The sequence below is a fragment of the Methylophaga sp. genome (assembly GCF_048266885.1).
Taxonomy (GTDB): domain Bacteria; phylum Pseudomonadota; class Gammaproteobacteria; order Nitrosococcales; family Methylophagaceae; genus Methylophaga.
Window position 1 is genome coordinate 1 of the sequence record NZ_JBLWYR010000020.1, and the last position, 57,671, is coordinate 57,671.

General features: G+C 44.3%; 54 protein-coding genes (1 of these 54 running past the window's edge). 6 read left to right on the top strand and 48 right to left on the bottom strand.

What is annotated here, in order from left to right; genetic code table 11:
- Together ACN0V2_RS10465 and ACN0V2_RS10470 are read right to left on the bottom strand one after the other, a co-directional pair.
- A partial coding sequence (locus ACN0V2_RS10465; RefSeq protein ID WP_417550759.1) for an HAD-IIB family hydrolase occupies positions 1 to 747 on the bottom strand: 747 nt, incomplete at its 3' end.
- Complete coding sequence (locus tag ACN0V2_RS10470) at positions 748 to 2,904, bottom strand: HAD-IIB family hydrolase (RefSeq protein ID WP_417550760.1); 2,157 nt, start codon at positions 2,902 to 2,904, stop codon at positions 748 to 750.
- 214 nt (positions 2,905 to 3,118) lie between these two features.
- On the opposite strand from ACN0V2_RS10470, the gene ACN0V2_RS10475 reads away from it, so the two are divergent.
- A complete protein-coding gene (locus ACN0V2_RS10475; RefSeq protein ID WP_417550761.1) occupies positions 3,119 to 3,937 on the top strand; it encodes a class I SAM-dependent methyltransferase in 819 nt (272 codons plus the stop codon).
- Positions 3,938 to 3,980: 43 nt separating this feature from the next.
- On the opposite strand, the gene ACN0V2_RS10480 is transcribed toward ACN0V2_RS10475, so the two are convergent.
- From ACN0V2_RS10480 to ACN0V2_RS10500, 5 genes are all read right to left on the bottom strand, one after another.
- Positions 3,981 to 5,903, bottom strand: coding sequence for a TIGR00341 family protein (locus tag ACN0V2_RS10480; protein WP_417550762.1), 1,923 nt, complete (start codon positions 5,901 to 5,903; stop codon positions 3,981 to 3,983).
- A gap of 98 nt (positions 5,904 to 6,001) precedes the next feature.
- Complete coding sequence (locus ACN0V2_RS10485) at positions 6,002 to 6,727, bottom strand: succinate dehydrogenase/fumarate reductase iron-sulfur subunit (protein ID WP_417550763.1); 726 nt, start codon at positions 6,725 to 6,727, stop codon at positions 6,002 to 6,004.
- The gene (locus ACN0V2_RS10490; RefSeq protein ID WP_417550764.1) at positions 6,724 to 8,664 is read right to left on the bottom strand and encodes a fumarate reductase/succinate dehydrogenase flavoprotein subunit; all 1,941 of its coding nucleotides are present in this window, start codon (positions 8,662 to 8,664) and stop codon (positions 6,724 to 6,726) included. Before ACN0V2_RS10490 ends, ACN0V2_RS10485 begins: the two co-directional genes overlap by 4 nt.
- Positions 8,665 to 9,252 (bottom strand): succinate dehydrogenase, encoded by a 588-nt coding sequence (locus ACN0V2_RS10495; RefSeq protein WP_417550765.1) that lies wholly within the window; start codon positions 9,250 to 9,252, stop codon positions 8,665 to 8,667.
- Positions 9,252 to 9,755, bottom strand: a complete 504-nt coding sequence (locus ACN0V2_RS10500) for a hypothetical protein (protein WP_417550766.1) — start codon at positions 9,753 to 9,755, stop codon at positions 9,252 to 9,254. Before ACN0V2_RS10500 ends, ACN0V2_RS10495 begins: the two co-directional genes overlap by 1 nt.
- A 211-nt stretch (positions 9,756 to 9,966) precedes the next feature.
- On the opposite strand from ACN0V2_RS10500, the gene metG reads away from it, so the two are divergent.
- Positions 9,967 to 11,985: a methionine--tRNA ligase gene (metG, locus tag ACN0V2_RS10505; RefSeq protein WP_417550767.1), complete on the top strand. Its 2,019-nt coding sequence runs from the start codon at positions 9,967 to 9,969 to the stop codon at positions 11,983 to 11,985.
- An 89-nt stretch (positions 11,986 to 12,074) separates the two neighbouring features.
- Here the strand turns inward: metG and ACN0V2_RS10510 are convergent, their stop codons facing one another.
- The 13 genes from ACN0V2_RS10510 to ACN0V2_RS10570 form a co-directional block, all read right to left on the bottom strand.
- Positions 12,075 to 12,635, bottom strand: a complete 561-nt coding sequence (locus ACN0V2_RS10510) for a PepSY domain-containing protein (protein WP_417550768.1) — start codon at positions 12,633 to 12,635, stop codon at positions 12,075 to 12,077.
- A 166-nt stretch (positions 12,636 to 12,801) separates the two neighbouring features.
- Positions 12,802 to 13,032, bottom strand: a complete 231-nt coding sequence (locus tag ACN0V2_RS10515; RefSeq protein WP_417550811.1) for an Hsp20/alpha crystallin family protein — start codon at positions 13,030 to 13,032, stop codon at positions 12,802 to 12,804.
- Between the two features lie 6 nt (positions 13,033 to 13,038).
- Positions 13,039 to 13,245 carry a hypothetical protein gene (locus tag ACN0V2_RS10520; protein ID WP_417550769.1) on the bottom strand — a complete coding sequence of 69 codons (207 nt, stop codon included), beginning with the start codon at positions 13,243 to 13,245 and terminating at the stop codon, positions 13,039 to 13,041.
- A gap of 150 nt (positions 13,246 to 13,395) precedes the next feature.
- Positions 13,396 to 14,052: a response regulator gene (locus tag ACN0V2_RS10525; protein ID WP_417550770.1), complete on the bottom strand. Its 657-nt coding sequence runs from the start codon at positions 14,050 to 14,052 to the stop codon at positions 13,396 to 13,398.
- On the bottom strand, positions 14,045 to 15,373 hold the full coding sequence (locus ACN0V2_RS10530; protein WP_417550771.1) for a histidine kinase: 1,329 nt from the start codon (positions 15,371 to 15,373) through the stop codon (positions 14,045 to 14,047). Before ACN0V2_RS10530 ends, ACN0V2_RS10525 begins: the two co-directional genes overlap by 8 nt.
- A gap of 275 nt (positions 15,374 to 15,648) precedes the next feature.
- The gene (locus tag ACN0V2_RS10535; protein ID WP_417550772.1) at positions 15,649 to 15,858 is read right to left on the bottom strand and encodes a hypothetical protein; all 210 of its coding nucleotides are present in this window, start codon (positions 15,856 to 15,858) and stop codon (positions 15,649 to 15,651) included.
- Positions 15,859 to 16,283: 425 nt separating this feature from the next.
- Positions 16,284 to 16,619: an SUF system Fe-S cluster assembly protein gene (locus ACN0V2_RS10540; RefSeq protein WP_417550773.1), complete on the bottom strand. Its 336-nt coding sequence runs from the start codon at positions 16,617 to 16,619 to the stop codon at positions 16,284 to 16,286.
- Between the two features lie 3 nt (positions 16,620 to 16,622).
- Positions 16,623 to 17,069, bottom strand: coding sequence for a Fe-S cluster assembly sulfur transfer protein SufU (gene sufU, locus ACN0V2_RS10545; RefSeq protein WP_417550774.1), 447 nt, complete (start codon positions 17,067 to 17,069; stop codon positions 16,623 to 16,625).
- Positions 17,069 to 18,292: a SufS family cysteine desulfurase gene (locus ACN0V2_RS10550; protein ID WP_417550775.1), complete on the bottom strand. Its 1,224-nt coding sequence runs from the start codon at positions 18,290 to 18,292 to the stop codon at positions 17,069 to 17,071. Before ACN0V2_RS10550 ends, sufU begins: the two co-directional genes overlap by 1 nt.
- The gene (sufD, locus tag ACN0V2_RS10555) at positions 18,285 to 19,589 is read right to left on the bottom strand and encodes a Fe-S cluster assembly protein SufD (protein WP_417550776.1); all 1,305 of its coding nucleotides are present in this window, start codon (positions 19,587 to 19,589) and stop codon (positions 18,285 to 18,287) included. The genes ACN0V2_RS10550 and sufD overlap by 8 nt, the downstream gene beginning before the upstream one ends.
- Positions 19,586 to 20,353 carry a Fe-S cluster assembly ATPase SufC gene (gene sufC, locus ACN0V2_RS10560; protein ID WP_417550812.1) on the bottom strand — a complete coding sequence of 256 codons (768 nt, stop codon included), beginning with the start codon at positions 20,351 to 20,353 and terminating at the stop codon, positions 19,586 to 19,588. Before sufC ends, sufD begins: the two co-directional genes overlap by 4 nt.
- An 80-nt stretch (positions 20,354 to 20,433) precedes the next feature.
- Entirely contained in the window at positions 20,434 to 21,882 is a 1,449-nt protein-coding gene (sufB, locus tag ACN0V2_RS10565; protein WP_417550777.1) for a Fe-S cluster assembly protein SufB, read from the bottom strand.
- Complete coding sequence (locus ACN0V2_RS10570; protein ID WP_417550778.1) at positions 21,875 to 22,363, bottom strand: SUF system Fe-S cluster assembly regulator; 489 nt, start codon at positions 22,361 to 22,363, stop codon at positions 21,875 to 21,877. The genes sufB and ACN0V2_RS10570 overlap by 8 nt, the downstream gene beginning before the upstream one ends.
- 505 nt (positions 22,364 to 22,868) lie before the next feature.
- Here ACN0V2_RS10570 and ACN0V2_RS10575 point away from each other — a divergent pair.
- Positions 22,869 to 23,492, top strand: coding sequence for an FKBP-type peptidyl-prolyl cis-trans isomerase (locus ACN0V2_RS10575; RefSeq protein ID WP_417550779.1), 624 nt, complete (start codon positions 22,869 to 22,871; stop codon positions 23,490 to 23,492).
- A 42-nt stretch (positions 23,493 to 23,534) separates the two neighbouring features.
- Here the strand turns inward: ACN0V2_RS10575 and ampD are convergent, their stop codons facing one another.
- A complete protein-coding gene (gene ampD, locus ACN0V2_RS10580) occupies positions 23,535 to 24,086 on the bottom strand; it encodes a 1,6-anhydro-N-acetylmuramyl-L-alanine amidase AmpD (protein WP_417550780.1) in 552 nt (183 codons plus the stop codon).
- Between the two features lie 85 nt (positions 24,087 to 24,171).
- Here ampD and nadC point away from each other — a divergent pair, with 85 nt between their 5' ends.
- On the top strand, positions 24,172 to 25,017 hold the full coding sequence (nadC, locus tag ACN0V2_RS10585; RefSeq protein ID WP_417550781.1) for a carboxylating nicotinate-nucleotide diphosphorylase: 846 nt from the start codon (positions 24,172 to 24,174) through the stop codon (positions 25,015 to 25,017).
- A gap of 50 nt (positions 25,018 to 25,067) precedes the next feature.
- Here nadC and ACN0V2_RS10590 read toward each other — a convergent pair whose 3' ends face one another.
- From ACN0V2_RS10590 to ACN0V2_RS10700, 23 genes are all read right to left on the bottom strand, one after another.
- Positions 25,068 to 27,401, bottom strand: a complete 2,334-nt coding sequence (locus ACN0V2_RS10590; protein WP_417550782.1) for a TonB-dependent receptor — start codon at positions 27,399 to 27,401, stop codon at positions 25,068 to 25,070.
- A gap of 143 nt (positions 27,402 to 27,544) precedes the next feature.
- Complete coding sequence (gene cysG / locus ACN0V2_RS10595; protein ID WP_417550783.1) at positions 27,545 to 28,939, bottom strand: siroheme synthase CysG; 1,395 nt, start codon at positions 28,937 to 28,939, stop codon at positions 27,545 to 27,547.
- 1 nt (position 28,940) lies between these two features.
- Positions 28,941 to 29,723, bottom strand: coding sequence for a DUF1223 domain-containing protein (locus ACN0V2_RS10600; RefSeq protein WP_417550784.1), 783 nt, complete (start codon positions 29,721 to 29,723; stop codon positions 28,941 to 28,943).
- Positions 29,724 to 29,749: 26 nt separating this feature from the next.
- On the bottom strand, positions 29,750 to 30,832 hold the full coding sequence (gene truD / locus ACN0V2_RS10605; protein WP_417550785.1) for a tRNA pseudouridine(13) synthase TruD: 1,083 nt from the start codon (positions 30,830 to 30,832) through the stop codon (positions 29,750 to 29,752).
- Positions 30,829 to 31,311, bottom strand: coding sequence for a 2-C-methyl-D-erythritol 2,4-cyclodiphosphate synthase (gene ispF, locus ACN0V2_RS10610; protein ID WP_417550786.1), 483 nt, complete (start codon positions 31,309 to 31,311; stop codon positions 30,829 to 30,831). The genes truD and ispF overlap by 4 nt, the downstream gene beginning before the upstream one ends.
- On the bottom strand, positions 31,308 to 32,018 hold the full coding sequence (gene ispD / locus ACN0V2_RS10615; RefSeq protein WP_417550788.1) for a 2-C-methyl-D-erythritol 4-phosphate cytidylyltransferase: 711 nt from the start codon (positions 32,016 to 32,018) through the stop codon (positions 31,308 to 31,310). Before ispD ends, ispF begins: the two co-directional genes overlap by 4 nt.
- Positions 32,008 to 32,295: a cell division protein FtsB gene (gene ftsB / locus ACN0V2_RS10620; RefSeq protein WP_417550789.1), complete on the bottom strand. Its 288-nt coding sequence runs from the start codon at positions 32,293 to 32,295 to the stop codon at positions 32,008 to 32,010. Before ftsB ends, ispD begins: the two co-directional genes overlap by 11 nt.
- 13 nt (positions 32,296 to 32,308) lie before the next feature.
- Entirely contained in the window at positions 32,309 to 33,586 is a 1,278-nt protein-coding gene (gene eno / locus ACN0V2_RS10625) for a phosphopyruvate hydratase (RefSeq protein WP_417550790.1), read from the bottom strand.
- 60 nt (positions 33,587 to 33,646) lie between these two features.
- Positions 33,647 to 34,483 carry a 3-deoxy-8-phosphooctulonate synthase gene (gene kdsA, locus ACN0V2_RS10630; RefSeq protein ID WP_417550791.1) on the bottom strand — a complete coding sequence of 279 codons (837 nt, stop codon included), beginning with the start codon at positions 34,481 to 34,483 and terminating at the stop codon, positions 33,647 to 33,649.
- Complete coding sequence (locus ACN0V2_RS10635) at positions 34,483 to 36,120, bottom strand: CTP synthase (RefSeq protein ID WP_417550792.1); 1,638 nt, start codon at positions 36,118 to 36,120, stop codon at positions 34,483 to 34,485. Before ACN0V2_RS10635 ends, kdsA begins: the two co-directional genes overlap by 1 nt.
- Positions 36,121 to 36,207: 87 nt before the next feature.
- A complete protein-coding gene (gene tilS, locus ACN0V2_RS10640; protein ID WP_417550793.1) occupies positions 36,208 to 37,530 on the bottom strand; it encodes a tRNA lysidine(34) synthetase TilS in 1,323 nt (440 codons plus the stop codon).
- Positions 37,531 to 37,586: 56 nt separating this feature from the next.
- Positions 37,587 to 38,543: an acetyl-CoA carboxylase carboxyltransferase subunit alpha gene (locus ACN0V2_RS10645; protein WP_417550794.1), complete on the bottom strand. Its 957-nt coding sequence runs from the start codon at positions 38,541 to 38,543 to the stop codon at positions 37,587 to 37,589.
- A gap of 191 nt (positions 38,544 to 38,734) precedes the next feature.
- Positions 38,735 to 39,838 (bottom strand): PilT/PilU family type 4a pilus ATPase, encoded by a 1,104-nt coding sequence (locus tag ACN0V2_RS10650; protein WP_417550795.1) that lies wholly within the window; start codon positions 39,836 to 39,838, stop codon positions 38,735 to 38,737.
- A gap of 83 nt (positions 39,839 to 39,921) precedes the next feature.
- On the bottom strand, positions 39,922 to 43,407 hold the full coding sequence (gene dnaE, locus ACN0V2_RS10655) for a DNA polymerase III subunit alpha (protein ID WP_417550796.1): 3,486 nt from the start codon (positions 43,405 to 43,407) through the stop codon (positions 39,922 to 39,924).
- A 75-nt stretch (positions 43,408 to 43,482) separates the two neighbouring features.
- Complete coding sequence (nagZ, locus tag ACN0V2_RS10660) at positions 43,483 to 44,532, bottom strand: beta-N-acetylhexosaminidase (protein ID WP_417550797.1); 1,050 nt, start codon at positions 44,530 to 44,532, stop codon at positions 43,483 to 43,485.
- A gap of 9 nt (positions 44,533 to 44,541) precedes the next feature.
- The gene (locus tag ACN0V2_RS10665) at positions 44,542 to 45,027 is read right to left on the bottom strand and encodes a L,D-transpeptidase family protein (protein WP_417550798.1); all 486 of its coding nucleotides are present in this window, start codon (positions 45,025 to 45,027) and stop codon (positions 44,542 to 44,544) included.
- A 36-nt stretch (positions 45,028 to 45,063) separates the two neighbouring features.
- Complete coding sequence (locus ACN0V2_RS10670; RefSeq protein WP_417550799.1) at positions 45,064 to 46,080, bottom strand: vWA domain-containing protein; 1,017 nt, start codon at positions 46,078 to 46,080, stop codon at positions 45,064 to 45,066.
- 78 nt (positions 46,081 to 46,158) lie between these two features.
- Positions 46,159 to 47,097 (bottom strand): VWA domain-containing protein, encoded by a 939-nt coding sequence (locus ACN0V2_RS10675; protein ID WP_417550800.1) that lies wholly within the window; start codon positions 47,095 to 47,097, stop codon positions 46,159 to 46,161.
- Positions 47,094 to 47,633 (bottom strand): MxaK protein, encoded by a 540-nt coding sequence (locus ACN0V2_RS10680; protein WP_417550801.1) that lies wholly within the window; start codon positions 47,631 to 47,633, stop codon positions 47,094 to 47,096. Before ACN0V2_RS10680 ends, ACN0V2_RS10675 begins: the two co-directional genes overlap by 4 nt.
- Positions 47,626 to 48,642 carry a VWA domain-containing protein gene (locus ACN0V2_RS10685; protein WP_417550802.1) on the bottom strand — a complete coding sequence of 339 codons (1,017 nt, stop codon included), beginning with the start codon at positions 48,640 to 48,642 and terminating at the stop codon, positions 47,626 to 47,628. Before ACN0V2_RS10685 ends, ACN0V2_RS10680 begins: the two co-directional genes overlap by 8 nt.
- Entirely contained in the window at positions 48,639 to 49,478 is an 840-nt protein-coding gene (locus tag ACN0V2_RS10690; protein WP_417550803.1) for a hypothetical protein, read from the bottom strand. Before ACN0V2_RS10690 ends, ACN0V2_RS10685 begins: the two co-directional genes overlap by 4 nt.
- Positions 49,479 to 49,489: 11 nt before the next feature.
- Positions 49,490 to 50,374 carry an MxaS protein gene (locus tag ACN0V2_RS10695; RefSeq protein ID WP_417550804.1) on the bottom strand — a complete coding sequence of 295 codons (885 nt, stop codon included), beginning with the start codon at positions 50,372 to 50,374 and terminating at the stop codon, positions 49,490 to 49,492.
- 12 nt (positions 50,375 to 50,386) lie between these two features.
- Positions 50,387 to 51,406, bottom strand: a complete 1,020-nt coding sequence (locus ACN0V2_RS10700) for an AAA family ATPase (RefSeq protein WP_069296351.1) — start codon at positions 51,404 to 51,406, stop codon at positions 50,387 to 50,389.
- A gap of 441 nt (positions 51,407 to 51,847) precedes the next feature.
- Between ACN0V2_RS10700 and ACN0V2_RS10705 the strand changes: the two genes are divergently transcribed.
- Together ACN0V2_RS10705 and ACN0V2_RS10710 are read left to right on the top strand one after the other, a co-directional pair.
- A complete protein-coding gene (locus tag ACN0V2_RS10705) occupies positions 51,848 to 53,227 on the top strand; it encodes a histidine kinase (protein WP_417550805.1) in 1,380 nt (459 codons plus the stop codon).
- Positions 53,220 to 53,888, top strand: coding sequence for a response regulator (locus tag ACN0V2_RS10710; RefSeq protein ID WP_417550806.1), 669 nt, complete (start codon positions 53,220 to 53,222; stop codon positions 53,886 to 53,888). Before ACN0V2_RS10705 ends, ACN0V2_RS10710 begins: the two co-directional genes overlap by 8 nt.
- Before the next feature lie 16 nt (positions 53,889 to 53,904).
- On the opposite strand, the gene ahpF is transcribed toward ACN0V2_RS10710, so the two are convergent.
- From ahpF to bioA, 4 genes are all read right to left on the bottom strand, one after another.
- Positions 53,905 to 55,476, bottom strand: coding sequence for an alkyl hydroperoxide reductase subunit F (gene ahpF / locus ACN0V2_RS10715; protein ID WP_417550807.1), 1,572 nt, complete (start codon positions 55,474 to 55,476; stop codon positions 53,905 to 53,907).
- 139 nt (positions 55,477 to 55,615) lie between these two features.
- Positions 55,616 to 56,182 (bottom strand): alkyl hydroperoxide reductase subunit C, encoded by a 567-nt coding sequence (gene ahpC, locus ACN0V2_RS10720; protein WP_417550808.1) that lies wholly within the window; start codon positions 56,180 to 56,182, stop codon positions 55,616 to 55,618.
- A gap of 177 nt (positions 56,183 to 56,359) precedes the next feature.
- Positions 56,360 to 56,431: a pyrroloquinoline quinone precursor peptide PqqA gene (gene pqqA, locus ACN0V2_RS10725; protein WP_081443609.1), complete on the bottom strand. Its 72-nt coding sequence runs from the start codon at positions 56,429 to 56,431 to the stop codon at positions 56,360 to 56,362.
- Between the two features lie 111 nt (positions 56,432 to 56,542).
- A protein-coding gene (gene bioA, locus ACN0V2_RS10730) for an adenosylmethionine--8-amino-7-oxononanoate transaminase (RefSeq protein ID WP_417550809.1) crosses the window boundary here: on the bottom strand, positions 56,543 to 57,671 show its 3' portion. The gene runs 176 nt beyond the window's last position; only the last 1,129 of its 1,305 coding nucleotides appear in the window; the start codon falls outside the window, past its right edge; the stop codon is at positions 56,543 to 56,545.

The window sequence follows — 57,671 nt, forward strand, 5'->3', positions numbered from 1 at the left end:
AACAGCAATATAAAGTGATTGTGGATGACCTTTTTCTGCAACCAGCTGTTGCGCCATGGCTTTTATTTCATCCGAGGCATTATTGACCACCACAGATTGTATTGGGCTAGCTAACACCGGCATATCATTACCACTATCACCGGCAAATACCACTTCATTATCTGCGTAACCGAGCCGGCCTTGCAGAAATTCAATGGCATGCAGTTTGGTAGCATGTTCCGGCAACACATCTAATAATCCAACATTGGTTAACTCATCAATACTCCACATAACGGATGCATTAATGCCGCCCTTTTGCAGATGACGATGCACTTCTTCTATGACGTGATCTTTATCAAGATAGAGTGGCAGATAAAAACTCAGTTTATGAGTATTTTGTTTACTAAATTCTTGTAGTTGTAGATCTTTGATATCGCTTAGCAATGCTTTGAGATCAGTATGTGACTTGCCGTTCCAGTCTTGATCAATCTCGTCACACCAACTTTGTACTTCTTGCCACTGGCTATCCTTGAATTGAAATATCTTGGTGCCTACATCACTGATAATGTAATCCGGTTGGGGCAAGCTATAAGTACGAATTGCTTTTTCAACCAATTGCCGATGCCGACCGGTTACATAGACCAGGCAAACATTATCTGATTGGCAGAACTTGCGAAAACGGTGTCGTGCGTCAGGATGTTCCGCTTGCATTCCATTAGGGATAACGGTGCGATCCATATCGGTACAAAGTAGTAGTTTTGAACTCATTTAACTTGAACCTGTGGCTTTATCAGAAGTGATTTGGAAAAAATTATAATACTCAATTGCTTCCATGATTCCTGCAGCGAATGGTTTACGTGCAAAATAGATATGTGAGAAGTCTTCCAGTTGCGACAGTTCTTCATGATGCCTGTTAGCCACCACAACAGCCAACGTATTACCTCGCATCATATCTTCATCAGCGCCGCTGCCTCCAGCGACACAAATACGTTCTAACGGCATTTGCCAACGATCAGCAACAAATCTTAACGCCATGCCTTTTGATGCTCTAAGCGGCAGAATATCTAAATACTGACCAAACGCCAGCTGCACATGAACCGATAATTCCTCGCGGTGCAGCAATGATTTAATATCCTCAACATCAACCTGATCACGGTCGATGTAATAACTCAGCTTGAACTGACTTTGTTCAGACTTTGGCTGACGCTCAAGGCCTGGAATATCATCGAGCAATTTGGTTACCCTGTGGGGTAACCATAAATGATCTATGTGCTTAGTCCATGCGGTATCCGGCGTTAATTTAGGAGCGTAATAGATTTCACTACCACTACTGGTAATGAGAATATCCGGCTCTGGTATGCGATGTTTTTTCATCAACTTTAACGCTTGGTCAAGTCGACGACCAGTCGCAATAACAAACTTAGTACTTTTACGATGTTCACGCAGCAAATTGACCAATGTTTGTAAAGACTCATCATCGCCAACCAGATTCAAATCCAGATCCGTGACCAATGCTCTTTCATCACGTCCGCTTTCACGTCGTTCTACTGGAAGACGTAACAACTTCTCGGTGCGGGCAGCGATAGGTTCGATTATTTCCAGATAACGTTTAGCATGTGCTTCCCAAGAGTAATGTTCAGTCACACCTTTTAGACCATTTTGTTGGCACTGCTGCCAATAATCCTCATCCAGCAATAGTTTTTCTATCGCAGAGCGGATACTGGAAATTTCTAAGGGATCAATCAACTCACCATTTAGGCAATTAGCCATAATATCCCGTGGGCCACCGTCTTCAGTGGCAACAATGGGTAAACCACTGGCCGCAGCTTCAATCAAGGTCAGACCAAAAGGTTCAGTCAGCGCAGGATTAACAAAAACCCCTTTGGTGGCTGCAGCAATACGGTAGATCAATGGCACTTCATCTCGACGATGATGTTTGGGAATAGTGACTTTGCCATATAGATCATAACGATCAATCGCTACCAGCAGTTCGTGAAACACTTCCTGCGCGCCACGTTCCAGATCATCGATATCATCACGATTACCGGCAATAATCAAAATATTGGCATGTTGCTGTAACACATCTGATTGGCCATACGCTTCAATCAAACTGACAATATTTTTGCGTTTATCTGGGCGAGACAATGCCAGAATCATTGGTTTTTGTGATGCGTCAAGATGTTGGGTAATTCGTTGGAATAATTCGCCTTGCAGTTCAACACCTTTCGGTGGTGTAAATTGCTGCATATTGGTGCCGGGCGGTACGATACGCATTTGGGCTGGCTGATAATGATCGTACAACTCGTACTGCTCTTCAATTTCCTGATGGGTACTGGTAATCACTCGTTCAGCGGTTGCCAAAGTAATCTCTTCCGCTTCAATGCGCTGATTCATTTTGTACTGCTGTTCCAGTTGATCAATATCAACACCACTGGCCAACAATCTTCGACGTTTGACCCGGCCTAATGAATGGCCGGTATGAATAAGTGGAATGCCTAATTGATTAGCAATATGCGATGCAACCAAGCCGGCATCTGCATAGTGGCTATGTAAAATATCCGGTAAAAACTCCTGCTTACGGAAAAAATCGACCAGATTATCGGCAAAGGTATCGAGATGCTCCCAAATTTGTTCTTTCGCTAAATACTGTTCAGGACCCGCATCAATCCTGATAATACGTAACTTATCATTGAGCTGTTCTACCGGATGCGAGTAATCAGGAGATATCTCTTCATCAACTACTCGTCGAGTAATCAATAATACTTCTCCTACCCTTTCTTGCTCGGAGAGAGCCTGGGCTAATTCCAATACATAAAGTGTCTGTCCCCCAGTATCGGCATCACGTCCAAGTTCCAGATCATGTCCTCGAATCAGGCCATGAATATTTAACAAGGCAATTTTTAGTTTTTCGCTGTTATCTGACATATATGTTTAATATCTTCATCACAATGAGTTTTACTGGACACTTACGACAGACATTCACATAGAGTCTGTAACTTGGGAATATTATTCAAACTACCTGCTAAGCGGCCAGAAGACAAATCCAAGCCTAAATGGCTGTGGCGTTTTTTTGCAACCTTGAGCGTACCACGCAGTCAGTAAATACAGAATTAACTTCGGTTTAAATAGGAAAAATTTTATGTCTTTACCACGTATTTGTTCCCAGGCTTTACTTTTAACACTACTTCCCCTTAGTAGTTCTTCAGTATTCGCAAATGATTCGCTACAAAGCATTATTGATAGTCCTCATCGAGCTGAAAGCAATCAACAGCGTGATGAGTATCGTCATCCAGCAGAAAGCTTGGAATTTTTTGGCATTAAGCAAGATATGCAAGTGGTCGAAATCTGGCCGGGACGAGGTTGGTATACCGAAATCCTTGCCCCGTGGTTAAAACAAGGTGAAGGAAAGTTAATAGCAGCAGGCTTTCCAGCCGAGACCCAATCCGCCTATAGGCAAACAATACGTCAAGAATATAATGCTTGGCTCGATGCTTCTCCTGAATTATATGGAGAAGTGGTATTAACCGAGTTCGGTCCAGAAACCAATTGGAAGTTTGTCGAACCCGCCAGCGTAGATGCTGTTTTAACGTTTAGAAATGTGCATAACTGGGTGCAGGGTGAATTTGCCGATCAGGCTTTTTCAGCCATTTTCGCTGCATTAAAATCCGGTGGTGTTCTTGGTGTAACAGATCACCGGGCCAAGCCGGGCACACCGCTAGCCGTAATGAAAAAAAGTGGTTATCTAACCGAAGAATATGTAATTACACTGGCAGAAAATGCGGGCTTTATCCTGGAAGAAAAGTCTGAAATTAATGCTAATTCGGCTGACACAGCAGATCATCCTAATGGTGTCTGGACCCTGCCGCCCAATTTACGAGTCGATAACGAAAAAGATAAAACAAAATATCAGGCCATTGGTGAAAGTGACCGGATGACTTTACGTTTTCGTAAGCCTTAATGACTGAAAGCTCAGACACAGAAATCTGTGTCTGAGCTATTCTCTATCGAACCACTCTGACAGCAATTTCCAGCACCACTGGCTGGCCTAAACGTCGTTCAATTTCCTGTTTCACTTTATCCATCACTTCATCATCTACTGCTGTTTTTGACACCATCGTTAGACTAATAATCATCGGATCACGTGGTCTGACATTCACATCAACTAATTTAACGCCAGCAATTTCCTGACCATCCAACTGGCGCAATACGTTATTTTCGGCGACCATTCGGTTAAAACCTATGGCCAATGGAATAGCCAGAATTGCCACCATAACCAAGGTCAACATTAATCCACGCTTAGCACGATGAAATGGGCTATAACCAAGAATCATAAAGGTAATTAACGCCGCGAGAATAATACCGACCAAGTTGGTGAGATATAACAGAAAAGCGCCAAAAAACACGGTGAAGTCGAGCCAGCCAAGGCCAATACCGGCAACGGCTAATGGTGGTACCAAAGCTACAGCAATCGCTACCCCGGCAAGACTTTTAGCAACCTCAATACGGGCATGCGCATAAGCACCAGCAATCCCAGAGACCACTGCCACCCCTAGATCCAACAAAGTGGGACTTATACGTGCTGCTATTTCAGTATTAATGTTATTAAGTGGGATAAACCAGGCAATAAGCATGGCGCAGAGCAGTGCGAGCCCAGTGCCGATCGCAATACTTTTGCCACTTTCCAACATCAGTGACTCATCTTGTCGCAAAGTGCCGAGTGACATGGATATTATTGGGCCCATTAATGGTGCCAAAATCATTGCACCAATCACCACAGGAATCGCATTGGCAAACAAACCAAATGCTGCCAGCAAGGTTGATAACACCATCAAGGTTAAATAGGCAGGAGTAGCTCGAGCGCTCTCTCGCATCATCATAAACAGATCTTTAAACTCTTCTGGCGCAGCGTGATGCATCCATGGCAACGGATAGCTGACTAATTCATTTCTGGCTTTTCCCAAAGGCAAGGCCTGGGTGCGTACAATCTCTTTTTGCTCAGCACCGCTATCCGCTAATGCCAATAAGCGGCCAGGAATCAAACGTATGCTGCGCCGCTCAACTTTGAAATCCAGTTGCTGTGCTTCGGAAACCATTTCATCGTGGCTATATTTAATAGCCTTATTCGTTTCCAGTGTTAATTGGCTACTTTTAATAAACCCGACAAATGGTGGGTTGTTACGGCTCCAGATATTACGCATAAATAACGAAGCGAACAGAAAACGTAACATTTCAAACACACTTCGCGGTGCCAATACCAATGCGTGCATCATGCCATCATTGGCATTGGAATCAGGCATAAAACGACGTGATAACACCGAACTTCGACCGTGCTCAACCGCTACGACTCCGAAGGCCGCTGTTTCAATCACTTTTTCTTTTTGAGTGGTAATGGTGAATGGCGTAAAGCGAACTTCTTTCAAGCTACGCATCAAACGCCAGAAACGTCGAACTCGAGCCCAGAATGGCTCCACCATCGCCTCTCCTGGTACTAACGTGAAAGTCTGCCCGACAATCACCGAGTTAAAAACGGGTCGCTCATTACAAAGCATTAAATCCAGTTGCGACGACTCATTATTCATAATATCGCTGAGCGCTTCGTCAAAACTGGCAGCGATTCCAAAACCATAGCGTGCATGTTTCATTTCTGGATGGGGTAACAGTCCGATGGTCCATTCCTGCTCGCGCGCTTGTAACATTAAATCACGCAAACTTTCATCGTTGAGATAGCTGATCACCAATTGGTCATCGTCAAATTGATATTGTCGATCTGATTCAAAGCTGTTGAGTCGAATATCCCATTGTTGTTCTGGTAACTTTGGCAAAATGTTCTCTTGCACAGCCGCTTCATCGGCCGCCGAAAACAACAATATCACTCGCCGTTTTTCAGTAATCGAATCAAGTTTGCTGATCAGGTCTTCTACCATCTAAGGACTCCGGAGGGATTAAGCGAGTTGTATAGTGATGTAACGGAACCAGCCTGAATAGCAGGTTCAGTAGTTAGTTAATCATGAAGTTGCTAAATTTAATGCTGATATAACAGTTTATTCATTTTACTAATGGTATCGGTACCGATCTGTTTAGGGCAAACCCGCTCACATTCCCGGTAATTACTGCAACTTCCAAAGCCTTCAGCTTCCATACGGGCTAACATTTTTGCGGGACGATTTTTGTCCAGCTGTCCTTGTGGCAGGCTACTCAAATGACTGACTTTAGCGGCAATAAATAAAGTAGCTGAGGCATTAGGACATACCGCCACACAGGCACCACAGCCAATGCAGGTGGCCGCATCAAATGCTTTGTCTGCGACCGGTTTGGCTACTGGCTGAGTATTAGCTTCGGGTGCTGCACCGGTTCGGACAGGGATGTAACCACCGGCCTGAATGATACGATCAAAAGCACTGCGATCTACCATCAAATCTTTGATTACTGGAAATGCCGTTGCACGCCAGGGTTCAATCCATAATTCGTTTTGATCCTGATAATCCCGCATATATTGCTGACAGGTGGTGGTCGCCTGATGCCGGCCATGCGGTTCACCGTTAATCACCAGACTGCAACTGCCGCAGATCCCTTCACGACAATCATGATCAAATACAATCGCCTCTTTTCCAAGACCAATTAGCCGTTCATTCAAGGCATCAAGCATTTCAAGAAAAGAGGATTCAGCTTCCACTTCCAGCTCATGCTTTTCAAAAAAACCGTCGTCATGGGGAGTGGCCTGACGCCATATATGCAGAATAAAATTCATTGGTAATTCCGTATCCCAGGGCTGACAAAATCAAAATGCAACGGCTCTTTGACTAATTTTGGCTGCACAACATCACCGGTATATTGCCAGGCTGATACGAATCCGAAATCGTTATCACGCCGTTGTACTTCACCGTTGCTGGTCAGATGCTCTACCCGAGCATGGCAGCCGCAGGACTCTTCACGGCTTAGCGCATCAATACACATTAACTCACCCAGCTCCATAAAATCGGCCACACGGCCAGCTCTTTCCAGTGTTTGATTCAGCTGTTTATTGTTGCCGCTGACTTTGATTTCCCGCCAAAACTGTTCACGGAGCTGCTGAATTTCGTCAATAGCCTGCTTCAAGGCAAATTCATTACGTGCCATGCCGCAGTGATCCCATAGTATTTTACCCAGCCGACGGTGAAAATGATCTGGTGTATGTTTTGGTTCAGGCGCGTTTAGCAGTCGATCCAGTCGCGATTGCGAATAGTTCATAGCCTGCTGCACTTCGGGATAGTCTTTCTCTTCCAAAGGCGTTTGCCTAGCAAGGTAATCAGACACGGTTGTTGGCAGAATAAAATACCCATCCGCCAAGCCCTGCATTAACGCACTGGCACCCAGTCGATTGGCTCCGTGATCAGAAAAGTTAGCTTCACCACCGGCAAATAGTCCATCAACCGAGGTCATCAGATTGTAGTCCACCCATAAACCACCCATGGTGTAATGCACCGCAGGATAAATCCGCATCGGCTGTTGGGTAGGATCTTCAGAAGTAATCCGCTGATACATATCAAAAAGGTTGCCGTATTTTTCGTTTATAACATCAGCACCCTGCTCTTTGATGGCATCAGCGAAATCCAGATACACGCCCAGCTTCTGACCATTAATTTCATGCCCTACGCCACGTCCGTCATCACATATATGTTTGACCGCTCGTGAGGCAATATCGCGCGGTACTAGGTTGCCAAACGCCGGATACATGCGTTCCAGAAAATAATCCCGATCCTGTTCTAGAATTTCTCGTGGATCGCGCCCACAATCGGCAGGATTTTTTGGTGCCCAGATGCGACCATCGTTACGTAACGACTCACTCATCAAGGTCAATTTGGATTGCAACTCTCCATGTTGTGGAATGCAGGTTGGATGTATCTGTGTAAAACAGGGATTGGCAAATAATGCTCCGTGTTTGTGCGCCCGCCAGATAGCCGAGGTGTTACAGCCTTTGGCATTAGTCGACAGGTAAAAAGCGTTACTGTAACCACCAGTGCAAAGCACCACACAATCTGCAAGATGCGAACTTAATTCTCCGGTCAGTAAATCCCTAACCACGATACCTTTAGCCTTGCCATCAATTTTGATCAGATCCTGCATTTCACAGCGAGAAAAATGCTCAATATGCCCTTCAGCAACCTGCCGGCTCATCGCCTGATAAGCACCGAGTAATAACTGTTGACCAGTTTGACCACGTGCATAAAAGGTTCTGGACACCTGCGCACCACCAAACGAACGATTGGCCAGATAACCACTGTATTCACGGGCAAATGGCACTCCTTGCGCTACAGCCTGGTCAATAATCGACGTACTCAGTTCCGCAAGACGAAATACATTGGATTCACGGGCCCGAAAGTCGCCACCTTTGATCATGTCGTAAAATAGACGCCAGACACTATCGCCATCATTGTGATAATTCTTGGCAGCGTTAATACCGCCCTGAGCAGCAATACTGTGTGCCCGGCGCGGACTATCTTGAAAACAGAACGTTTTGACCTGATACCCCATTTCGGCAAGTGAAGCCGCTGCAGAAGCTCCAGCCAGTCCGGTTCCAACCACAATGACCCGATAACGTTTACGATTTGCCGGGCTGACTACTCGCAGATTGTATTTATGCTGGGTCCAGCGTTGTTCCAACGGACCTTTCGGGGAAAAGCTGTCTAATGGTTGTTCGTCAGTCATTTATGCTTTCCAATAGGCCACTATCGGCACGATGGCAAATCCCACCACCAATAACACAACAATTGCAGTGCTGATCCAATAAAACTGTTTTGAGGTTTTGCCCAGAGTTTGCAGCACGTTGGTTAAGGAATGCTGCAAGTGCAGTCCTAGCAACAGCACACCGCCGAGATAGATGGCTAATTGCGAAACCGAGTTGAATAAGGTGAGAGTCTGACCATACATATCCGCACCGCCAAATGACCACATTTGAACCATATGCCAGACAATAAACAGCAAGATCAGCGTGATAACAATGGTTACCAGCCAGGCTGGAATAAAATGATGTTGTCGGTGTTGATAGGGATGAACTCGTGCTTTGCTGTTATGCAATCGAATCTGTACGGCAACAATGACATGCAGAAGTAACGAGGCTGCCACAACAATCCATAAAGACCAGCGAATGAGTGGTTGATTATAAAAATCGTAAAACGTTTGATATTGTTCAGGACTAAAAAAGCTCAGATTACTCAGCATATGAAAAATCAGATAAGCAGTCAGCACCAGACCTGCCATCGCCATAAAGCGTTTTTTAACTTGTAACAGTGCCATCAGCTCTCCCGACTCATTGCAATTTGATCGGTCTCCGACAACGGTTCGAGTTTTTCCCGCTGAATGGTTCGGACACAGCTGTTCCAGCGCAGAATGGATTCATCATTATGATCAGGACGCATTTGCTCAGCCTGCTGATAGCTTTCTAAGGCCTTAATAAAATAGTCATAGGCAAACGCACGTGACATCGGTTGTGTAAGCATAAAGCGGGCACGCCGTTCCAGCACAATACCGGTGTAATAAATCTGTTTATATTCGCTGGTGAGTTTGGCGATTGCCACTTCAATGTCCTGAAACGGTGACTGACTGCCGCTGATACTAATCTGATCAGTTAACGCCAGAATGTAAACCACTAATGCCGCCTGATTTTCGGGCTCGATATTGAGGATATCCAAACAGATACTTTCGGCAATTTCCGGCTCTAGCAATGAGCGGTATTGGCGCGCCCGATCTAGAGCAAGCTCAATTGACTCAGCATGTATGTCATGTAAATTCAGGTCCATCAGGCTCACTTAATGCTAGGAATTGCCGTCACAGCAGATATAGCCTCAATCTAAAGCAATTGTCATGGCTTTTCAACGCATGCAGGCCACATTACTGAAAATAGAGTCTGATAAGGTTTATTAACCTTTCATGAAGACCATGAAAGATTAACAGACCCTAGTTAATCTGTTATCTTTGACGGTTTTCTAACGGCTTAATTCCGGTTTATTTATGCAACGAAAAATTCTGGTCACCAGCGCACTTCCCTATGCCAATGGATCTATCCATCTGGGACATCTTGTTGAATATATTCAGACAGATATCTGGGTGCGTTTTCAAAAGATGCAAGGCCACGAATGTCATTATGTTTGCGCCGATGATGCGCATGGCACTCCGATCATGTTGCGCGCACAAAATGAGGGCATCAGCCCGGAACAGTTAATTGCCGATGTCAGCAAAGAACATCAGGCCGATTTTGCCGAGTTTGCGATTGGTTTTGACAACTATCACAGTACTCACAGCGAAGAAAACCGCCAACTGGCCAGCCAGATTTATCTGGCAAATCGTGATGCTGGACATATTGAAAGTCGCACCATCAGTCAGGCCTATGATCCGGAAAAAGAAATGTTTCTGCCGGATCGGTTTATTCGCGGTGAATGTCCAAAATGCGGTGCCGCTGATCAATATGGTGATAACTGCGAAGTCTGTGGTGCGACCTATGATCCGACAGAATTAAAAAATCCGGTGTCTGCGGTTTCCGGCGCAACCCCTATTACTAAAGAGTCAGAACATTATTTTTTCAAACTGGGTAACTTCGAACCATTATTACGCGAATGGACTCAGGGCGATCATTTACAGGCCGAAGTTGGCCGCAAACTCGGTGAATGGTTTGACAGTGGGTTGCAGGATTGGGATATCTCACGTGATGCGCCCTACTTTGGCTTTGAAATTCCCGATGCACCAAACAAGTTTTTCTATGTGTGGATGGATGCACCGATAGGCTATTTAGCCAGTTTCAAAAATTACTGCGACCGCAGCGGCGTGGATTTTAATGAATTTATGCGGGCTGACAGTCCAACTGAAATGGTGCATTTTATCGGCAAGGATATTATCTATTTCCATGCTCTGTTCTGGCCGGCAATGTTGAAAGGCGCCGGTTTCAGATTACCGAATCGAGTTTATGCTCACGGTTTTCTCACGGTTGATGGCAAAAAGATGTCCAAGTCGCGAGGTACATTTATCAAAGCCCGCACTTATCTGAATCATTTGAATCCGGAATATCTGCGCTATTACTTTGCTGCCAAGCTCAACAACACCATTGAAGACATCGATCTGAGTTTGGAAGATTTCCAGAGTCGCATAAATTCCGATCTGGTTGGCAAGGTTGTAAATATTGCCAGCCGTTGTGCTGGTTTTATTCATAAACGCTTCGATGGAAAATTAAGCGACTCATTGACTGATGAAGCCTTATTTAAAGCATTCACCGATCAATCTGAGTCAATTGCCAGACGTTATGACAATCGCGAGTTTGCCCAGGCAATGCGCGAAATCATGGCGCTGGCTGATAAAGCCAATCAGTATATCGATGAACAAAAACCCTGGGTGCTGGCGAAAGAAGAAGGCAAAGATGCTGAAGTTCAGGCCGTTTGCAGCATGGGCATCAATCTATTCAGAGTGCTGATTGCTTATTTGAAGCCGGTATTACCACGCACAGCTGTACAGGCCGAAACCTTCCTGAATATAGAGTCGTTAAGCTGGACGGATATAGCCCAACCATTATTGGGCCACACTATTGAACCGTTCAAACCACTAATGACGCGTGTTGAACAGGATAAGATTGATGCCATCATCGAGGAATCCAAAGAAAACATGACTGCCACGGCTATACCCGCAAAATCCACTGAAAATATTGATCCGATTGCAGAGGAAATTCAGTTTGATGACTTTGCCAAAATTGACTTACGCATTGCCAAAATCGTTAATGCTGAACATGTCGAAGGTGCTGAAAAACTGCTGAAACTCACTCTGGATATCGGGCTGGCAGAAAAACAGGTTTTTGCAGGAATTAAATCGGCTTATGCTCCTGAAGATTTGGTCGGCAAATTAACAGTCATGGTGGCCAATTTGGCACCAAGAAAAATGCGCTTCGGTTTATCGGAAGGCATGGTGCTTGCAGCAGGCCCAGGGGGTAAAGATCTGTTTATTCTTAATCCCGATGAGGGTGCAAAACCTGGAATGCGGGTTAAGTAAAAGAACGAACTGTTATCTAGTTCTTTTCGATATTACAAACATAAAAAAGCCGGCATTAAGCCGGCTTTTTTTTTGCTTGAACTGAACAATTATTGTTTCAGTTCTTTTTCCATACCAATTTCATACAACTCAATATTGGCTTCTTCAATTTCACCGGTGACAGCATTAACATCTACTTTATATTCACGGCCATGAGCGTTGACAATATCAAACTCATAAGTCACTGAGCCTTCATAACCAATTTCATATTCATTGGCTACGACTTCACCAGGAATGAAATCTAAAGCGGTTTGACGAGCTTCTGATTCGGTGATTTTTGCGTATTTTTTGAATGTTACATCATCAGCCGCGACTTCACGTTCAATTTCAGTCACAAAACCTTCTTCTGCGTTGCATTCAACGTTATAAGTATTACCATCAGCTAGTGCTTCAACATCAAACTCATAAATCGGATCATCACCTTCCATTTTCATTTCCAGCTTACGAACATTGCCGGGAATAGTGTCAAGCGCCGCATCCATGCAGGTTTCCATTTTGACGAGTTTCCACTCACGAATATCGTCAAGATCATAGTTGTCGTTATCAGCCAATACCATTGATGATAATGACATGGTAATGGCAGCGGTTAATAATTTAGCTGTATATTTCATAATTGCTCCTTAGTTAAAAAGCCTGCTTCCATTCTCTACCCGCAAGAGCAATGTTGCTTATCTTTCTGAATTGATCAGGTTAACCCTAACTCCAAATGCAATTATATTAGGAATTTTTCCTATATTCAAAAAAAGCTCCTGAATTGATTTTTTTCTGGAGCATTCATTATTTCTTTTGTGGGATATTTACTTCAATACTTTTTGGTTGAAGCTGAGGCAGTTTGGGAGTCGTTAATACCAACACACCGTCGCGTGAAGTCGCGTTGATACGCCCAACATCTGTAATTCCAGGCAATGTAAACCGGCGCATAAAACGACCACTAAAGCGCTCAATACGTTTGTAACATATCTTTCTCTTCATTTTTTTACTATCACGGACACCTTTAATGGTCAGCAGTCCGTTTTAGGCAGTCACTGCAATATCTGCGGCTTTTACGCCAAGTAAATCGGGTTGGGTAATATAGCTATCTGTATTTTCTTGAATGTCGACTGTTGGTATCCAGTCCTTATGACTGAAATTGGTTTCAGTTGCAGGCACTTGCAATAAAGATGACATTTCACGTTGCAAGTCATCCATCAAACTGTAAGGTCTGTATCGGTGAATCGTCATTAAACACCTCCATAATTTGTTTATCATGAAGACGAATACTGTCATCTGATCGACAAAATTGGCATAGCTTAAAAACAAGTCAAGGGGGCGATGCGATTTTTAAGTAAATCCTTAACAATCAAACAATTAAAGATCGATCATCCGTTTTGACTAATGTTTGATTATGCCTAAAACAACGGCGATGTTTGCGAGATCAGCCGTGGTGTTTACATTCAATTTGTTTTTGATCTGTGTGTTGTAGTTTGCAACTGTTTTATAGCCTAGATGTAACTCTGCAGCGACTTCATGCGCGGTCATGCCTTTAGCAGTAAGACAGAAAACATCAAACTCTCTTGGCGATAGTAGTTCCACTACTTGGCCATAATGCAATGTGTCTGACGGATGCCTGAAATCATCAATATTTGGCAAAATATCCTGCTCTATATAACGTTTACCTTGTGACACGGCTAATACTGCTTCTGCTAAGACTTCTGCTGCACTATTTTTAGTGACATACCCTTTAGCACCAGCCTGAATAGCACGCTCCACATAAATCGATTCATCATGAATGCTATAGACCAATACCACAGCTTGAGGATCCTGCTTTTTAAGACGACGTATTGTTTCTAACCCACCAATACCGGGCATAGATAAATCCATTACCACCACATCAGGACGCTTACGATCATATTCGTGACAAGCTAATTCACCGCGATCCACATCGACGATATCACCAATAAACGGTTGCGAATCCAGTAACATTCTAAAACCGGCGCGAACCACTTGGTGATCATCTACTAGTAAAACGCTAATCTTCTTTTCATTCATTCTCAGATTTCTCTATGATTGGCATCCATGCGCTTATACTAACGCCTTTACCGGCCTCAGACTCAAATCTGAACCGGCCTCCCATATTTTCTACTCGTTCCCGCATTGCCAATACGCCAAAACCATGACCCGTCGATTCGCCACCTTGTCCATTATCTCGGATCCGCATCACCACACGTGGTGAACTTTGTTCACCCTCTTGTCGAATTAGTAAGGTTACTTCAGATGCATTAGCATGCCGCACCACATTGGTAAGACACTCTTGTGCAATTCGATAAACATGTATTGCCAGCTCATGCGCTACCTGGTCTAGTCTGTCATCATAATCCAGTTTTACCACTAAATCAGGATGCCTGCGACGCCATTCATTGACCAAATCTGCCAGCGTTGCCCCCAATCCCAAATCGGCAAGACTCAAGGGGTGCAGCGTTCTCATCATTGACCGCACCACCCCAGCCAAATGGTTACATATTTCTGCAATTGAATCGGAAATTTTTGTCACTTCAGCGCTAGGTTGACGAATAGCTGTCGACATCGCTTTAATCGCGGTTAAAGATTGCCCCATTTCATCATGCAGTTCACGAGATAAATTACGGCGTTCTGATTCCTGAATTTGCATGGTATGTCGGGCTAAAGCCTGGTTGTTATCTTTGGCTACTTTTAAGGCATCTGATAGATGATTGACTTCGCTTGCGATAGCATCAAATTCACTGATTTTGAAAGGTGGTAGTTTTCGTCCGTATTGTCCCGACTCTACTCTACGTAAACCCACCACAATTGTTCGGACATTCTGCAGCATAGAGTTAAATACATAATTAATTGCTAAAAAGATCACAGCAATCATGGTCATCACTGACCAGAAATAAGCTGTCGACTCTTCCCAGGTTTCAGCAATTTCATCCAAAGGGTCAGCCCGAACAATAATTTGCTTTACTCTGCCATCAGCGAGTTTGACGTCATAGTTTGCAGATGGATAAGTTGTTTTTACGGCCCGCACAAACCATTCAGGTGGCAGTTCCTCATCAAAGCTTTCGCTAACAAACCATTCCACTTCTTCACCATCTTCATTGAGAATACTGATATGCAAATGACGGGTATGTTGTATGGCGCTGATCTGTTGCAACCATTCATATTCCGTCATCGAAGTACGGGATAAATGGCTAAAGCCCAAATCCATCATTTGCAAGGCAAGATTGAATGAAGAACTTACTTCTCGCTCAACGGATTGACGAGCCTGCCAAATCGTCAACACGCTACCGAAAATGCTAATAATGATCACCGAAAATAAAATTCGGCTGTTAATCAAACCTCTTAAGCTCATGAATTCATCTCTATGTTATATATAAAATTACAATAACAAATTTGCCTTTGAAGGTAGATTACTTTGGTTATATTTATAACTAAATATAAAGCTATATGTTATCTAAAGCAGCTCTCAAATAAATAAGAGCTCGAGTTTAAATCTTTTCAACAAAATCAAAATTAAGTTATTCAATTAAAATTGATTAGACGTAAAGGGTTTTCATTAAATGAGTGAAATTATGGTTTTGTTTTTTGTAGTTACAAATTTAATGTAATGATTATTTAAGCATCAACTTAATTCGAATTTATTGATTCTTTTGAGTCTTGGTTGTCAACAATAAATCGGTATTGCTTACCACAATGCAAAATTACTTCTTTCTGACCACGTTTAAGAATTTTGACTTCTATCCGAATATCACTAAAACCATCATGGGCTAATACTTCATCGAGCAGGTCCATTAACTTAGATTTTAGTAATTTGACAGGAATTGCAGCAGTGGTCATTTCGTCCGGCTCAGTTTAACTTTAGAGAGTGGATAGTAGACACAGAGGAAAATAGCCCATATAGGATATTTTCCTGATTTTGTGGGGGAGTTGGTTTAATGCGAACAAAACAAACTTAAGCAGTTGTTTTATCAATATAAAGTTGCTTAACATCAGATGAACATTGAAAAGTAATAGAGCTTGCAATACAAGATAAATAAAAAGGAATTCCTCCTATATGCGGCATAGCTTTAGATGACTATGATTAGCTCCAACAGCTTGCTAATGAGATTCTCTTAGGGCGATGCCCTGAAATAGTTGCTTACTGTAGCCTTAAAGTTTGTTACCTCTTCAGATTGGTCATGCGATCTGATTAACCGTGGATAGACCTATCCACGGTTTTTTTTTGCTTGAATCCGGCTAAAGACAAACTTATCTGAATAAACCTAAAACATACCCAGTTGTAATTGAGCAGCTTCGCTCATTTGATCTCGTGTCCAAGGTGGATCCCAGACCAGTTCAACGTGCACTTTGTTTACACCATCAATGCTGCTGATCTTGTTTTCCACATCGCCTGGAAAAGTCTGTGCCACGGGGCATCCTGGTGCGGTAAGTGTCATTTGGATAACTACATTTCCGGATTCACTTACATCGATCTCATAGATCAATCCAAGCTCATAGATATTGACCGGGATCTCGGGATCGAAGATTGTTTTGAGCATCTCAATCACATCTTCTTTCAAATCTTCTGCGGTAAAAGGTTGCACTTGATTGTCGTTCATAAATTACTCAGTACTAATCGAAATATCGTGATCGCTATCTATCGCGGCGTGCACGGTATGCCAGGATAAAGTCGCGCATTTTACCCGTGCCGGAAACTCTTTAACACCACTAAGCACTTCCAGTTTGCCCAGCAGGTTTCGGTCAGTCTCTTCACCGGTCATGGATTTATGTACCTGCTCGTAAATGGCCTGAGCTTCTTCAATGGTTTTGCCTTTCAAAGCTTCTGTCATCAATGATGCAGAGGCCATGGATATGGCGCAGCCACTGCCTTTGAAACTGACATCTTCAATCTTATCGCCATCGAGTTTGACGTAAACCACCAGCTTATCGCCACACAACGGATTGTTACCATGAGCCAAATGATTGGCTTTTTCAATCTCACGAAAATTACGTGGCCGTTTGTTGTGATCCATGATCACTTGCTGGTAAAGCTCTCTTAAATCACTCATCAGGCAAAAAGCTCCTGTGTTTTTTGTATGGCGTTAATCAATGCGTCGACTTCTTCTTCAGAATTATAAAAGGCAAATGAAGCACGGGCTGTGGCCGGAATATCGTAAAACTCCATTACTGGTTGAGCACAATGATGCCCGGTACGGATAGCCACACCTTGTTGATCAAAGATAGTGCCGACATCATGTGGATGAACGCCTTCGATCATGAAAGAAATGACTGCAGCTTTCTCGGCAGCGGTGCCAATAATGTTGACGCCAGGCAGTGACTCGATTTTTCGTGTCGCTATTTCCAGCAAGTGATGTTCCTGGGCGGCGATATTGTCGATACCGATCTGCCACATATAATCAATCGCTGCACCCAGGCCGATAACGCCGGAGATATTTGGTGTCCCAGCTTCGAATTTGGCAGGCAACTCGTTATAAATAGTTTTTTCAAAACTCACCGAAAGGATCATATCGCCACCACCTTGATAGGGTGGCATGGCATTTAGCAGATCTTCACGTCCATACAACGCACCAATACCGGTGGGTGCAAACATTTTATGGCCGGAGAAAACATAAAAGTCGCAGTCCAGATCCTGCACATTCACTGTCATGTGTGGAACAGCCTGTGCACCATCAATTAATACCGGAATATTTTTCGCATGGGCTTTTTCAGTCATTGATTTAACTGGATTGATCGTACCCAATGCATTGGAGACCTGGCCGATAGCCAGAATCTTCGTGCGTTCAGTCAGCATGTCTTCAAAATGCGTTAAATCCAACTCCCCGCTTTGGGTCATTGGAATGACTTTCAGCTTGGCACCGGTCTGTTCACATAATATCTGCCAAGGCACGATATTAGCGTGATGTTCCAGATGGCTGATTAGGATTTCATCACCAGCTTGCAGCTTTGGTCTGACAAAGCTTTGTGCCACCAGATTAATGGCTTCGGTTGCACCACGGGTAAAGATAATTTCTTTATCGGAATTGGCATTTAAAAACTGCCTTACTTTGCCTCGAGCAGATTCATACATATCTGTAGAGCGCTGACTCAACTTGTGTACACCACGATGAATATTGGCATTATCGTGCAGATAATAATGACTGACTGCATCAATCACCTGACGTGGTTTCTGGCTGGTAGCCGCATTATCCAGATACACCAATGGATAGCCATTAATCTCCTGATGCAGAATCGGAAAATCTGCACGGATGCTATTAATGTTCAGATTACTCATGCACACCACCTTTAGGTAAACGTTTTTCAATTACCTGAGTAATAGATTGTTTGAGTTCCTGATTGGTAATGCGTTCAATCACGTCTACCGCAAATGCAAAGGTCAGCAAGCTACGAGCACTGACTTCATCGAGACCACGGCTACGCAGGAAAAACAATTGATCTTCATTGATTTGACCTACTGCACTGCCATGTCCACATTTAACATCATCGGCATAGATTTCCATTTCTGGCTTGGTATCAATTTCACACCCACGAGACAGCAGTAAATTGCGGTTGCTTTGATTGGCATCCGTTTTCTGGGCATCTTTATGCACAATGACTTTGCCGTTAAACACCGCGTGACTTTGTTTATCCAATACGCCTTTGTAAACTTCTTCACTGGTCGTATTGGGCACGCTATGATCAATGCGAGTGTGATTATCAACATGCTGTTCATCGGTTACCAGATACAGACCATTCATCGTCACATGGGATTGTTCTCCCAGTAATTGACTGTGCACATCATTTCTAGCAAGTTTTGCACCGAGAGAAATACTGGTGTTGTGCCATTTACTGCCAGTGTTCTGCGAGGCAGCCATGGTGGCGACATGATAATGATCCAGTGATTCACGCTGTAGTTTGTAATGAAATAATTCTGCATTTTCAGCCAGACTTATTTCAGTCACTACGTCAGTCAAACCATTGGCTTTGTCATTGCCAGCATAGGTTTCAATAAAAGTTGCCTGGCTGTCTTTTCCAAGCGCAATGACATGACGCAAATGCATTGCGTAATGTTGCGTATGGCCGCTGTTTACCACGATTAATTCAATCGGTTTATTTATCTTGGTATTTTCGGCTACCTCTATGAAAATACCTTCATTCATCAACATGGTATTCATCGCATTAAAGCCTGGCTTTTCAATGTTGATTTGTTGATTGAGAAATTCGCTGGCACGGTCAATTGATTGAGATAACGGCGTTACAGTAAGCCCTTCTGGTAGCCTATCAATAGATGATGCAGTCAAATCCACACGACCATCGACAATCACCAGACGATAGGCATCTTCAACAAGTTTCAGCTCATAAATATCGGCATATCCTGGTTGGGAAACCTGATGAACAAACTGCTCCTGACCAAACTGCCAAAGGCTGGTGTATTTCCAGTCTTCTTCTTTTCTGCCAGGTAATCCCAATCGTGCAAACTGATGCTGAGCTTGTTCACGCAGGGTTTTCCATCGTGCATTGTCAGCCACCATGATGTCACGGCTGTTGGCGACAGCAGAAAAATCGGTATGAATGTCTGTTAATACTTTCATGCAGGCTGCCCTTCTGGCTCTGGTGCATCATGCACCCAGCTATAGCCAGATTTTTCCAATTCTTTAGCGAGTTCTTTATCACCTGATTTAACGATGCGGCCTTCAGACAACACATGGACAAAATCAGGAACGATATAATCAAGCAACCGCTGGTAATGGGTAATCATTACAAATGAACGTTCCGGGCTACGCAGAGCATTAACCCCCTCCGAAACGGTTTTCAGAGCATCAATATCCAGGCCTGAATCGGTTTCATCCATAATGGCAAGTTGCGGTTCAAGTAAGGCCATTTGCAAGATTTCATTACGTTTTTTCTCACCACCGGAGAAACCTTCATTCACACTGCGATGCAAAAACTGTTCATCCATTTTGACCAACGCCATTTTGCTACGGACTAATGTCAGGAAATCAATGGCATCCAATTCATCCAGACCTTGGTGTTTTCGAATGGCATTTAACGCCGCTTTAAGCAGATAGATATTGCTGACACCAGGAATTTCTACTGGGTATTGAAAAGCCAAAAACACGCCGCGTCTGGCACGCTCTTCAGGTTCCAGTTCTAGCAAGTTTTGACCTTTATATATGACTTCACCTTGGGTGATTTCATAGCCTTCACGACCGGTTAACACATTAGATAGTGTGCTTTTTCCTGCGCCATTTGGGCCCATGATGGCATGTACTTCACCCGCATTGACCGTCAAATTAATACCACGCAGAATTTCTTTGCCCTCGATTTTTGCGTGTAAATTTTTGATTTCCAACATTTTCATAATTATTCTCTATTCATTTTTTTAGTTTGAGCAGCCTGACCCGCTCAACATGTAGTTATTTTAGGGAACGACGTTTAACCAACCGAGCCTTCCAACGATAAACCGAGCAGATTCTGTGCTTCCACCGCAAATTCCATCGGTAACTCACGGATAACTTGTTTACAGAAACCATTCACAATCATCGAGACTGCGTCTTCTAGATCCAGACCTCGCTGTTTGCAATAGAAAAGCTGGTCTTCACTGATTTTTGAAGTAGAAGCCTCATGCTCGACCTGAGCAGTTGGATTTTTCACTTCAATATAAGGAAAGGTATGCGCAGCACATTTATCACCCATCAATAATGAATCGCACTCCGTGTAATTACGGGCATTCTCGGCATTAGGTCCGATACGAACCAAGCCACGATAGGCATTAGATGAACGACCAGCTGAAATACCTTTCGAGATAATGGTCGAGCTGGTATTTTTGCCCAGATGAATCATCTTGGTTCCGGTATCAGCTTGTTGCATGTTATTAGTAACCGCCACTGAGTAAAACTCACCGACTGAGTTGTCTCCCTGCAACACCACACTTGGATATTTCCAGGTAATGGCTGAGCCAGTTTCGACCTGAGTCCAAGAGACTTTTGAACTTTCACCACGACAGGCAGCACGTTTGGTTACAAAGTTATAAATACCGCCCTTGCCGTTTTCATCACCGGGATACCAGTTCTGCACAGTGGAGTATTTAATTTCAGCACGGTCCATTGCCACCAATTCCACCACGGCCGCATGCAGCTGATTTTCATCACGCATCGGCGCAGTACAACCTTCTAGATAACTCACATAAGAATCATCATCGGCAATAATTAAGGTACGTTCAAATTGTCCTGTATTTGCCGCGTTAATACGGAAATAGGTGGATAACTCCATCGGGCAACGCACACCTTTCGGAATATAAACAAATGAACCATCGGTAAACACAGCACAGTTTAATGCGGCGTAATAGTTGTCTTTGTATGGAACAACGCTGCCGAGATATTTTTTAACCAGTTCCGGATGCTCATGAATAGCTTCCGAAATCGGCATAAACAGAATACCTTGCTCAGCCAATTTGTCTTTGAAAGTGTTTGATACTGAAACACTATCAAACACCGCATCAACCGCTACACCGGCCAAACGAGCACGTTCGTCCAAAGGTACGCCAAGTTTTTCGTAAGTACGCAGCAATTCCGGATCTACTTCATCAAGACTTTTAGGACCGTCAGTTTTTTTCTTCGGCGCAGAGTAGTAACTGACTGACTGATAGTCGATTTCCGGGTAATGCACATGTGCCCATTCAGGCGTATCCATTGTTAGCCAGTGGCGATAAGCCTTCAAACGCCATTCCAGCATAAATTCTGGCTCACCTTTAATCTGCGAGATCTGGCGAACGACGTCTTCATTTAAACCCGGCGGCAGACTGTCTGATTCAATATCGGTATAAAACCCGGCTTTGTATTCTTTCTGCGTAATTGCTTCAAGTTGTTGTGTTTGATCATTCATGTTGATCACCATCCTGTAAGGTAACTGCTTTTGCCCGATAATTGGGCGGATAAAATTGAACTGTCCGCGGTGCTGAAAGTGTCGGTGTCAGCATATCGGCTAACTTGACCTCATCCAGTGCGTGAAATACAGCGTTGTTGATTTGATTCCAATTGGTCTGCACCGTGCAGTGGGTTTCCTGGTCGCAATGAGAAACACTGCTCACACATTCCGTCAGCGCGATCGGCCCTTCAATAGCAGTGATAATCTGTGCAACGGAAATACTGGCGGGATCACCACTTAAGGTATATCCGCCTTGCGCACCTCGTTCTGAAGTCAAAAGCCCACCAGTGGATAACACTTTTAAAATTTTTCGCACCGTTGGCAATGGCATATGCACCGCATCTGATAACATGTGCGCACTATGCTGTTTGCTTCGATGCTCGGCAATGTAGCTCATCAGCACAATGCCGTAATCCGTCAATTTACTCATGCGTAACATTTCACGCCCTCCTAATTGATACCATTATAGTATCAATTGACTTAATAACCAAGTGTATTAGTCGGCTATTCAATCTGAAAGCTGTTAAAAAATATGAGACAATCGCTGAGCGAACTTCGCGGCTGATAATATCTCTAACTTGAGGGCTTGTTGATCTTTCATCTCCGCCTCTGTTGTGAGCTGAAAAAGCGTCAATCAAGGCACGAGGAGCGCCTTTTAGTAATTCTAAATAAGCGACGAGTAACGCAGGGTGGCGCTTTTTCAGTCACAACCCGAAGGGCTGGGACTATTTTTGCGGCCGCCTGCGTTGTCAATCACTTATGTAGAAAAGGCTACACGGCGTGCTTTCCGCCTTGTCGGACACAAAAATAGCCTCCAGCAGTGGTGGATATGAAAGATTAACAAGCCCTAGGCCAGCCTAATTATTTTACTTAAAATTTGAGAGTCATAAGACATGAAACTGAAATATCTCGCTTTCCTTCCCGTTTTATTTGGAGCTAATGTAATGGCAGAAAACGCCACCCTCGATACAGAACAACAAAAACTCAGCTATATCTTCGGCATACAAGTCGGTCAACAAATGATGATGGAAGGCGTAGAGCTGGAAATGGATGCATTTAGTGCTGGCGTTTCTGACATGATGGCTGGTCGTCAACCACAGATGGATCAGGCAACAGCTCAAGAAATCATTGGTAAATACCAACAGAAAAAATCGCAAGAACTCGCTGCAATGATGAACAAAAAACAAGCTGAGTCTAAAGCCTATATGGCAGAAAATGCGAAAAAAGATGGTGTTGTCACGACTGACAGCGGTCTGCAATATGAAATCATTGAAGCAGGTGATGGCGCCACTCCAAAAGCCACAGATAAAGTCATCGCACATTACGAAGGTACCTTAATTGACGGTACGGTTTTTGATAGCTCTATTCAGCGTGGCGAACCAGCAACCTTCCCTGTTAACGGTGTTATCCAAGGTTGGCAAGAAGTGTTACAAATGATGAAAGAAGGTGCCAAATGGCGTGTTGTCATTCCAGGTAATTTAGCTTATGGTCCACAAGGTGCCGGTGAAATGATTGGCCCTAACGAAACATTAATTTTTGATATCGAGCTGATTGCGATCACGCAGTGATAATCATTTAAAATCAACTAAAGCCGCCCACGGGCGGCTTTTTTATGCCTGCAATAATTGGTTTAAATATACCCAATCAAAATGTGGACCAGGATCGGTTTTACGTCCAGGAGCAATATGCTCATGGCCGGTAATTCGTTCTTTAGATAATAATGGATAGGCAACAAACAAGGCCTTGCTTGCTTTCGCTAGTTGTTGATATTGCGATTCGGTGAAAGCCGTTTCATCATCCCCTTCCATTTCAATGCCTATCGTAAAATCATTACAACGTTCTCGGCCTTCCCAGCAGGAAACACCGGCATGCCATGCACGTTTATGAAAAGGAACAAACTGCTTTATTAAGCCATCTCGTCTTATCAGTAAATGAGATGACACCTTTAGATGTGCGATCTCTGCAAAATAAGGATGCGCATTCGGATCCAATTGGTTGAGAAAAAGATCGGCAATCCAACCACCGCCGAACTGTCCAGGCGGTAAACTGATATTGTGAACAATGATGCCGCTAATATCGTTCTCATCTGGACGATCATCATAATTTGGTGAGGGTAAAATCTCCGCCGCATCCAGCCATCCACTTTGCCTATCGATAATCACTCATCTCTCCAACATAGGTTTCTGAATAGATTATCAGAGCTTTAACAGTTACCCTATCGTCTGTTTAAATTGAACCTCTAACACTATGACGATTCAGAATTTCATTCCAGCAAATTTTATTACCTCCCAAGTCAAACTTTCTTTATTAGAAGATGTTGGCCAACAAGATCTCACTGCAGATCTTATTCCGGAAAATGCGCTAGCCAAAGCCAGGCTAATTAGTCGTCAGGATGCCGTTTTATGTGGCCAAGACTGGTTTAATGAAGTCTTCAAGCAGCTGGATCCAAGTATTGACATCAACTGGTTTTTTAACGATGCCGATCTATTAGTTGAAAACGCGGTGATATGTGAACTTTCTGGCAATGCCCGGGCATTATTGAGTGGTGAACGCACCGCAATGAATTTTATGCAGACGTTTTCCGGTACAGCCACCCAAACCAAACGTTATGCTGACCTGATTAAAGACTTACCTGTTCAACTATTGGATACCCGTAAAACATTGCCGGGCCTACGACTTGGCCAAAAGTATGCAGTGCGTTGTGGGGGCGGAGTAAATCATCGATTTGGACTGTATGACGCCATACTGATTAAAGAAAACCATATTCTTGCTGCTGGCTCTATTGCAACAGCGGTAGCTCAAGCCAAAGATTTGCATCCAAATGTATCGATTGAAGTTGAAGTCGAGTCGATGGATGAATTACATCAGGTACTCAATACCGCTGTTGATATTGTGTTGCTCGATAATTTCACACTTGAGATGCTGCGCGAGGCTGTTGCCATTGCTAACGGAAAAGTTGCCCTTGAGGCTTCAGGCGGTGTGAATAAAGAGACGCTAAGAAGTATTGCTGAAACAGGTGTTGATAGAATTTCCGTCGGCCAGTTAACCAAAGATTTACAAGCAGTAGATTTATCAATGCGATTTATTGATTAAGAAAAAAAAGGCCGCAAATAGCGGCCTTTCTTTTTTGCAAATAGGTTAGATTAAAGCGTGATTTTGAAACCAATCCACCCGGCTCTCGGTGCACCCGCACCAACAAAGCGTGGATCTTCATACTGCTCTAATCCAGCCTCGCCCGGCTCACCATACAAGCCAAACGATTCATACTCACTATCAAAGACATTATCTACACGTCCAAACAATTCGAAGTTTTTAGTAACTTTATATCGACTATGTAAATTGACGACAGTGTAACCTTCAATTTTCTTATCGACATTAGCTTCATCTCCACGGAAATATTGACTTGAACGATATGAGGCAGTAGAGCCCAATGAGAACTTGTCGGTAACCGCATAATCCAAACCAACATTTATATTATGTTCGGGTAGGTTTGGTAAACGATCGCCTTTGCTGACAAAAAAGGTTGTATCCTCTTCATCAACTTCACGGTTATATGCAAAGTCATCTTCAAAAGCTGCGCGTATGTAAGCGTAATGTGCAAACCAGCTCAACCTGCTAACAGCACCATTAGCACTTAATTCAAGACCAGTCCGAGATGTTTTATCAATATTATCGAACACCCCTTTGTTCAAAACAGGTGAGTCATCATCTGCTTCGTTAAAGAAGAATAAATCATCTTCAAGTTCAGTATAAAACACACCTGCGGACCAGTTTACTCCATGATTCCTTCCTCGAAGGCCAGCTTCAATCGTTTTAGCAACTACATCTTCCAAAGGTGGGTCTGCCAAAAATGCATTTGGATAAGCACATGAATTTTCACCACCCTCTGCACATGTTAACTCTGATGGTGTAGGAGCACGATTAGACTCGCTGTAGCTAGCATATGTTGTCAGATTATCTGCCAGTTCATACGTTAAACCAACTGATGGATTGAAGCGTTTGAAATCATGTGTATTACCTGTTTCATTCAAGTCCTGTTCACCGGCTTTACTGGTACCAGAAATATCAATGGCAATCCAGTTGTATCGACCTCCAACAGTCAAATCTAACCTATCAGTGAGGCTATGTGTATTAGTGAAAAAGATACTGTAAGTATCAGTATTCACCTTACCATTTACCTGTTCATCCAATAAATTAATACCAGTGCCTACGGTACCTCGAGTATCAGTTAAATAAGCGATCTCTGAACTGGCAGTATAATCAACATCCGATTTATCATAGGAGACGCCCACTGTTAACTGGTTTTCTCTTCCAAATAAGTTCTTAAAAGAAGTTGTTTGCAAGCCAAAACCAAAACTATCTTGATCTGTTTGGCTTTGATTATTTAATCCTAAGCCTTCAACTTCATCATCATCTACTTCAACATCAAAGTTTGGATTATTGAAATCAGAAATATTAATATCGCCCACGCTAGTTCTTATATTTCCGTCATCGTCGACAAATGTGCCACCACCATCTACTTCAAACTCACCACCATCACCATTGAATGAGCTGCGATCACTTTTGCGATAGTATGTATTTGCAGCCACCATCACTGAATCATTCAACCAATGTGAGCCATTGAGAGTGAACATTCTTAATTGATTTTGAGTATTATCGGGATGTGTAAATACTGAATCACGATCAATATCAACCAATTCAACAGGTGATGCACCATTGCCATTCAAATCACTATCTACTGCGGTAATACCAAAATCCAGGCTACTGGTTTCATTGCGGTAACTTAAGTTTGAGAAGAATTGTTCAACTCTGGAAGGTGAGAAATCTCTCCAGCCATCCTCTTTAGTGATTGAACCAGTGACATAGTACCCAAAATTGCCATCATTTCCGCCGCTTTCAATGGTACCCGAATCCCGTCCAAATGAACCTGTGTACCCCTCAACACTGTGACCTGGATGAGTAAAACCATTTTTAGTTTTAATCGAAAGAGCACCACCCAAAGTATTTAAGCCAAAAACAGGATTCGAACCTGAAATTAGATCAATATTTGCAATGGCTGATTCTGGTAGTAACTCAAAATTAACCGCGTCGCCGAAAGGTTCATTAACACGAATTCCATCCATATAAACTGAAAGACCTTGTGCACTACCCACTAGTGGAGAAGCAGTGAAGCCACGATAGTTTAAGTTTGGTTGAAATGGATTATTTTGGGCGGAACTAATATTGACACTACCCATTGTTCTATTAAGCAAATCAGATATATCTAAACTCTGGGTTCTTTCAATGTCATCAGCATCGGCAGACTGTGTTTTCGTGGGTATTTTATTTGCATCAAGACCTACACCGCCAATTGGAGTAGTGTCAATGACTTCGATATTTTCAAGTTGAAGATCCGGTTCAGCGGCTAAGCTGATTCCCGGTGCCAATACAGTAGCTAGTAACGCAGGTAGGACGCTGCGTCGAAATGGAATCGCCATTTAAATCTCCCAGATTAAAATTTTGTCTTAATTTTTTTATTTCGCTTTCTTATGAAGCGTGGGGCGATGCTAGCATGGCATTTCACACATAGAATTAGGAAAAATTCCTAAAACAAACCGGGAAGATTAATCTATTGATTTTATTAGGAAAACCAAGATAGTTGATTATGTAATTGTACTACCTCACCAATGATAAGTAGCGTTGGTGCGACAGGTTGTTGTTTTTTTGCCAACTCCGGAAGCTCTGCAATTGTGCTGACCCAAACCTGTTGGTTTTCTGTGGTCCCCTGCTGCACTAAAGCGGCCGGCATATCCGCCCTCATCCCATGTTTTTGCAGTTGTTGGCTAAGTATTTCCAGGCCTGCCAACCCCATGTAAACCACAACCGTCTGACGGGGTTGAACCAACGCCTGCCAGTTCAGATCTAATTCACCTTCTTTTAATTGCCCTGTCACAAACACACAACTTTGCGAATAATCACGGTGTGTCAAAGGTATTCCGGAGTAGCAAGCTACGCCTGAAGCAGCAGTGATTCCGGGTACAACTTGGAAAGGAATTTTTTGCTCCGCCAATGTGGCAATTTCCTCACCACCTCGGCCAAAAATAAACGGATCACCGCCTTTCAAGCGTAATACACGTTTTCCAGCCTGAGCATGCTCCAGCAGTAACAAATTAATTTCATCTTGACGCTTGCTATGCCATGACCGCTGTTTACCGACATAAATCATTTCTGCTTCTTTACGCACTAATGCCAGAATTTCTTTACTGACAAGGCGATCGTAAAACACCACATCAGCCTGTTGCATTAAACGTAACGCTTTAAAGGTTAATAGATCTGGATCGCCAGGACCGGCCCCCACCAAATAAACTTCGCCTTGTTGCAAAGCATTGTCAGCAGTGTCTTCAATTAACGTTTCTAGGGTTTTAACTGCTAAATCATCACGTCCTGCCAATACATGATCGGCTACAGGGCCTTGTAAAACAGATTCCCAAAAGCGGCGTCGCTGTTTTAGATGACTAAACTTTGCTTTCACCCGTTCACGATATTCACCAACCAACAAACCTAATTTACTGTATGCCGGTGGGATCAAGGTTTCCAGACGAGCGCGTAACTGTCTAGCCAGAATGGGCGATTGGCCACCGCTGGAAATCGCAACCACAATGGGCGATCGGTCCAACACCGATGGTAAAATAAAGTCACACATCTCTGGTTGGTCCGCCACATTTGCCAGAATTTTTTTCGCTTTGGCCGCTTGATAGACTTCTAGATTAACTGTTTCGTTATCTGTTGCGGCAATTACCAGCGTTTGCTCATCTAGATAGTCGGGGGAAAAGCTATCGTTAACCCACTGCACCTTTCCTTGAAAATTGGCGTCATCCAGTAGTTGACGAGACATTTCAGCAATTTTCGGAGCAATGATAGTGACAGTTGCCTGGGCTTTTAATAATAAAGCTGCTTTGCGAGCGGCAATTTCGCCACCGCCTACTACCAGACAGTGACGATTCTTCAAATCAATAAATATAGGTAAATAATCCATCTTACTTCTGTTGTGTTAAAGGTAAATCCAGAGTTTGTAAAACATAGCCATCGGATAAGTTTTGAATAACTGCCACCAGTTTTAGCTTGTCCTGTTGCCAGTCGGGTAAGAGCTTAACTTGATGTTCTATAAAGGTTTCACCAGAGGGGTCGAGATCAAATGGCCCCAGCCAATGGCGAACTAAATTTTGATGATTAAACGTCTGTCCGGCATTATCTCCGCCAAGAACGTGACTTTTCACATCATCTTCAGTAATCGCAATATAAAGTTTGCTATGTTGACGATTTTCATTACCAGTAACCTGACTGCGGCTATCTATCATCAATGCATCGTCAATGAGATAAGCTCTTAACTGTATCTTGGCTTGGGCATCAAATTCGTTGAGAAAACTAACCGCTTCCGTTAGGTTCTCCCGCCAATTAGGTAAAGACTCGCCACTTAATACAAACTCAGGCGTGTAAATTGTCTGATACTTGTTGAGCCGGGCCAACTGCTTTTGTCTTTCTGAAAACGCAGGTTTAGCAAAAGCATCTACCCAACCTTTTTGGTCGTTCAGATAATCTATGTGGAAACCTAAAATAATATAATTAAGCTCTGCTTGCCGCTGTTGATATAACCAGCGTTCGGCTGGGGGACAACTGCCACACCCCTCTGAAGTGAATAGTTCAAGCAATGCGACATGTTTAGTGTCGCTTGAAGCCTGCCACCGATCTACTGCATGAACATTAAATGGTAGGCTGAATAAAAAAATCAGCCAAAATAAATTACCTATGGACGGATTCATTTCAGCCTCCTTCAGGTCACTGGATCTTATTCACTAAGACTAGGTGACACTGTAGAAATTTTCTGCGACATATCCTGAATTTCGGCCAGTTCTCGCAAAACAGCCGTAGCATAACTGCCAGGCCCCAGCTCAAACTCTAACAGTAAACTGGTCTCATTGATAAATTGCCATTTAAACTGCTGTGGAAATAACCGCAATGCTCGACGTTCTTGAGTTAGCCCCAGTTTGACCAATTGTTGCTGCCAATCTTGCCAATCCATTAAAACGGTTTGTTCCAAGGTAAGAGTATCAGCTTTACTAATCGCCTCTCCCTTCCCCCAAAGCGGTCCTGTCGGATGAATATCCATTTCCTTAATTCGCTGTTCAAACACTTCATCTTTAATTTCAGCGACAAAATAACTGGCTCGCGTACCCGCCAGTAACATCACATCACCTGCCAACATTTTATTCCAGTTGTCTTGACGAATTCGTTCGGCCAACACCAGATTAAATAACCATGAACGTGCCGCAGAAATAATAATACTGCGTTGATTACGCTTTTTTGGCTCAGTACCTTCCGTAAACCATTGTTCGGCTTTTTTCAGATTGTTTCCAAAGTGACCAAAGCGTTGTTCAGCAAAATAATTGGGAACGCCATGTTCAGCAATTTTTTGCAGATTTTGCTCCCACACTGCTTTTTCACCAGCAATATTGGTTAACCGCAAACGAAAACGGTTTCCAGCAAGCGCACCGCGCTTTAATTTTTTACTGTGACGAACAGCTTTGAGTATTTTGATTTGTTCGTTCTCAAAGGCTAACCAATCCGGTTCAGGCAATCCTTGTAGATTTATACTGAACCATTGAGAAGTCACGGCGTGACGGTCTTTGAGCCCGGCATAACCAACTGCTACGGGAGAGACTCCGGCAAAACGGGCAATTTCCTGCGCTAGCCAATCGGTATTGGTATCGGTCTTTTGCACATACAGCCAAACATGCGATCCCTCACCTTCTGGTGAAAATGGCAGATGCTCTTCGACCTCAAAATAAACCGCTTTTTCGCGGAGTTGACCGCTACAGCTAGCAGCACTGGCTGATTCGCGTGGTAATGATAAATAATCAAAATGTTTCAAACAGATTCAGCCTTTTTGATAAGTGCCACGGCATGTGCGGCTATGCCCTCCTGGCGGCCGACAAAGCCAAGCTTTTCGGTGGTGGTCGCTTTGATATTAATTGCCGAGGACTCAATATGCAGATCAGTGGCCAAAACATCTCGCATTTGCGGGATATATGGCGCTAATTTGGGAGCTTGTGCCACTACGGTGGCATCGACATTCCCGACCTGCCAGCCAGCTGCAGTTAAATCATCATAAACTCGGCGTAATAACACCCGGCTATCAATACCAGCATAGGCCATGTCGTCATCTGGAAAATGGTGACCGATATCCCACCATCCTGCAGCGCCAAGCAAGGCATCACATATCGCATGAATCAACACGTCACCATCAGAATGTGCTTCCAGCCCATGTGTATGAGGAATCGTCACCCCGCCAATAACCAATGTACAGTTTTCAGCAAAGCGATGCACATCATAGCCATGACCAATTCTCACGTAGCTTCTCCGTTTTCCTGTTGCTGTAAAAATAACGCGGCTAAGGCTAAATCCTGTGGCAAGGTAATTTTGATATTGTCAGCATGCCCGGCAATCATTTTGGGATTTAATCCCATAAATTCCATTGCACTGGCCTCGTCTGTGACATTTATATTGGCGAGCTTAGCTTGATTCAATGCCTGATATAAGGCGTTTAGTCTGAACATTTGAGGTGTTGATGCCCGCCATAAACCACTTCGATCTACCGTAGCTTCAATGCTGTTATCAGCATTAACACGTTTAACTGTCTCACTCAGTGGCACACCTAAAATGCCACCAACCGAATCATTACTTAATTGCTGCAGTATTGAATCGATATCGCTATGTCTTATGCAAGGACGCGCCGCATCATGGACCAACACCCATGGATCATCTTCAGTCAGCGTCAATAAAAACTGTAAAGCATTTTTAACTGAATCTGCACGTTCCGCCCCACCCATTGTTGTATGAATAGGCCAGGCTGAAGGTAAGTTCAAAGATGGCCAATAGGGATCATTGGCTGATAAGGCTATGACAACGCCCTCAATTTGAGGGTGAGAGACCAGTCGATTTAGAGTGTGAAATATAACTGTTTGATTATTTAATAATAAATACTGTTTTGGGCGATCGGCTTGCATTCTGCTGCCGATTCCCGCCGCAGGCACCACTGCCCAGACTTTATTTTTCATCTTCTGGAATATCGATGATGTGGAAAAAAGTCTCTTCAGGTTTGACCATACCCAATTCACTCCGGGCACGTTCCTCCAAGGCGTCCAGACCACTCTTGAGATCAGCTACCTCGGCAGCCAGCACTTGATTACGTTCTTCAAGTTTTGCATTATCAATGCGTTGTTTTTCGACCGTATGATGTAAACGTAACAGTGCTGGTAGGCCGTCATGACTTAACCACAATCGATATTGCAGCATCACAAAAACACATGTCAGCACAATCAGCACTGTTTTCATCTGGCATCATTCATTAAGATTTGAATGCTTGCATACCAGGGTAAACTGCCGCGGCACCAAGTTCAGCCTCAATACGCAGTAATTGATTATATTTTGCTACCCGGTCTGAACGCGACATTGAGCCTGTTTTGATTTGACCACATTGGGTGGCTACCGCCAGATCAGCAATAAAGGTATCTTCGGTTTCACCACTTCTATGTGAAGCAATAGACTTGTATCCAGCTTCAGCAGCCATATTCATTGCATTAAGCGTTTCACTCAGGGTGCCAATTTGATTTAATTTAATCAAAATTGCATTGGCAACCTTCGCTTCAATTCCTTGTTTCAAGATAGCGCTGTTAGTGACAAATAAATCGTCACCCACCAGCTGAATACGATCACCCAAACGATCGGTTAGCAGTTTCCAGCCATCCCAATCGTTTTCATCCATGCCATCTTCAATGCTGATGATTGGATATTTGTTACACCAGCTTTCTAAAAGATCGGTGAATTCGGCAGCGGTCAGACTACGTTTTTCCGATTCGAGGCGGTACATACCATCTTTATAAAACTCGGAACTCGCCACATCCAGTGCAATCATGACATCACGACCCGGTTCATAACCGGCCTTTTTGATGGCTTCCATGATCAATTCCATTGCCGCTTCATTAGAGGCTAAATCCGGTGCAAAGCCCCCTTCATCACCAACAGCAGTATTGAGCCCTTGTGACAATAAAACAGCTTTTAGATGATGAAAGATTTCAGCACCCGCGCGAACAGCATCTTTGAAGGTTTTGACACCAACGGGAACAATCATAAACTCTTGAAAATCCACACTATTATCAGCGTGAGAGCCACCATTAATAATATTCATCATTGGCACAGGTAAGGTTGCCGCTTTGTCACCGCCAAGATAGCGATACAAAGGCACACCTTTTTCATCCGCAGCCGCAACAGCAGCGGCCATAGAAATCGCTAAAATTGCGTTTGCTCCAAGGCGTTGTTTATTCTCAGTTCCATCACAAGCGATTAATACTTCATCCAACTTGGCTTGATCCAGGCAGTCAATGCCCATAACCGCTGAGCGCAATTCATTATTGATAGCATCAACAGCCTTGGTTACCCCTTTACCGAGATAACGCAATTTATCACCATCACGTAATTCAATGGCTTCGCGTGCTCCGGTTGACGCACCTGAAGGCACAGCGGCTCTTCCTATGGCGCCACTGGCGAGAATAACGTCAGCTTCTACTGTTGGGTTGCCACGAGAGTCAATAATCTCACGGCCGCGAACATCAATAATTTTGCTCATAATTATCTCCATGTAAGGTTGAAGTCACCGGACAATATCCTATTCCTGCATAACGAGTTGTTACAGGTAGGCGTCTTCAATAAAGTCTTGTTGTTTAACTGATTTATCAATAGCGATGAGTGTTTCCAAGAGGGCCTGCATTTTGGCTAAAGGCCAGGAATTCGGTCCATCACTTAATGCTTTTTCCGGGTCCGGATGGGTTTCCATAAACAGACCGGCAATACCTGCGGCTACGGCAGAACGTGCCAGAACAGGAACAAACTGTCTCTGACCGCCACTCTTGCCACCTTGCCCACCGGGTTGCTGCACCGAGTGCGTGGCATCAAATACCACAGGGCAGCCCATCTGACGCATGGTCGGCAGACCACGCATGTCCGAAATCAGGGTGTTGTAACCAAATGACGTACCACGCTCACATAACATGATCTGCTGATTACCCGTTGATTTGGCTTTATCAGCAACATGCTGCATATCCCACGGTGCCAGGAACTGACCTTTTTTAATGTTGACCGGTAATCCTTGACTGGCGACATTAATAATGAAATTGGTCTGACGGCACAAGAATGCCGGGGTTTGTAATACATCAACCACACTAGCCACTTCGGCCAAAGGTGTATCTTCATGGACATCGGTCAAAATCGGTAAGCCGAATTCTTTTTTGACCTTTTCCAGAATTGTCATACCCGCTTCAAGACCTGGGCCACGATAGGTATTGGTAGAAGTACGATTGGCTTTATCAAAAGACGATTTGTAGATAAATGGTATGCCCAGTTTGTCAGTCATTTCTTTTAACTGACCAGCTACATCCATTGTCATTTGTTCACTTTCGATGACACAGGTGCCCGCAATCAAAAATAACGGTTGTTTACCGCCAACTTCATGACCACATAATTGCATTACTGCTGTCCTCGTTTTTTATGGTTTGTCAGTGCGGCATTAATAAAGCCTTCAAATAGGCGATGGCCATGCCTCGGTGTAGAAGTAAATTCTGGATGAAACTGACAAGCAACAAACCAAGGATGACCGGGGATTTCGATCATTTCCGCCAAAGAGTTATCTTTTGACATACCAGAAAACACCAGTCCGGCCGCTTCCAATTGTTGTTTGTAATTGTTATTAAATTCATAACGATGGCGATGACGTTCAACAATTTCATCTTCGTCATAAATCTGCTGGGCCAGTGAGCCAGGCTTGAGTACACATGGATAGCCCCCCAAACGCATGGTGCCACCCAAATCAGAATCATGATCACGCTGCTCAACGCTGCCATCTTCTTTTTGCCATTCGGTAATTAAACCAATGACCGGATATGGCGTGTTGGCATCAAACTCAGTACTGAACGCGTTGGTCAACCCGGCTTTATGACGAGCATACTCAATGACCGCAACCTGCATACCCAGACAAATACCGAGATAGGGAATATTATTTTCTCGAGCAAATTGCGCGGTTGAAATCATGCCCTCAACACCACGCTTGCCAAAGCCACCCGGTACCAGAATCGCATCCATATTAGCGATGCAGTCAGTGCTAGTTTTTTCGATCATTTCAGAATCGACATAATGCACATTGACTTTAGTACGGGTATGAATACCCGCATGCACCAAAGATTCTGACAGTGATTTATAAGCTTCGGTCAGCTCCATGTATTTGCCGACCATGGCAATATTCACTTCACCCTGCGGATTCGACAGATTTTCATAAACCTGTTGCCATTGGCTAAGATCGGCTGGTTTGGCATCCAGACCCAGTTGTTTCACAACAATGTCGTCAAGACCTTGTTTGTGTAACTCCATTGGGATTTTGTAAATACTGTCGACATCAATACAAGTGATAACTGACTTTTCTGGCACATTTGTGAACAATGAAATTTTACGCCGTTCAGATTCCGGTAAAGGACGATCCATACGGCAAAGCAATACATCCGGCTGAATACCAATAGTGCGTAATTCTTTAACAGAATGTTGCGTTGGTTTGGTTTTGATTTCACCAGCTGATGCAATATATGGAACCAGCGTTAAATGAATAAATAAGGCACGATCACGACCCAGTTCAGTCGCCATCTGCCGGATAGTTTCCAAGAACGGTAGAGACTCGATATCACCGACTGTACCGCCGATTTCAATCAATGCTACATCTGCATCGCCAGCACCTTCAAAAATGCAGCGTTTGATTTCATCCGTGATATGCGGAATAACCTGTACCGTATTGCCCAGATACTCACCACGACGTTCTTTACGAATAACATTTTCGTAAATCTGCCCGGTGGTATGGTTATTACGGCTAGTCATATTGGCATCAATAAACCGCTCGTAATGGCCTAGATCCAAATCGGTTTCAGCACCATCATCAGTTACAAACACCTCACCATGTTGCAGTGGGCTCATTGTGCCGGGATCGACGTTAATGTATGGATCAAGTTTAACCATGGTGACTTTGAGGCCACGGGCTTCGAGAATCGCTGCCAGTGAAGCCGCCGCGATTCCCTTACCGAGAGACGACACAACACCACCAGTGACAAATATAAATTTAGTCATATTATGGAGAGTTTTTGCAATAGCGGTGCAGCCAGAATAGCCACACTCAAAAATATCGTCATAAAGTATCAGAATTGCCCGATTCGCTCAATCAAAATCTCCCTGACAAATACGCTCTATCATCGGTACCCAGCCAGTTTGCTCTGATTGTGGCTTGGCTATTTCTGCACATGCATAGCCAACAATTGCGACTAACTGCTTATCTGCAAATAACAAAGGGATGTTGTCGCGTTGCCAAACAGGGATTTGCCACTGTTGAAATAACTTTTTTACCGATTGATGATGCGTCTTCCCAACCAGTTGAATTTTTTCACCGCCTTGTCGATACTTCAAAGTCAGACCAGAGCTAAATAATTCTGCACGAATTCCGTTACTCTGTTGTGACTGCCAGACCAGTCGATGTTGCTGATCCAGCAACTTGGGTTGTTGATCGTGAATCAGTTCTGGTGAACACATCGGTGAGAGCAATATCAGCCTGCTCAGATACAATCTGTTTTGATAACGTCGGGCAATATTCTCATGCCAAATAACCTGCGGTTGAGCATCAATCACAGCCCCGCATACTTCATCGACAATACGTTGCAGATTTATCCGTGATGGCAGTGCCATATTCAACTTAGCCATAAAGAAACGCAGCACATTTCGCTGTCTTGCTTCAGTCAATACAAGTAATTTATCAGTGCTTAAACTGCCATCTTGCAGATCCGCTTCGAGCGTAAGCAAATCCTGTTGCGCCAACTCATCAAGCAAAGCTTGGCTTTCCTGCAGGTTTTGTGCGGAACGCGACAGATTTCGATTGATGGCCGGCCAACGCCTTTGTAGCAAAGGCCAAACTTGATGTCGTAAAAAATTACGATTTATCTCGGTATCTTGATTGGTGGGATCTTCAATCCACTGCAACTGATGGGCTGTGGCGTATTCCAATAGTTCTTCACGAGAGATAGCTAACAAAGGCCGAACAATTTGCAGTGTTTTCCAAAACGAAATGGCTTTCATCGCACCTAAGCCGCGATTTCCTGCACCGCGCAGTAATTGCAGCATCAAGGTTTCAGCCTGATCTTGTAAATGTTGACCAGTCAGTAAAATGCCATCGCCATTGATCAGTTTAATTATCGCGTCATAGCGCGCACTGCGGGCAGCCGACTCCAGCCCTGACTGCTTAATATTGGTAACGGTAACATTCAGACGGTGAAATGGCAGTTGTAGGGAGCCAGCAATATGTCGGCAATGCTCAGCCCAATTGGCAGATTGAGATTGCAATTGATGATCGACATGCACGACTTGGATAGATTGTGGAAATTGATGGCGATGTTGTGCCAGTAAATGCAGCAACACATGAGAATCCATACCGCCGCTGTAGGCGACCCATAAAGTAGACGATCCGCAGAGTTTGCGGATCGTTTTAATCACTAATTTTGTGTCAAGAAACACTTGGGAAATCTAAGTGGATTGTCGTTCAACAGGCTTTAGCCTTCAAAAGCACCATAAGCAAGCAAACGTTGTTGACGGCGTTTAACCAATTCTTCTACCGGCATTGCTTTTAATTGTTTCAGTTGGCTATCGATTGCCGTTTTGATATTGGCCATCAGCGCTTCTGGATCACGGTGCGCCCCGCCTAATGGTTCTTTGACGATCTCATCAATCAATCCCAGAGATTTCAATCGGTCAGATGTCACACCAAGTGTTGCGGCAGCATCTGAGGCTTTTTCAGCACTTTTCCACAAAATGGAGGCACAGCCTTCAGGAGATATAACGGAATAAATACTGTATTGCAGCATCATCAAATGATCAGCAACACCGATAGCCAAAGCACCGCCGGAACCACCTTCACCGATAACGGTGCTGATAATCGGCGTTTTTAATTTAGCCATTTCAAACAGGTTTCGGGCGATGGCTTCACTTTGACCACGCTCTTCTGCACCGATACCAGGATAGGCGCCGGGCGTATCAATAAACGTTAATACCGGCATGCCAAAACGTTCGGCCAGTTTCATTACTCGTAACGCTTTTCGATAACCTTCTGGACGTGGCATACCAAAATTACGCGCTACTTTTTCTTTTGTATCACGGCCTTTCTGATGGCCAATCACAATGACTGGTTGACCATTAAAACGACCCATTCCGGTAATTAATGCTTGATCATCTGCGTAGGCACGATCGCCATGCAGTTCTTCAAAGTCGGTAATCAGATGTTTGATGTAATCAAATGTATAAGGACGCTGTGGATGGCGTGCCATTTGCGTGACTTGCCATGGCGTTAATCCGGAAAAAATCGAGCGCGTCAGCGATTCACTTTTTTCCTTAAGCTTCTGAATTTCTTCGGTGATATTCAGATCGCTGTCATTGCTCATGTAGCGAAGTTCGTCGATTTTAGCTTCCAGCTCGGCAATAGGCTGCTCGTAGTCAAGGAAATTCAACTGCATTACAAAATTACCTTCGAATCAAAATAGGTCGATTATACACGCACTAGGGCTTGTTGATCTTTCATATCCACCACTGTGCGTTGCTCGTCGTTTATTTAGAAAGACTAAACTGTACTCCTCACGCCTTGATTGGTGGACTTTCAGTTACAACAGAGGCGGCTATGAAAGATCAGCAAGCCCTATGGTTACACTCAGCTGAGGATTAATTCATCATCCGAATCATTATCATCGTGGGATGCACCCATGCGGATTTCCAGACTCAAATCATTACGTGAATCGGCATTACGCAATGCATCTTCTTGAGAAATTTTGCCTTCCCGATACAAAGCCAACAGGGCCTGATCAAAGGTAATGGTGCCGGGCTCACTGCTTTCTTTCATGGCATCTTTAATGGCGCTGATCTGACCTTTGTTAATCAATTCAGCGATATACGGTGAACTGAGCATGACTTCTACTGCGGGTACCAATTTGCCATCTTCAACCGACGGCAATAAACGCTGCGAAATAATCGCTCGTAGATTAAGCGATAAATCCATCAAGATTTGCCGATGCATCATTTCCGGGAAAAAGTTAATGATGCGATCCAATGCCTGATTCGCATTATTAGCGTGTAATGTCGCTAAACAAAGATGACCGGTTTCTGAGTAGTTGATCGCATGTTTCATGGTATCCATATCACGGATTTCACCAATCAGGATTACATCCGGCGCTTCACGCAATGCATTTTTCAAGGCATTTTCATATGACAGGGTATCTATGCCTACTTCACGTTGCTGGACGATAGAACGTTGATGTGAATGGACAAATTCCAAAGGATCTTCGATGGTCAGAATATGTGAACCAGAATTGCGGTTACGATGACCGATCATTGCGGCTAATGTAGTCGACTTACCGCTACCCGTGGCACCAACAACCAAAATCAGACCACGTTTTTCCATCACTACGCTGCCGAGTACTGGCGGCAGACTCATTTCTTCAAAATTGGGGATATGAATGCGTATGTAACGTATCACCATCGATACTTCACCACGCTGCCGGAAGATATTGACCCGGAACCGCCCTACTCCGTGAACCGGAACCGCAAAGTTCATCTCCAAGGTTTTTTCGAACTCGGCAATCTGCTGCGCATCCATTAATGAATAAGCTAGCTCTTTCACTTCACCGGTCAGCATTTTTTTACTGCCAACTGGACGAATCACCCCTTGAATTTTGACCTGCGGTTCAGTCGCTGTACAAAAAAACAAATCCGAGGCATCTTTATCTGCCATCAGTTTGAAATAAGGCATCATTTCCACGTTAGCAATCCTTTGAAGAATAAGCATTTAAGTTGCAGTAATCGTACACGATAGCTTTCAGAGCACAAAGCCGATTTCATTGCTTAATAGCGCATCGTCACAGTTTCACTACCGGGCAGATCCGCCAGCTCTTTCAACAAGGTATCTGATGGCGTGATTTGCCAATCATGTCCTAGCCGAATCACTACTTCAGCATCCTGATTAGCATATTTGAGTTCTACCGGTATCACACCGCCACAAAACGGTGTCATCACGGCTTGCATCTGCGAGATCCATTGTGCGTCCTCACCATATTGCTTCACAGATAATTGCACTGACTTACCAAATAATTCACGTGCTTTTTGTAAATCATAAACCGACTCTGCTGTACCAGCGAGACCACCGCTAAAATTATCCTGACCAATCTTGCCCTGGATCACCACCAATTTATCTGGCTGTATAACGCTCTGATATTGTTCATAGATATCGCCAAATACACGTACTTCTAAACGGGCTGTCTGATCATCTAAAGTAATAAATGCCATACGACTGCCATTTTTGGATTTCATCGTTCGAATCGCCACGATCAAACCGGCGGTCAATAATGGCACCTCATTACGCTGATAGCCTTTGGATTCAGGCGCATCCAACTCACTGATCTTTTTAGGAATAAATTGGGCTAATTCTTCGGCGTACCGATCAATCGGGCGGCCACTTAAATAAAGTCCTAATGTCTCTTTCTCGGCTCGAAGTAACTGCTCTTCCTGCCACTCAGGAACCTCTTCCAGCAAATCTGTTTGTGGTTGATCGGCATGAGATGGCTCAGCCAAACCAAATAAATCATTCTGACCACTGTCAGCATCACGGCGATGTTGCTCTGCGATTTGCATTGCCCGACTGAGGCTGGCTTCCAGACTGGCGCGGTGCCCACCTAAAGAATCGAATGCACCCGCTTTAACTAAAGACTCCATCACTCGGCGATTGATTTTTTTCAGCTCAACTCGGCGGCAAAAATCAAATAAGGAGGTAAAGGCTTCACCCTGCTCACGTTCTGACACGATTCCGGCCAAGGCTGATTCACCCACGCCTTTAATCGCCCCCATGCCGTAACGGATGGTGGTTTCATTTTCAACGGTAAACTGGATTTTGCTGAAATTCACATCCGGCGGTAATACCGTCAGATTCATATCTCGACATTCATCAATCAGGCCGACAACTTTGTCGGTGTTGTCCATATCCGCTGACAATACTGCTGCCATAAATGCTGCCGGATAATGCGCTTTCAGCCAGGCCGTTTGATAGGCAACTAATGCATAAGCAGCTGAATGCGATTTGTTAAAACCGTACTCAGCAAATTTTTCCATCAAGTCGAAAATCGGTCCGGCGGTATTTTCTTCAATGCCGCGATTTTTTGCGCCCTCGAGGAAGATTTGCCGTTGCTTAGCCATTTCCTCTGGCTTTTTCTTACCCATCGCTCGACGCAACATATCGGCGCCACCCAGACTGTATCCGGCCAGGATCTGCGCGATTTGCATTACCTGTTCCTGATAAACGATAACCCCATAGGTAGGTTTCAGAACGGGTTCGAGATCCGGATGCGGATAATCGACTTTGGCACGACCATGCTTACGATTAACAAAGTCATCAACCATGCCCGATTGCAACGGCCCTGGTCGGAACAGCGCCACCAAAGCGATAATGTCTTCAAAGTTATCTGGTTGCAGTCGTTTGATAAGCTCTTTCATACCACGCGATTCCAGCTGGAATACCGCCGTGGTTTCACACCGTTTCAACAAATCGTAACTGGGCTTGTCATCCAGCGGCAGCAGGGTGATATCAATCTTGTCAGCTTCGTCAGCCGGCAACATCGCCTTAACATTTTTAACTGCCCAATCGATAACAGTCAGGGTTTTCAGGCCTAAAAAGTCGAATTTAACTAGGCCAACACTTTCAACGTCGTCTTTATCATATTGCGATACCAACCCGGCACCATTCTGTTCACAATATAACGGTGTGTAATCAGTCAGTTTTTTGGGCGCGATAACCACACCACCGGCATGTTTACCGACGTTACGGGTCAAACCTTCCAGCTGCAAAGCCAAATCAATCAACGTATGAACATCTTCTTCCTTGTCATAACGCTCTTTAAGCTGTGGTTCTTGCTCCAGCGCCTTGCTCAGGGTCATTTTTAATTCAAATGGCACCAGTTTAGCCAGCTGATCGACCATGCCATAAGGATGACCTAACACACGACCTACATCACGCAATACCGCTTTGGCGGCCATGGTACCGAAGGTAATGATTTGCGAGACATGATCCCGACCATAATGCCGAGATACATAATCGATAACCCGGTCCCGACCATCCATACAGAAGTCGACGTCAAAGTCAGGTAACGATACCCGTTCCGGATTTAGGAATCGTTCAAACAGCAGATCGTATTGCAACGGATCAATATCGGTAATTTTTAAGGCATAGGCGACTAGAGAACCAGCACCGGAACCCCGTCCTGGCCCAACCGGAACCCCATTATTTTTAGCCCAGCGAATAAAGTCGGCAACGATTAAAAAGTAGCCGGGAAAGCCCATTTCATTAATAACGTCGAGCTCAATCTGCAATCGCGACTCATATTCGGCACGTTTTTGTTCACGGATGGTTTCATCCGGAAACAACACCGGCAATCTTTCAGCTAGTCCGTCAAACGATTCTTTGGAGAAGAACTGCGCCAGCGTCATGCCATCTGGCACCGGGAAATCCGGCAAGTAATGTTCGCCCAGCGTTAATGGAACATTACAACGTTTAGCGATTTCAACTGTGTTGCTGATGGCTTCGGGAATATCGGCAAACAAACGCACCATTTCTTCCGGGCTACGCAGATATTGCTGTTCAGAATACATTCGTGGACGACGTGGATCGTCAAGTAATCGGCCTTCGTTAATGCAAACTTTGGCTTCATGGGCTTCAAATTGATCTGGTGTTAAAAACCGCACATCATTGGTGGCAACAACTGGCAGATCGAGTTCACTAGCCAGTTGTAATGCCTGTTGAATATAACGTTCTTCATCTTCGCGGCCGGTGCGAATCAGCTCAAGATAAAAACGATTGGGAAACAACTGCATCCAATGTCTGGCAAGTTGTTCAGCTTCTGCTTGGCGACCGCCGAGCAGATCACGACCTAACAAACCTTCACGCCCGCCACTTAAACAAATCAACCCGTCGGTTTGCCCATCCAACCACTCGGGTTCCAGCATTGGTACTCCCAGATGCTGCCCTTCGGTATAGGCTTTGGAAATTAATCGTGACAGGTTGTGATAGCCCTCCATTGTGCTGCACAGCAACACCATTCGCAGACTTTTTTTACTGTCACTACTATCTCGCAGCCGGATATCGGCGCCTAGAATCGGTTTGACCCCTGCCTGCATTGCCGCGCTGTAGAGTTTGACGGCAGCAAACAGATTATGTTGATCAGTAATGGCAATCGCCGGCATGCCGGAGGCAGCAGCAGCCTTGACAAGTGGTTTAATACGAACCAGTCCGTCAACCAGAGAATAATCAGTGTGTAAATGAAGATGTACGAATTGCGAGGTCATTAGACAGTTATTTAATTCAAAGCAAAATGATAACACTGCCAGCTGACAGTATCAGACTGATCTACCGATATATGATCAGGCAAGATCCAGTTGCCGATCGGTATCAGGCGCATAGTTGGCAACGGTATAAACCGCCTGTTTCCATTGCTCGCTGGCCATCAGCGTGTCTCGATCAATCGGGTGACGACCATGCAGTCGCACCAGACGCATATGTCTTAGCGGATCGGCTTCACATTTCAGATTATCCAGCACACTTTCGACCTCAGCCGGATTATTACAAAGCAGTAACAAATCACAACCTGCAGCCAAAGCCGCTTCGGCACGAGCTGTACTATCCCCCATAATGGCAGCACCTGCCATACTCAGATCATCACTGATGACTGCGCCCTGAAAGCCCATCCGTTTACGCAAAACTTCCTGAATCCAATACGGCGAAAAGCCAGCTGGCAGACTGTCGCATTTTTCATAAACAATATGTGCCGGCATGATGCCAGCCAGGGTATGTGAGCAGAGTTGTCTAAACGGCAGCATATCGGCCTGCCACATATCTTCCAGATGTCGTTTATCAACTGGCAACCCCAGATGGGAATCAACTTCCACGGCGCCATGACCGGGAAAATGTTTGCCGACTGCCGCCATTGAAGCCTGCTTCATACCGCTGATATATGCGGCAGCCAGTTTGGTAACCGCTTGCGGATCACGATGAAATGCACGATCACCAATCACTTCGCTGATGCCGTAATCCAGATCCAGAACCGGTGCAAAACTGAAATCCACGCCGACAGCCCGTAACTCTGCGGCCATTAACCAGCCCGTCACTTCTGCTTGCTTAAGCGTTTGCTGTGGGTGTTGCATGTAATGCTGTCCCAGCGTGCCAACGGGCGGAAGTCGGCTAAAGCCTTCACGAAAACGTTGAACTCGGCCACCTTCGTGATCGACAGAAATAATCAGATGCGGTTGTCTCAGCGCGTGAATTTCTGTTGTCAGTGCAGCAATTTGCTCGGGAGATTCATAGTTACGACTGAACAGGATGACGCCACCTACTAATGGATGTTGGAGAATTTCTCTTTCTTTCTCGCTGATTGTCAAGCCAGCCAGATCGACCATTAACGGGCCTAATGTCATGTAAATACCTTATTCGTGAATAAAGACTTTCAGGCCCGGTTTGACCAGTTCAAACAATGCCAGCAAATCCTGATTATGCATGCGGATACAACCGTGAGATTTGGCGATGCCCATGGGCTCGCTATCCGGTGTGCCATGTATGTAAATATAGCGACGCATTGTATCAACATTTCCCAGTCGATTCTTGCCGGGTTCAACGCCACTTAACCAGAGGATCCGGGTTAAAATCCAGTCTTTATCCGGAAACTGTTCGGCCAGTTCGGTAGTGTAGATTTCTCCAGTGGGTCTTCTGCCACGAAACACGGTATCAACTGGTTGGCCTTCGCCGATACAAGCTCGAATAGTATGCCAGCCTCTTGGGGTACACCCCGAATTCTCCACTTCACCGGGACCATTTAATGCCGTTGAAACCGGAGCAGAAAACAACACCTCGTCATCCCGCCTAAGCTGACAAAGTTGTAGGGACAGAGAAATATCAAGGAAACGATTTGGCATGGTTGGATTAAATTTCAGCCTGGTTAGAAATAAATATCAATGGCGTGCTGAACGATATGCACCCGATACACCAAAACAAGTGTATATCTGCGATGCTGTCAGTAGCAACAGACTGAACAAGGCAGGCCACAGGAAATAATCCGCCAGCGATTGTCGTGGCATACGTTGCTCCAACATCAACGTCTGATAATGTTGCTGATCTATCGTTGCCATCGCCTCAGAAAACTCTTCCAGCGACCCCGCTTCAAAAGCACGGTATGGTACATCCAATTGTTTAAAAAAATTATGTAACTGCCTTTCAGGTGCGCCTTGCCACAATACACTTTCACCTGGCATTTCATCGAGTGTCATGCCACTTACTGAACGCAAATAGATCCAATACAGACTCAGATTATTGTCTCGCAATAGCTGGTTTATTCTTTGTTCTTGCTCCGTGGATAAAATCTGTCCTCCATCGGATATCAGCAACACAATTCGAGCTCCGCGATAGGTTTCACCATCAAACATTTTTCCGGCTTGTTTTAAAGCCACAGCAATATCCGTTTTGGTTAATCCCCGTCCCAGACCTCCAGCTTCAATCGTCGCCAAAGTGGTTTCTTTGCTATAAGTCAACGGTAAAATAGCCGTAGCTTGTTCACTGAAGAGAACATAACCAAACCGATCATCGGGCCGACTGTTTACAAATTCACTTAAATAATAGCGGGCTACACTGCGCTTACTTTCTTTAAAGTTCATTTTGGTAGACAGTCGAAAACGGTGTTGTCGAGCAAAAGGCTGATCCATGCTACGACTGCGATCCAGCAGAATAATAACCTCTGCACCCTGGCCACTGCGCTGCACAGTATGTTCAGGAATATGTGGTCCGGCCAGAGCCATAATGAGTGCAGCTAATGTCACAGAAGCTAACAAATGTAGAGTAAAACCAATAACAGCAGAAGCACGATCTTTAGGTAACAATGCCTGCCAAACGATTTGTTTTTCGGTATTGCGACTCAGCCAAGGTAATACGGCAAGCGGCAGCAGATAAAGCAGATATGGGTTAGACCAACTCATACTATATCTTTACCCATCCTAATTCAGAGAGGTGTCATGTCGACAAATCCATTTCATCATCAAATTCTAAAAAGCATATTAATCATGCTGCTTAGTAAACAAACTGTATGGTAAAAATACCAGAACCAGCAAAATCAAAGCTATTGATGCCAGCCAGACAAATAAATCATATTTCACTGGCTCCTGACGCGTCAGCGAAATTTCTTGCATCTCTTTAATCAGGTTTTGTGCAGATGTTGGTGATGAGATAAATTCAAAACCGACTCGTTTCGACACCGTTTCCATATGCGATTTCTTTTGTGAAGACAAATGCTCAGTACGTGGACGATTTTCATTTAACTCCGCTGCATCACCTCGACTTGAGGCGTATACATCGCGGTGCATAACTTCGTTAATGCCCCAATAGCCGTCAATTTCACCAAATTCATTGGTTTTGGGAATCGGCACCAGATCACTGCCACCAATACCAACAATAATTCCCGGGACTTCACCTGGCGTATCAGTGAATTTAGGGAATAAGGTTTCATGCACTGGTGGCGCTTCATGGCCATCCGTTAAAAACACGACTGTGGGTTGTGGGGTGATTTCTTTAGCTTGGCGAATAGCGGTGTAAAGCGCTTTAGACATTTCACTAGAGCGCGCCCAAGCCATCGTGGGTTTGAACTGGGACAGCATCTGCATCAAATCGTGATAATTTGCACACACCTCGACCGGAGTCATTAATATCAAGCTGCGCGCCTCACTGAATATCGCCAACCCTGCATGGGAACCACACGGCATGCTAAGAATCGCTTGACGAGTATATTCTTTGGCCCAATCCAGTCGATTAATATTTTCGTTACCAAATTTAACGTCTTCAACATTCATGCTGTCGGTAATATCAATAACAAATAAGCTGTCCATCACCTCGACTTCGCGGTCAACTGGCGGCAGCCACAAAGCCGCCATTATCATCAACAGCCCAATCAACATGACCAGCGCCGTTAAAAATATGCGTTTGGGATAACTCAAACTCATGGCAGGTCAACCTTAAAGGCTTTGGTTTCGATGCTGCGTTCGCTGTAAATTTCCTGCTTTTTAAAATTTCCATCCATTTCAGGATCTTCCGGCACTAACCGTAAAGCGACTTCAAGATTAAACCGCGCATCCCAAAACGCTGGTTGTTGTTTGATGGCGCTGCGATAATCTTGTTTGGCTAGCTCGACTAATGGAATCATCCGGGGATCGCTACCTTCCATTTCCATCGCTTCACGCAAGTTAATATTGCCGCGATTAAAATAAGCTGCTGGCAACCATTCGCCCTCTTCGCTACCCAGTACTAAAGTGTATTGTTCCAACGCAGCATCAGTTTCATCCTGACTCACCAAATAAGCACCTTGAGCAAAATGCGCCCGTGGATGATCTGGAACCGTCTCATATTGTTGCGGTGCATTCACAAAATCTTCAATTTTATTTTGACGCCATAATTCCCAGCTGGTCAGCAATATCACGATCACACTGATTGTGAGAACCGCCAGCAAAGCCAAGCGTAAAAGTTTTAATGTATTACTCATGTGCTTTTCGAACTCCCCAATAACTGTATAGATGTGAACTTGCCAAAGGCAACATGGCGAGCAAGGCTAACCATAAGAACCAATCGGATTTAGGCTCGTGAGGCACCAACTCTTCAACAATCAGCGTCTGATACTGTTGCTCATCAATTTCATCCATCGCTTTAGCAAACTCATCCAATGAGCCAGCTTCAAATGCCCGATATGGAACGCCGATAGTTTTAAAAAACTCGTGAACTTTTCGTTCAGGTATATCGGTATACAAAATATTGTCATTCTCTGAGGGTTCCAACGTCATTTCCTGTCTGGACTTGAGGTAAATCCAGTAAATACTTAAATTCATTTCTTTATAACGTTGGGTGATTAATTCCATTGCCTGATCGGTCATCAGCTGACCACCATCAGAGACCAACAAAACAATTCGTGAACCACGATAAGGCTGATCCTCAAACATTAATGCTGAATTCATCAATGCATCTGCCAGGTTGGTATCGGATAAGCCCTTGCCTAACGAATTAGCTTCAATTGTATTAAGAATGGCATCCTTGCTGTAGGTCAGCGGCAACAGATTGATCGAGTTAGTACTGAAAAATACAAAGCCAAAACGATCGTCTGGACGTTTTTTTACAAATTCGGTCAGATAGGTTCTGGCGACGCGGCGTTTGGAGTTATCACCGGCAACTGAATAATTCGCTGCCTGTGTAGTTACGGCAAACGCATCATCCATACTGCGACTGCGATCTAGCAGCAAAACAATCTCTGCACCTTCACCAAAGCGTTCAACCGTACGCTCCGGTATAGCAGGACTGGCTACAGCAAGTAATAAGCCCGCAATGGCTACCGACGCCAAAACCTTTAACGCCAAACTGATAGTTCTGGATAACGGGTCGTGTGGCACCAGTGCTGTCCAAGCGACTGTCTTGTCTAAGTTATTGTTAAACCATGGCAATAATGCCACTGGCAACAAAAACAGAACCAAGGGGAAAGCCCACTCCAGGCCAAATAGCATCATGCCATTTTCTCCCTCGCACGGCAGGCACGCGCCAGTTTAATTAAACTGTCAAAATCTGCATTTTGCTGAGGATTTCGGCTGAAATAATGTGATGCTGACTGTTGGTAAAACTGCGTAATTTCAGGTTGTAAATCAGCTAACCAAGGGCAAGCATCCCATAATTGTTGTAACTGACTATAAATAACCACTGTACCGGCACTTTCATTAAATGCGTGATGCATAACCCGCGTGGCAGAATCCACATCTTTGTGTCCAAACCAGCGTAATTTATTCATAGCAAATACGGCTTTGGCAAAAGGTAAACGTTTGCCTGGACGCAGGCCGATATGCCAGACAAAAAATATCAGTGCGGCAAGCAGCGCAATTACACAGGCATAAGTTAGCCGTTTTTGTAGCAGTCCAAAATCTGCAGGTAATAAACGTTGATCACCCCGTAAACTGATTTCAGTATCAGCTTCATCTGTCTTAGTTAAAAATGAACCTGCCGAAAAAACGGTTGAAGGCACTTCTAACAAATCACCTGCTTTGGTTCTTAGCGTATAGGTCGGTGTTTCGAGTTGGCGCGTTTCGATAGGTACATTGATGAGTTGATAATGTAACTCCAGCAAATTGGCGTTACTGGAAATTTCCTGCAGATTCAGCCATGGCCCATGACGTTTATTCATTTGTGGCAGAGAATCTTCGTCAAGATCACTGACACTTACCGGTAGAACTATACTGGCAGTCACTTTATCGCCAATTAAGAGACCCCAACTGCGATCCAGATTGATGGTCACGTCTTGTGCCATAAGCTGGCTACTAACTATAAAGCTGATAACAAAGATCAAACGACGCATTGTGTGCATTCCTATGATTTTTTCATGGCGGAGAAATACTGGGTCAGCTGTTGCGGTGTCACTTCTCCAGAGACAAAAAGCGGCTTGACGCGATAGCGCATAAAACACGCCGTCAGTTTCTCAAAATGATCATCCAATTGCTGTTGCCAACGTTTTTTGATGCCGGGACGAATCCAAACACTATGACGCTTGCCAGTTTCGGAATCTCGCGTTTCTGTCCAACCTGCATGTGAAGGCAAATGATCCACTTCGTCATGCTGCCAAACAATAGGCACGACTGTGTAATGCGCCAGTTTGCGTAAGGTTCGATCTACCAAATCGATATCACAACAGAAATCTGACGCCAGAAACACGATGGCTCGTTTACTGCTGATTAAATCTGCTGCATCAAACAAACCTTCTGCGCCCGGTGCTGTTGGCGGAGCTGCGTTAATGATTTTTTCTGCAGCAACCGCAGGCATGCTGCGTTGTCTGGTGGGCATTACTGAGACGTCTTTACGCCAAATGGCATCAAATCCTGCCATAGCAAATCGGTCACCAAAGCGGATAGAGCTATGAGCAATCATATGTGCCAACTTCGCAACGCGCTCGTTACTAACGCTGGAAACAGACATGGAACGACTTAGATCCGACAGCAGCCATAAGGTGATGGATGAACGTTGTTGATAACGACGAACCAACCAGCGCTCCTGATTCCCTAACGCTGAATCCGCAATGTTGGTCCGTAAACTGGCTCGTACATCCAGACGCCGAGGATCTGGATAATCAAATAAATCAGCAAAACCGGCAAAACGATCACCGCTGCCCAAAGCTGTTCCGCTATGTGCGCCGGGCACATGACCAAACACCTTATCCGGAAAGCGATAGCTAAACTCCTGAGGTTGAATAGGCTTCATGAGGTTGCCTACTTACGGTGTAGCTATATGATCGCGTAACGCCTGAATAAATTGCGGCATCAACTGTTCACGGCGGCCATCATAGACCGGTGACAAGAACACGCGATGCGTGAGTGATGGCAATAATACAAAATGAATATCATCGGGCAGAACATGATCACGGCCTTCCAGCCAGGCACATACTTTGGCAGCACGCACCATCGCTGACATACCACGAACACTGGCTCCAGCCACAACCAGATCTTCAACATACACATCGGGCAGAGTAATACCGAGTTTGTGTGGTTCCCAACTCGCATCCCACAAACGCACGACATAGTTTTCAATTTCTGGTGAGACAAACACACTGTTTTGAATATCACGATCCAATTCATTGAGATCACGATAATTCAATAAAGGTGCGCCGATTGAACTGAGCAAAGCATCCACATCATGGAAAGCTGGATCAAAAATCAATTTACGGCGTGATTCATCTTCCAGCGGACGGCTGATATTAATCTCAAACAAAAAGCGATCTCGCGCTGCAGCACTGAGCTCAAAGGTTTCTTCTTTTTCGACAGCATTGCGATCAGCAAACACGATCATATGTGGGAAACGATATTCTTTACCGAATGCTTCGGCGCTGCGTTCAGCCATTGCTCTTAATAGTAAAGATTGAACTTGCGGACGCGCACGGTTGATTTCGTTAAAGAAAAACACCGCGGTTTCTTCACCTTTAGCAATCAGTGGGCCGGGTTCAATTACCGGCTTACCATCAGCATTAACCCAGGCACTGTAAAGCAGATCATTAGGCATTAAGTCGACACTGCCTTCGATACGACCAAAAGCACCGCCCAAGGCTTTGGAAAAAGCACGCAGCAAAGTGGTTTTACCCACCCCGACACCACCTTCAAGTAAAACGTGACCACGGGCGTGTAAGGCAATCAAAATCAAGCGGATGGCCTGATGTTGACCAATCACCACATCATTGACAACTTTTTCTAGTGCCAAAGCGTGTTCACGAGCAGTATTCAGTTGCTGCTTATCCGACATTCTCTCTCCCCTTTTATTAGGTAATATTTTTTATAAAGACTTACTGATTCTCGAAACTAACAATAAGTCATTTTGTTACTTTTTAGCTGAAGCTTCTTCAAGTGCCTCTGCGATAAACTCTAAGCAAAAGCGCTAATATCCCAGTATAGTGAATTTGACCGGGAACTCATCATTGGCCACACAGGTTTATACATTTGGTTACTGCAGGAATCTATCATCTAAACGAGTGATATGAAACCGAACAGACCCTATGAACTTAGATCAAGCATCTCAACCTAGCAATAAAATAGCTTTTTATGTCACTTATTAAACCGTGAAAGCCAAATCAGCACATCAGATATTTGCCCATGGACATCGGGCAAATTTCCCGTGTGTGGTTAGTATGCTTTGCAGAGCATAAATCTACGCCTAGACTGTGCTCATTGTATACACGGATAAACCATGAATCTCAGACTGCAGCTTTTCTTTAGAATCATGTTGATAGGTTTTATCTGTTTGCTGGGGAGTGCCGGTTATGTTTTATATCAGACCGATAAACAAGCCAAGTTGGAAGCTGATTTAACCGCGCAGCGTATTGAAAAGCAATTGACTCAACAATTGCTGAAAATGTTTTCTCGCTATGATTATTCTGTTGCCTTTCCGGATACCGATATCCTACAACAACTCAACGGCGTGCCAGGCTCCTGTGTACAGTTTTTGTCTCGCACCGAAAGTCGACGCCGTAGTTTATGTAATGAAGTGATTCATGATGAAACACGCTGGCCACATTGGTTTGGTGAGATTTATCAAAAGCTATTTCAGCCAAATTATGAAGCCAGCCGCCGATTTTCATTTAATGCCATTACTTATGGCAACATCCTGGTGTCGTTAAATGTAGAAACGGAGATTGCTCGAGCCTGGAGTAATTTACGGGCAGTATTTGGCATCCTGTCGGTGAGTATTTTCGCCGTAGCATTATTGGTATTTATGACTATTCACCAACTACTACGCCCGGCACAATTGATTGTCCGGGGATTAGAAAAAATGCACCAAGGCGACTTGCACACCCGCATTCCAACTTTTGATATCGGCGAATGGCGAAGAACCAGTGAGGCGATTAATGCTTTGGCCGCCAGTCAACAACATATTATGGCCGAGAATCGTCAACTTGCCTTGAAACTGATTAATGCCCAGGAAGAGGAGCATCGGTATATCAGCCGTGAACTACATGATGAGTTTGGTCAATGCTTGGCAGGTATCAATGCGTTGACCACCTCCATTAGCCAGACAGCGCGTAAAGATTGCCCTTCTATTCTCAGTGAAACTGAGGGCATTAGTCATATTACTGAACACATGATGTCGGCCTTACGGGGCTTATTAACGCGTTTGCGTCCTGCTGATGTCGATGAATTGGGCTTGACGCGTAGTTTGGAAAAATTGATTAAAAGCTGGAATCAACGCACTGGTGGTGAAACCCAATTCAATCTGCAAATAGCTGAAGGCGTTGATGCACTTCCCGAACCACTGCCGGTCAATTTATATCGCATTGTGCAGGAATCACTGACCAATATCGCTAAACATGCAGATGCCAGTGAGGCTAATATCAAACTGATGTTTAGCAACGTAGATCACTTGATTCTAGCAGTTGAGGATAACGGCAAAGCCAAACGCGACAGCTTGAATCAGCACATGGGTGTGGGTTTATTAGGCATATCAGAACGCGTTAATGCTTTAGGCGGAAAAATTACGATGGATACCCATAATGAAGGCGGTCTAAAACTGTTGATTGATTTACCGGTGAACCCTCCAGTTGAAGTCTCCGTAGAGAATCCAAATGACTGAAAAAGACATAAAAATCCTGTTGGTTGATGATCATGCCATCGTACGTGAAGGTTATCGTTCATTATTACAAAAACAGCCTAATTTAACGGTGATTGCGGATGCGCGAGATGCCGCTGAAGCCTATCAGAATTACAAAACCTTTCAGCCGGACGTGGTGATCATGGATATTTCTATGCCCGGCCAAAGTGGTTTGGAAGCCATTTCACGCATCAGGCAATATGATGCTCAGGCACGAATTCTGGTGTTCAGCATGCATCAAAATCCCAGCTTTGCTTTACAAGCCATTCGCGCAGGTGCTTTAGGCTATGTCACTAAAAGTAGTGATCCTACCTTGTTAATTCATGGGATTTTTCAGGTTTATGAAAATAAACTCAGTTTGAGTCCAGATATCGCCCAAGCTTTGGCTTTAGAGAAATTGGGACAAGATAAAGCCAGGCTGGATGATTTGACGGTCAGGGAATTTGAGATTTTGCGATTATTGTTAGAAGCCAAGAACAATCAACAGATAGCCGATATTTTGAATATCAGCCCAAAAACGGTCTCAAACTCGCATTACATTATTAAACGCAAACTTGAGGTAAATTCAGATATTGAACTCACCCGCCTCGCCATTCGCATGAAGTTATTAAACCTGCGCGATCTGATTGACGAGGCGGAATGAATTCCGCTTTCTAAGATTAAGCTGCTTTATCCTTATCATCAAACTCATTACGGATAAGGTAATCAAACGCACCTAATGCTGCTCTGGCGCCCTCACCCATTGCCATAATGATCTGTTTGTAAGGAATGGTCGTGACATCCCCAGCGGCAAAAACACCTGCCATTGAGGTCGCACCATGAGAATCAATTTCAATCTCACCATACTTGCTCAACGTTAAGGTGTCTTTCAACCAGTCGGTGTTTGGTAACAAACCAATCTGCACAAACACACCGGCCACTTCAACATGATGTGGTTCTTCGGTGGCTCGGTCTTTATAATTCAGACCATTAACCTTTTTGCCATCACCGGTAACTTCCGTGGTTTGAGCACCAATGATCACTGTGACATTGCTCAGACTGTGCAATTTTTTCTGTAATATGGCATCGGCTTTCAACTCATCGGCATATTCCAGCAAGGTCACATGTCCGACAATACCGGCCAAATCAATTGCAGCTTCGACACCAGAATTACCACCACCAATGACGGCAACGTGTTTCCCTTTGAATAACGGACCATCACAATGTGGGCAGTATGCTACGCCATGACCACGGTATTCAATTTCTCCGGGCACACCCAACTCACGCCAGCGAGCACCGGTGGCAATAATAATCGATTTACTGAGTAACTTAGCGCCACTTTCCAGTTCCACTTCAATCATTTTGCCCTGCTGACGTAGCTTGTTGGCACGCTGCAGTTTCATCACATCAACTTCATATTCTTTGACGTGTTCTTCAAGTGCAGCCACTAGCTTAGGACCTTCAGTTTCCTTGATTGAAATAAAGTTTTCAATCGCCAGCGTATCCATTACCTGACCACCAAAACGTTCAGCGACAATACCAGTGCGGATACCTTTACGAGAAGCATAAATCGATGCCGAAGCCCCAGCAGGACCACCACCAACAATCAATACATCGTAAGGAGCACGCTGATTGATTTTTTCTGCTTCGCGTTTAATCGAGCCTGTATCAAGCTTGCCAATAATCTCAGTCAGGCCCATGCGACCTTGACCGAAAACTTCACCGTTCAGATACACAGTCGGTACCGCCATAATTTGACGTGCTTCTACTTCTTCAGGGTATAAAGCACCGTCAATCATCGTGTGATGAATATTCGGGTTCAATACGGCCATCAGATTCAGCGCTTGTACCACTTCAGGGCAATTCTGGCATGACAGTGAGATATAGGTTTCAAACACAAACTCGCCTTCGAGTTGTTTGATTTGTTCAATCACTTCAGGCTCGGTCTTCATCGGATGCCCACCGGTGTGAAGCAATGCTAACACCAGTGAGGTGAACTCATGCCCCATCGGAATACCGGCAAAACGGATATGCTCCTGACCTTCGGGCTGTTTGATACGAAATGATGGTTTACGTGCATCATTATCGGCATCAGAAAAGCTGACTTTGTCAGACATATCGGCAATTTCAACCAGCAATTCACGCATTTCCTGAGATTTTTTGCCATCATCAAGTGACGCAATGATCTCAACCGGGCGTTGCAGATTCTGCAAATACGTTTTTAATTGTCCAGCAATGTTTGCATCCAACATAAGGCACCTGCCTGAATAAAATTCTATAAATGTTTGGGTGTTGTCCGGACCGGTCGGCCCGGACACACAAGATCCAATGGATCCAGAATTTCGTGAGAAGTTTTCATTTCATTAAACGAAAACTTGCTGCAGATTTTCTTTAGATTTTGCCAACCAAATCCAGAGATGGTGACAAGGTTTCTTCACCTGGCTGCCAAGAAGCTGGGCAAACTTCACCATCATGTGAAGCAACATATTGAGCAGCTTGGATTTTACGAACCAGTTCTTTTGCACTACGGCCGATACCCAGATCGTGAACTTCAGATACTTTGATCACGCCTTCTGGATCGATAACAAATGTGCCACGCAGCGCCAGACCTTCTTCTTCAATCATCACTTCAAAGTTGCGGCTGATTGTGCCTGTCGCATCAGCAAGCATTGGGAAGTTGATTTTTTTGATGGTTTCAGAAGCATCATGCCAAGCTTTATGAGTGAAGTGGGTATCAGTAGATACTGAATAAACTTCAACGCCCATTTCTTGCAGTTTTGCGTAATGATCAGCTAAATCGCCGAGCTCTGTAGGACAAACAAAAGTGAAGTCGGCTGGGTAAAAGAATACAACTGACCACTTACCTTTCAGATCAGCATCAGTAACAGGTACGAATTCGCCTTTGTGAAATGCAGTGGTTTTAAACGGTTTAACGGTAGTATTAATCAAAGTCGACATGGTCTACTCCTTGTTGGTTGTCAAAAGCGACAGAGGCCATTCTATGGCCCGAACATACAACGGTCAAACAACTTAATTCTATTAATATAATCGGAATAGGCGATTTGAAAGTTGCGGTTATAAAAAAAGCCCCTGGAGCTAAACTCCAGAGGCTTTTTAAGTACCTTTGAACCGATATTAACGGTTGCAAATGTACATGGTTACTTCAAAACCGAAACGCATATCTGAATATTCTGGTTTAGTCCACATGATCATTTCTCCATTCTATTTTAAGGTTAACGCTATCCTTTTTTCTGGATAACGTGGAGTGATACTACGCCGCAAAAATCAGAATGCTATCAGGCATAAACTTGATTGGACTCAGGATTTTACTGATTCACCGAGCTTGTTGACGATGGCTTTAATCGCTGTGGTGAGCGTAGTTAATTGTTCAGCGCTAATGATATACGGTGGCATTACATAAATCATCGAACGAAAGGGTCTTATCCAAACACCTTGCTCAACGATAAATTTAGGCAACCAGTGCATAAAACTATCTAAAGGCTGGTTCAGTTCAACGACCCCAATCGCGCCTTTTACTCGAACATCCTTAACTAAGCTGTGAGAAGACAATTCTTTCAGCTCATCAGCAAGTTGAGTTTCGATCGCCAACACCTGTGTTTGCCAATCAGATTCAAGCAATACATCAATGCTCTCGCATGCTACGCGGCACGCCAGTGGATTTCCCATAAAGGTCGGGCCATGCATCAACACACCCTGTCCATCAGCAGAAATGCCTTGCGCCACTTTGGTTTGACATAAAGTAGCTGCCAGAGTCATATAACCTCCGGTAAGGGCCTTACCAAGGCATAAAATATCTGGTACAACACCAGCCGCTTCATAAGCAAACAGGTGTCCAGTTCGGCCAAAGCCGGTAGCGATTTCATCGAATATCAGCAATACATTATGTTGGTCACATAACGCCCGGAGTTCACGCAGATATTGTGGACAATAAAACCGCATGCCACCTGCGCCCTGCACCAATGGCTCAACAATCACTGCTGCAAGTTGTTCATGGTTTGCTTCAATCAATGCACGCATTTCAGCGATATCACTGTCTTGCCAATCGGCATCATCACAACAGGTTGGTGCTGGTGCAAATAGATGTTGGGGTAATACTTTGGCAAATTGGGAATGCATGCCATTGACGGGATCGCAAACCGCCATCGCCCCGAAGGTATCGCCGTGATAGCCGCTTCTCAGTGACAGTAGTTTTTGTTTGTCAGCTTTGCCCTGGGCGAACCAGTATTGAATCGCCATTTTAATAGCAACTTCAACTGAAACTGAGCCGGAATCTGCCAGAAAAACATATTGCAGCGAATCATCGGTGATATCGATTAATCGCCGCGCCAAACTAACGGCAGGATCATGAGTTAATCCACCAAACATCACGTGAGACATTTTATCGAGTTGATCTTTTGCCGCGGCATTTAATCTAGGATGTCCATAA

Coding starts and splice junctions, on each gene's coding strand:
- sufU (WP_417550774.1), bottom strand. CDS start 17,069: ATGAGTGATTTAAGAGAGCTTTACCAGCAAGTGATCATGGATCACAAC.
- ACN0V2_RS10665 (WP_417550798.1), bottom strand. CDS start 45,027: ATGCCAAATCGTTTCCTTGATATTTCTCTGTCCCTACAACTTTGTCAG.
- ACN0V2_RS10695 (WP_417550804.1), bottom strand. CDS start 50,374: ATGAAGCCTATTCAACCTCAGGAGTTTAGCTATCGCTTTCCGGATAAG.
- ACN0V2_RS10670 (WP_417550799.1), bottom strand. CDS start 46,080: ATGAGTTGGTCTAACCCATATCTGCTTTATCTGCTGCCGCTTGCCGTA.
- kdsA (WP_417550791.1), bottom strand. CDS start 34,483: ATGCAATTATGTGGTCATGAAGTTGGCGGTAAACAACCGTTATTTTTG.
- ACN0V2_RS10570 (WP_417550778.1), bottom strand. CDS start 22,363: ATGTTACGCATGAGTAAATTGACGGATTACGGCATTGTGCTGATGAGC.
- ACN0V2_RS10535 (WP_417550772.1), bottom strand. CDS start 15,858: ATGACCACTGCTGCAATTCCTGTCAAATTACTAAAATCTAAGTTAATG.
- ACN0V2_RS10490 (WP_417550764.1), bottom strand. CDS start 8,664: ATGACTGACGAACAACCATTAGACAGCTTTTCCCCGAAAGGTCCGTTG.
- ACN0V2_RS10470 (WP_417550760.1), bottom strand. CDS start 2,904: ATGTCAGATAACAGCGAAAAACTAAAAATTGCCTTGTTAAATATTCAT.
- ACN0V2_RS10690 (WP_417550803.1), bottom strand. CDS start 49,478: ATGCGTCGTTTGATCTTTGTTATCAGCTTTATAGTTAGTAGCCAGCTT.
- ACN0V2_RS10540 (WP_417550773.1), bottom strand. CDS start 16,619: ATGAACGACAATCAAGTGCAACCTTTTACCGCAGAAGATTTGAAAGAA.
- ACN0V2_RS10575 (WP_417550779.1), top strand. CDS start 22,869: ATGGCAGAAAACGCCACCCTCGATACAGAACAACAAAAACTCAGCTAT.
- ACN0V2_RS10590 (WP_417550782.1), bottom strand. CDS start 27,401: ATGGCGATTCCATTTCGACGCAGCGTCCTACCTGCGTTACTAGCTACT.
- ACN0V2_RS10475 (WP_417550761.1), top strand. CDS start 3,119: ATGTCTTTACCACGTATTTGTTCCCAGGCTTTACTTTTAACACTACTT.
- ACN0V2_RS10700 (WP_069296351.1), bottom strand. CDS start 51,406: ATGTCGGATAAGCAGCAACTGAATACTGCTCGTGAACACGCTTTGGCA.
- ACN0V2_RS10710 (WP_417550806.1), top strand. CDS start 53,220: ATGACTGAAAAAGACATAAAAATCCTGTTGGTTGATGATCATGCCATC.
- sufD (WP_417550776.1), bottom strand. CDS start 19,589: ATGAAAGTATTAACAGACATTCATACCGATTTTTCTGCTGTCGCCAAC.
- ACN0V2_RS10705 (WP_417550805.1), top strand. CDS start 51,848: ATGAATCTCAGACTGCAGCTTTTCTTTAGAATCATGTTGATAGGTTTT.
- ACN0V2_RS10480 (WP_417550762.1), bottom strand. CDS start 5,903: ATGGTAGAAGACCTGATCAGCAAACTTGATTCGATTACTGAAAAACGG.
- ispD (WP_417550788.1), bottom strand. CDS start 32,018: ATGAAAAATAAAGTCTGGGCAGTGGTGCCTGCGGCGGGAATCGGCAGC.
- sufB (WP_417550777.1), bottom strand. CDS start 21,882: ATGAATGATCAAACACAACAACTTGAAGCAATTACGCAGAAAGAATAC.
- nadC (WP_417550781.1), top strand. CDS start 24,172: ATGACGATTCAGAATTTCATTCCAGCAAATTTTATTACCTCCCAAGTC.
- ACN0V2_RS10525 (WP_417550770.1), bottom strand. CDS start 14,052: ATGAATGAAAAGAAGATTAGCGTTTTACTAGTAGATGATCACCAAGTG.
- cysG (WP_417550783.1), bottom strand. CDS start 28,939: ATGGATTATTTACCTATATTTATTGATTTGAAGAATCGTCACTGTCTG.
- sufC (WP_417550812.1), bottom strand. CDS start 20,353: ATGTTGGAAATCAAAAATTTACACGCAAAAATCGAGGGCAAAGAAATT.
- ahpC (WP_417550808.1), bottom strand. CDS start 56,182: ATGTCGACTTTGATTAATACTACCGTTAAACCGTTTAAAACCACTGCA.
- ACN0V2_RS10645 (WP_417550794.1), bottom strand. CDS start 38,543: ATGCAGTTGAATTTCCTTGACTACGAGCAGCCTATTGCCGAGCTGGAA.
- metG (WP_417550767.1), top strand. CDS start 9,967: ATGCAACGAAAAATTCTGGTCACCAGCGCACTTCCCTATGCCAATGGA.
- ACN0V2_RS10500 (WP_417550766.1), bottom strand. CDS start 9,755: ATGGACCTGAATTTACATGACATACATGCTGAGTCAATTGAGCTTGCT.
- ACN0V2_RS10495 (WP_417550765.1), bottom strand. CDS start 9,252: ATGGCACTGTTACAAGTTAAAAAACGCTTTATGGCGATGGCAGGTCTG.
- ACN0V2_RS10550 (WP_417550775.1), bottom strand. CDS start 18,292: ATGAGTAATCTGAACATTAATAGCATCCGTGCAGATTTTCCGATTCTG.
- ACN0V2_RS10635 (WP_417550792.1), bottom strand. CDS start 36,120: ATGACTAAATTTATATTTGTCACTGGTGGTGTTGTGTCGTCTCTCGGT.
- nagZ (WP_417550797.1), bottom strand. CDS start 44,532: ATGACATTAGGCCCGTTAATGGTCGATCTGGCTGGCTTGACAATCAGC.
- ACN0V2_RS10680 (WP_417550801.1), bottom strand. CDS start 47,633: ATGAGTAATACATTAAAACTTTTACGCTTGGCTTTGCTGGCGGTTCTC.
- ahpF (WP_417550807.1), bottom strand. CDS start 55,476: ATGTTGGATGCAAACATTGCTGGACAATTAAAAACGTATTTGCAGAAT.
- ACN0V2_RS10600 (WP_417550784.1), bottom strand. CDS start 29,723: ATGAATCCGTCCATAGGTAATTTATTTTGGCTGATTTTTTTATTCAGC.
- ACN0V2_RS10685 (WP_417550802.1), bottom strand. CDS start 48,642: ATGATGCTATTTGGCCTGGAGTGGGCTTTCCCCTTGGTTCTGTTTTTG.
- ACN0V2_RS10530 (WP_417550771.1), bottom strand. CDS start 15,373: ATGAGCTTAAGAGGTTTGATTAACAGCCGAATTTTATTTTCGGTGATC.
- ftsB (WP_417550789.1), bottom strand. CDS start 32,295: ATGAAAACAGTGCTGATTGTGCTGACATGTGTTTTTGTGATGCTGCAA.
- ACN0V2_RS10675 (WP_417550800.1), bottom strand. CDS start 47,097: ATGAGTTTGAGTTATCCCAAACGCATATTTTTAACGGCGCTGGTCATG.
- dnaE (WP_417550796.1), bottom strand. CDS start 43,407: ATGACCTCGCAATTCGTACATCTTCATTTACACACTGATTATTCTCTG.
- ACN0V2_RS10520 (WP_417550769.1), bottom strand. CDS start 13,245: ATGACGATTCACCGATACAGACCTTACAGTTTGATGGATGACTTGCAA.
- ACN0V2_RS10510 (WP_417550768.1), bottom strand. CDS start 12,635: ATGAAATATACAGCTAAATTATTAACCGCTGCCATTACCATGTCATTA.
- eno (WP_417550790.1), bottom strand. CDS start 33,586: ATGAGCAAAATTATTGATGTTCGCGGCCGTGAGATTATTGACTCTCGT.
- ACN0V2_RS10485 (WP_417550763.1), bottom strand. CDS start 6,727: ATGAATTTTATTCTGCATATATGGCGTCAGGCCACTCCCCATGACGAC.